Origin of the sequence: Streptomyces vulcanius, assembly GCF_042653945.1 — a bacterium.
Taxonomy (GTDB): Bacteria; Actinomycetota; Actinomycetes; order Streptomycetales; family Streptomycetaceae; genus Streptomyces; species Streptomyces mangrovi.
In genome coordinates this window covers 1-54,700 of the sequence record NZ_JBHSFK010000031.1, presented here as the reverse complement: position 1 = coordinate 54,700, position 54,700 = coordinate 1, and the positions used below count along the sequence as shown (strand labels likewise).

The following is a 54,700-nucleotide window of genomic DNA, read 5'->3' as shown; positions in this document are numbered from 1 at the left end:
GTGGCTCTTTGCCATGAACGCGCCGCTGGGATGTGCGAGTCTCCTCGTCGGTTTCGTCTCTGTTCCCCGGCCCGGCTCCCGGTCCCATGTCGTGTCCACACCGTTGGCTACCGTCCCTCTCCGCATCGTCGCATTGGCCTGCTTGTCGCTGGCGACTCTCGCTTACTTCCTCATCGAAGGGCCTGAGCGGGGATTCGACAGCCTTCCTGTGGCAACCTCCGGGATCATTGCCGTGATGTCGGTGGTCGCTCTGACGTGCGAACTGACCCTGCGTCGGAGTACCGCCCTGCGATTACTCTTCCGAAAACGCCCCTTCATCGGCGGAATCATCACTCAACTGCTATGGGGTCTGGGTGTGAGCGGTGTCTATTTCTTCACTTCGCAATTTCTGCAGAACGGCCTTGGGCTCGCCCCGACCGCGGCCGGGCTGACGTTTACACCCGTGGCCTTTTCCCTGCTCGCTACCGCACCATTCATTGCCCGGCTGGCCCGCCGCTGGGGGGACGGGCTCATCTCCGCCGTGGGTCTACTTATGGTTGGCCTCGGCCTGTTGATGGTCGCACTGGGAAGCTCCGGAGGGAGATTGGCCCATATTTTGCCTGGTCTTTCGGCCATCGGTTTCGGATCCGCGCTGGCCGTTCCGCTGACCACCCGCGCCCTGGAATCCTCGCCCGATCACCTCTCCGGTATTGCCGCGGGGCTGTTCAGCGCCGTCCGAGAGGCTTCCGGCGTCTTCGGCATCGCCTTTGTGGGGGCGGTCGTGACCTTTGTCGAGCATGCTGCGGTCTCCGCCGGAGCCACTGACTCGGACGCCTTTCTCTCCGGCTATCAGGCCGGCCTGTGTCTGGCATCCGTGCTTGTCGGGGCGGGAGCCCCCGTCGCGTTGTGGGCGCTACGCCGCCGTGCGGGCACCGCAGAGGGCGACAGCGTGTCTGGTGTCCGCGTAGGCAAGGAGTCGTAGCAGACTGGCGCGCACCGGGCCCGAACGTGTTCAGTGCCGGGCGCACCAGTATCGACTTGACCCCTTGACCGGCTCAAGGGAAATCAGCCAACCGCGTTGGCCCAGGTCAAGGCCCTGCCATGGGAGCAGGTGCCCGTAGCGCACCCTTGCGCATCCACCTTCGCCGCCAGGAGAACGGCAAGCGGCAGACCCGGGGGACCGTCTACGCCGTCACCAGTCTCGACACCCACCCGGCCAGCCCTGCTGACCTGGGTGGATATGTACGAGGGCACTGGGGAATCGAAACGCGCACCTACGCGGACATCTATCAGGAGTCCATCAGCGGGAAACCCGGCGCGGCCGAGAAGTAGGACCGACCGGCAGATGGATCGCTTGAGGTGGTGTGTGGGTGGATGCGGTGGCTCGGCGGCTGAATCGCCGGCGGGATCAACCGGAACCACCTCTGCCGCCGGGCCGCTCGACAACTGGGGGGCCGATGGGCGCGAGAAGGACATCGTGTGATTCTGCACGGTGTCCGGGCCCTGCATGGAAAGGTCTCCACTCGGAACGCGCGGGGCTCGGCACCCTGGGTTCTCGGCCGCAAGCATGGCCCGGCTGTGCCGGGTTCAGTCGCGGTGGATCGTGATCGTCGTCCAGAGCCCGACGTGGACACGGTCGCCGTCCTTCAACGGCACCGGTACGAAGGGGGCGATGAGGTCCTCGGCGCCGTTCACCGTGGTGCCGTTGGTGGAGTTCTTGTCGTGTACGGATTCTACTGGCGATTCGTGCAGGCCAGCGCCACGGGTTCCGTCGTGGGAACCTACGAGACGGGCGCCACGTCCGCCAGCTCCGCCAGTACGTCCGCGTGGCAGGGCAACGGCGCGCACCAGCAGGCCAGGGTCCTGCCGCGCAGGCCGTCCACCAGTTCCAGCAGCTCAGGGCGCTCCAGCAGATACGCGCGGTACATCGACATGACCTCCGCGCGCGTGCCGTCGCGCTTGCGCTTCGGGGTGTCGTACGCGAACGGGTTGTAGAGCGGGTGGCGGGGGAGGTCCCAGCCGCCCAGGGTCCAGCGGCGGCCGACGTATACCACGGCCTCGGGGGCGTGTTCCAGGCGGGGGCCGAGTTCGTGGATCCGGCCCCGGAGATTGATGACCCGCGTGGTCATGCCGCGAGACCGCCTATGCCACCGGGCCGTCGTACGGCAGGAGTTCCGGACGTTTCGCCGGGCGGCCGTCGCCCGAGGAGCGGCCGGTCAGACGGCGGACGATCCACGGGAGCAGGTACTGCCGGGCGAAGCGGGCGTCGGCCGCGCGGCGCGCGGTCCAGCCGGGGGGTGGCGTGAGCGGCATCGGCGTGTGCCACTCGGGGTCCTCGGGGGGATGGCCGAGGGCCTGCCAGACCGCCTCCGCGACCCTGCGGTGGCCCTCGGGGGTGAGGTGCAGGCGGTCGACGTCCCACAGCCGCGGGTCGCCGAGCGACGGGGCGCCGTACAGGTCGACGACCAGCGCGCCGTGCCGCGTGGCGAGGTCGTCGACGCAGACGAACAGCTCCTCCATGCGGGGCCGGAAGCGTTCCAGGACCGGGCCCTGACGGCCTGGGCTGCGCATCAGCACCAGTTGCTTGCAGGCCGGGGCCAGGCGCTCGACCGCCTCCGTCAGCAGGGCCTTCACCCGGGGCATGTCGCACTTGGGGCGCAGGGTGTCGTTCAGGCCGCCCACGAGGGTGATCACGTCGGCGCCCATCGCCGCCGCCAAGGGCACCTGTTCCTCGACGATCTGTCCGATCAGCTTGCCGCGTACGGCGAGATTCGCGTACCGGAAGCCGGGCGTGCCGGCGGCCATCCGGGCCGCCAGGAGATCCGCCCAGCCCCGGTAGGAGCCGTCGGGCAGCACGTCCGACATGCCCTCGGTGAAGGAGTCGCCGACCGCGACCAGGCTGGTGTATGTGGGTTTCGTCTGCATGGCGACAAAGATGGTAGCCCGAACCCCATACCCGCCGGTCGGTCCCCCCCCGATCCCATCAGCCCGCGGCGCGGACGGCCCCCTCCGAACCTGTCCCGCCCTCGGGCAGGTCACCCCCGGCGCCCTGCATCACGCCCTCACGCCCTCACACCGGCTGGCCGAACAGTTCTCTCAGCACGTCCTCCATGGTGACCATCCCGGCCAGCGTTCCGTCCGCGCCGAGGACCGCCGCCAAATGGGTGCGGCTGCGGCGCATCGCGGTGAGGACGTCGTCCATCGGCGTCGTCTCCCGCACGCGCGCGATGGGCCGCAGATCCCGCAGCCGGAACGGCTCGTCCCGAGGCACGGCGTCCAGCGCGTCCTTCACATGCAGATAGCCGACGATCCGGAGCCCCTCGTCCACCACCGGGAAGCGGGAGAACCCGGACTCGGCCGAGAGTCGCTCCAGATCCTCCGGAGTGACGCCCACGCGCGCGTGCACGACGCGTTCCAGTGGCAGTACGACGTCCCGCACCGGCCGGCTGCCCAGTTGCAGGGCGTCGTGCAGCCGCTCCCGGGCGCGGGCGTCGATCAGGCCCGCGTCCCCGGCGTCCTTCACGATCTGGGCCAGCTGGGCGTCCGAGAAGGCGGAGGCGACCTCGTCCTTCGTCTCGATCCGCAGCAGCTTCAGCACGGCGTTGGCGAAGGCGTTGATCGTGAAGATCACCGGGCGGAGTCCCCGGGACAGGGCCACCAGCGGCGGGCCGAGCAGCAGCGCGCTGCGTACCGGTTCGGCGAGCGCGATGTTCTTCGGCACCATCTCGCCGAGCAGCATGTGCGCGTAGGTGGCCAGGACCAGCGCGATCACGAACGACACCGCGTGCCCGACACCCGTCGGCAGGCCCACCGCGTGGAACACCGGCTCCAGCAGATGCGCGATCGCCGGCTCGGCGACCACACCCAGGACCAGGGTGCACAGGGTGATGCCGAGCTGTGCGGCGGCCATCAGCGCGGACACGTGCCGCAGCCCCCACAGCACGCTCTTGGCGCGCCGGTCGCCCCGCTCGGCGTAGGGCTCGATCTGGGCGCGGCGCACCGAGATCAGCGCGAACTCCGCGCCGACGAAGAACGCGTTGACGACCAGGGTCGCCAGCGCGATGAGCAGTTGTACGGCGGTCACCGGTCCTCCTCCTCCACCACGTCCGTGTCAGCGTGATCTGCGTGATCTGCGTGATCTGCGTGATCTGCGTGATCTGAGTCGTCTGAGTCGTCGTCGTCCGCGTCCGCGAGCGGCGCGTGCAGCAGTACGCGCGCGGCGCGGCGGCCGGACGCGTCCACGACGTCCATCCGCCAGCCGGCCACCTCGACGCTGTCCCCGGCGGCCGGTATCCGGCCCAGCTCGGTGGCGACGAGGCCGGCCAGCGTCTCGTACGGCCCCTCGGGCGCGCGCAGGCCCACGCGCGCGAGCTGGTCGGTGCGGGCGGCGCCGTCGGCCGAGTACAGGGTGCGGCCGGTGTCGTCCGTGCCCGCGGGGGCCAGGTCGGGCGTCTCGTGCGGGTCGTGCTCGTCGCGGACCTCGCCGACGACCTCCTCGACGATGTCCTCCAGCGTGGCCACGCCCGCCGTACCGCCGTACTCGTCGATGACGACGGCCATCGTCCGCTTGCCGGACAGCCGGTCCAGGAGCCGGTCCACGGTCAGGGACTCCGGTACGAGGAGCGGCTCGCGCATGATCTCCGACGCGGGCACGCGCGCGCGGCGATCCGCCGGGACCGCCACCGCGTCCTTGATGTGCGCGGTGCCGACCACGGAGTCGAGGTTGCCCCGGAACACGGGGAACCGGGACAGGCCCGTCGCCCGGGTCGCGTTCACCACGTCCTCGCAGGTGGCCTGCGCGTCGAGGGCGATGACCTGGACGCGCGGGGTCATCACGTTCTCCGCGGTCAGGTCGGCCAGGTTCAGGGTGCGCACGAACCGCTCGGCGGTGTCCGCCTCCAGCGCGCCCTCCTTGGCGGAGTGCCGGGCCAGCGCCGCCAGCTCCTGGGGGCCGCGCGCGGCGGCCAGCTCCTCGGTGGGCTCCACGCCGAACCGCCGTACGACACGGTTCGCCGTGTTGTTGAGATGCGTGATGAAGGGGCGGAACGCGGCGCTGAACCAGCGCTGCGCGTTGCCCACGGTCTTCGCCACCGGGAGCGGCGAGGAGATCGCCCAGTTCTTCGGCACCAGCTCGCCGACCACCATCAGGAACACCGTCGACAGCGCGGTGCCCAGCACCAGCGCGACCGAGCTCGACGTGCCGCTCGACAGACCGGCCGACTCCAGCGGTCCGGCGATCAGCTTGGCGATCGACGGCTCGGAGAGCATGCCGACCACCAGGTTGGTGACGGTGATGCCGAGCTGGGCGCCGGAGAGCTGGAAGGTCAGATTCCGTACGGCCTTCAGCGCGCCGGCCGCTCCGCGCTCGCCGCGTTCCACGGCCCGCTCCAGCTCGCTTCGCTCGACCGTGGTCAGAGAGAACTCGGCGGCCACGAACGCACCGCACGCGAACGACAGCAGGATCGCCACCAGCAGCAGGAGCACTTCCGTCATCGGGTCACCTCCGTCCCATGATCCGGCAGGGCGGGACGGGGCGCGCGATGTCGTGCGGGGGTACTGGGAGGCTCGCCCATGGGCGGACGCTCACACCTTTCACACAGTAGGTAGGGGGACCGTACGGCGCCGCACGGTCCCCCAATGGTAAAGGGTCGGCAAAGCAGTCTGGGTCAGCCGGTGAACGGCTTCACCCAGCGCCGCCACTTCTCCTCAGGCGCGTACCCCGCCGCGCGCCAGGCATGGTGCGCCGTCTCGTTCCGGGTGAGCACCATCGCGTCCCCGCGCCGTCCGCCCAGCCGTACGAACCGCTCCTCCGCAGCGGCCAGCAGCGCCGCCCCGATGCCCTGCCGGCGGTGCTCGGGATGCACGGCCAGCCGGTACAGATGGCACCGCCATCCGTCGAACCCGGCGATCACCGTCCCCACCGGTTCGCCGTCCCGCTCCGCGAGGATCAGTGCCTCGGGGTCACGGGTGACCAGCCGTTCCACTCCTGCGCGGTCGTCGCTGATGCTCGTTCCCTCGGCGGCCTCGCGCCAGAACGTCAGCACGGTGTCGACGTCCGACAGGGTGGCGGGGCGTATGTGCAGATCACTCATGCGGCGAGCCAAGCAGAGCGCCGACCCGTCTGGCGAACGGGTTCCCCACCTTCTGCACCGAGTGACCACGGCTGTTTCACCCGATTCACCCGAACCGGACGCCCCTCGGACCAGCGAGAACTGGTGATCTGCTCGCCCTACTCGTGCGCGATGGCGGCCAGTACGTTCATCCGGGACGCCCGCAGCGCCGGCAGCAGCGCCGCCACCACGCCGACCACCGCCGAGCCGATGACGACCGCGACGATCGTGGTCCACGGGATCGCCAGCGCCTGCATGCCCTGCAGGGCGAGAACCTGCTGGATGCACACGCCCCACACCAGGCCCAGCGCGAGCCCCAGCACCGCGCCGAACACCGCGATCACCACCGACTCCAGCCGGATCATCCGCCGCAGCTGCCGCCGGCCAAGGCCGATCGCCCGCAGCAGCCCGATCTCCCGGGTCCGCTCCACCACCGACAGCGCCAGCGTGTTGACCACACCGAGCACCGCGATGACGATCGCGAGGCCGAGCAGCGCGTACACGAGGTACAGCAGCACCGCGATCTGGTCGTGGACCAGCTTCTTGTAGTCGGCCTGGTCGCGCACCTGGACCTGCGGATACGGGTCGAGGGCCTTCTCCAGGCCGGGCCGCAGCTGATCGGCGCTCGTACCGGCGGCGGCGTTCACGTACAGCGCGGAGTCCTGGCCGTCCGGCACGTACTTCTCGACGGTCGCGATGCCGAAGAACAGCCCGCCCTGTACGCCGAACCCCTCGGCGGAGTCCTGGTCGGTGAGCGCGGCCACCTTCAGCCTGGTCGTACGGTCGCCGGGGAACTCGACCGGAATCACGCTGCCCAGCTTCACGTCGTGGTCCTCGGCGAAGTCCACGTCCATGCCCATGGCACCGTCCGCCAGGGCCGCCGCCGAGTCGCCCTCGGCGTACGTGACATGGGCGACGTCGTCGAGCTGGTCCTCGTATCCGGACGCGGTGGTCTCGACGCGTTTGCCGTCCGGCAGGCGGACGGCGACGGGTGCGAACCGCTGCCGTACGACGAGACCGACGCCCTGCGTGTCGCGGACCGCGTCGGTGACCTCCGCCGGGAACGGCGTGCCGTTGGCGTTCTGGACCACGTAGTCGGCGCCGAGCGTCTTGTCGATCTGCTCGTCGAAGGACTTCGACATCGACGCGCTCGCCACCGACATGCCGCCCACCAGCGCGAGGCCCACCATCAGCGCGGCGGCGGTGGCGCCCGTACGGCGCGGGTTGCGCAGGGCGTTGCGCTGGCTCATCCGGCCGACCGGGCCGAACAGGGCGGGGAAGGCACCGCCGAGCACCCGGATCCCCGGGCGTACCAGCAGCGGGCCCGCGATGACGGTGGCGATGAGGGTGAGGACCACACCGAGGCCCAGCAGGGAGGCCGCGGACGACGTCTTGGAGGCGGCTGCACAGCCCGCCAGGGCGGCGGCGCCGAGCACCCCGACGACCGACCCGACGATCGCGCGCGTCTTCAGCGGACGGCCCACGCCTGCGATCTCCGCGTCCGCCAGGGCCGCCATCGGGGACACGGTCGCCGCGCGCCGGGCGGGGAGGTAGGCCGCCACGAAGGTGACGCCGAGGCCGACGACGTAGGCCGCCACCGGGGTCGCCCAGCTGACCACCATGTCCGTGGTCTTCAGGTTCATGCCGAACGCGCTCATCAGCTTGATCAGCCCGGCGGCCAGACCGATGCCGGTCGCGAGGCCCAGCGTCGAGCCGACCAGGCCGAGCAGGACGGCCTCCGTCAGCACGGAGCGCCGAACCTGACGTCGGTCTGCGCCCAGGGCGCGCAGCAGGCCCAGTTCGCGGGTGCGCTGGGCGATCAGCATCGAGAACGTGTTGACGATCAGGAACACGCCGACCAGCACCGCGATCCCGGCGAAGCCGAGCATCACGTACTTGATGACGTCGAGGAAGCCGCCCAGCGAGGCCGCCGCCGACTTCGCCTCCTCGTCGGCGGTCTTCACCTCGTACGGCCCGGCGCCCACGGCCGCCGCGACCCGCTGCTTGAGTACGGCGTCCGACACGTCCGGCGCCGCGTCGACCGAGATGCTCGTGGCCCGGTCCGCGGAGCCGAGGAGTTCGGCGGCGGCGACCTTGGTGTCCAGGAAGACCAGGGCCGCGCCCGGGTTGGTGGTGGTGAAGGTGGCGATGCCGACGATCTTGACCTTGAACGAGCCCGGCTGGGCCATCACGGTGAGGGTGTCGCCGATGCCCACGTGCTTCTTGTCGGCCGTGTCGGCGTCCAGCATGGCCTCTCCGGTCCCCTGCGGGGCGTGGCCGGAGGTCAGCTCCACCGGGCTGCGGTCGGTGAGGAACCAGTCGGTGGCGATGGTGGGGGCGCCGGTGGTCGGGCCGACGGACTTGTTGTCGCTGTCGACGACCGTGATGTTCTGCACGCTCACGTCCGGGTGCGCCGAGGCGACCCCGGCGACATCGGCCACCTTGGCGGCCAGCGACGCGGGCACGGTCTGGACGGCGCCGGTCGGCACGGCGGAACTGAGGTCGTCCTTGGGCGCGACCGTCACGTCCGCCGAGGTGGACGCGAAGAGCCGGTCGAAGGTACGGGTCACCGTGTCCGAGAAGATCAGGCTGCCCGCGACGAACGCCACGGACAGGACGACGGCGAGCGCGGACAGCAGGAGCCGTCCCTTGTGGGCGAGGAAGCTTCTGAGGGTTGCCTTGAGCACCGGGTCAGTCCTCCTCGGAAGCGGTGCCGCGGGTCACGTCGGAGCCGGGGGCCTGGGGGTTTCCCCCCGGAAAGAGGCGCATGCGTTCCAGGACCGCCTCGGCCGTCGGGTGCTCCATCTGGTCCACTATCCGGCCGTCCGCGAGGAAGAGCACCAGGTCGGAGTGGGCGGCGGCACCCGGGTCGTGGGTGACCATGACGACCGTCTGGCCCAGTTCGTCCACGGCCTGGCGCAGGAACGCGAGGACCTCCAGACCGGCCCGGGAGTCGAGGTTGCCGGTCGGTTCGTCCGCGAAGATCAGCTCGGGCCGGGAGGCGAGCGCGCGGGCGCAGGCCACGCGCTGCTGCTGGCCGCCGGAGAGCTGGGCCGGCCGGTGCTTCAGCCGGTCCCGCAGGCCGAGCGTGTCGATGACCTGGTCCAGCCACTTCTGGTCGGGCTTCTTGCCCGCGATGTCCATGGGCAGGGTGATGTTCTCGGCCGCGTTCAGCGTCGGGATCAGGTTGAACGACTGGAACATGAACCCGATCCGGTCCCGCCGCAGCCGGGTCAGCTCCCGCTCCTTCAGACCCGTGATCTCCGTGCCGCCGAGCCACACCTGGCCGGCCGAGACGGTGTCCAGGCCCGCCAGGCAGTGCATCAGCGTGGACTTTCCCGAGCCCGAGGGGCCCATGACCGCGGTGAACCGGCCGCTCGCGATGTCCACGTCCACCGAGTCCAGGGCGAGCACGGTGGTCTCGCCCGAGCCGTACGCCTTGGTCAGAGCCTGGGCGCGGGCCGCGATCCCGTCGGATGTTGGCAAAGCGGACAAAGCTTCCTCCTCGCTCGCACGGACGTGCCGAGACTAGTGTGACCCGCCCCACACTCGGTATCACTTTTCGATTCCGATGCGCACTTGCGGCTGCTAGCGTCCTGGCGCTAGCTTCTAGGTATGGCGAAGACCCAGCTGAACGTTCGCGTCGACGAGGGCACGGCCAAGGCCGCCCGGGAGCGCGCCACGGCACGCGGTATGAGCGTCAACCGCTACATCGAGGAACTGGTCAGACAGGACGCCGGGGAAGTGGGCCATACCTTCGTCGAGGCCGCCGCCGACTTCATGAAGCAGTACGAGAACGTCTTCGTCGAGGAGTTCGGCACGGAGCAGGAAGGTCGTCGCTGATCCCTTGAGCGACCTCCGGATCGACCTCGCCTGGCTCCTCATGCTCGCCGAACAGAAGACCCCGGGAGACCCCCAGGTCACCGACTGGGGTGCCTTGGTCGCCGCCGTGGCACGCCATCAGGCCGAGATCTTCGACGTGCCCGTCTACGACGACCCGCCCGCACGCGCTGCCGCGCTGCTCCAACTCCTCATCCATGTACCAGCGTTGGAGCGCTCCAACGCGCTGTTCGCCGTCGCGGTCGCCTACGCCTACCTGGTGGCCAGCGGTCTGAAAGTGGCCACCTCGCCCGAACGGGTCCGTGATCTGGCCCGGTTGGTGAAGACCGGCCAGGTGTCGGTGGCGGACATCGCGCAGGAACTGCGCCAGTGGAGCACCCTATGAGGACCGCCGCGCGGTACCGAGCACACAGTAGGAGGCGGGCGTCCTCGGCCCCTTCTCCGGCACCAACAGCCGCTGGTACGCGCCGAGTTCGAACCCGGCGTCCCGCAACGCGGCCACCGTGTCCCGGGTGAGGTGACAGCCGCCGGCCAGCCGCGGCCACACCGTCCGGTCCAGTGCGCGCTGGGTGAACCGCATCGCCCGGCCACCGCCCGGCCCGTGCTCCAGGAACCGCAGTTCCCCGCCGGGCCGCAGCACCCGCCGCAGCTCGCCGAGCGCCCGCGGCACGTCCCGCACACTGCACAGCACCAGCGCGACCACCGCCGCGTCGAACGCCTCGCTCTTCAGCGGCAGTGCCTCCGCCACACCCGGTACGACGTCCACGGGAACGTCGGCGCGCAGGGCCGCCTCCAGGGCCAGCCCCCGCAGTCGGCGCTCCGGCTCGATCGCGACGACCTCCGAGACGGCGGGCGGGTAGTGCGTGAAGTTCAGCCCGTTGCCCGCGCCGATCTCGACGACCCGGCCGGAGAGCCCGGCCAGCAGCCGGTCCCGTACACCGGACAGACCGGCCCGGGTCTCCGCGGCCGTCGCGAAGCGGGCGTAGTAGCGGGCGAACAGCGGGTGGTGGACGGGATCACCGGACACCCGGCCGGAGCAGGCGGACGGTATCGGCATGGCGACCTCCCGGGCAGAACGGGCCTACCCGGATTGTCCCCCGTACCGCCCCGCCGCACCCCCGCTGCCGTTCACACGCCGGTCACTGGACGAAGTCGCGCACCTGTTCGTAGATGCCGTAGTCGTTGTTCATGTCGGTGTGCGAGACACAGCCGACTCCGACGTTCGTCGCCCCGCTCAGCAGGGCCGACGAGTCCGGGTTGACCGCGTCGTCGCAGTTCGACCAGTAGGCGGCGTAGTTCACGCTGCCCGGGGTCTCGTCACCGGAGTTGAGCGCGGTGAGGAAGGAACTGCCCGTCGTCATCTCGGCGCACGAGGTGTACAGCCAGCTGCACAGCGAGGCGACCGACGTGCCGTGGTTGGTGCCCGCGACGGAGACGAAGTCGTCCACGTACGCGGTACCGCCCAGGTTCTTGAGGTAGTAGCGGGAGCTGAGCGCGCCCATCGAGTGGACCACCAGGTCGACCTTGCTCGCCCCGGTGCGGGCGAGCACGCTCGTGATCTTGGTGGCCAGCTGCGAGGCCGTCGTGACGTTCGACTGCGACCAGCTGTACGACGACGCGTCCAGCTCGGCGGCCGTGTAGCCGTCGGCCTTGAAGTCGGCGACCCAGTCGTCCCAGCTGCCGGAGTCGCTGCTGATGCCGTGCACGAACACGATCGGGTTGTGGGTCGCGGCGTGGGCTGTGGGGGCGGAGAGGGAGAGTGACAGAAGGAGCGAAGAGACCACGGCCGAGAGGGCCGCGGCGATGCGACGCTTGTGGCGCTGCATGATGCCTCCTGAAACGGGTGGGGTTGCCAGGAGTGTCCGGGCGGGTCTACGCGCGCCGCATCGGTGAAATCGCCGGTCTTTACTGTTCAAGTAACCCGCCAGTAACGTCACTTGTGTGGTGACACCGGTGAACCCCCCACCTCTCGGCCGCACTTCGCCACCGTCGCTCTCCCCGGAGGCGTGGCCGCACCCGGCTTCCGCACTCCCCGAGGGCGTCCGGCTGCGGCTGCTGCGTCTCGTATACGGCGACCAGCGCGCCGCCGCCGACCTCGCGGCGCGGCTCACCGAACGGCAGGCGGCCGGCCTCGACCCGCTCCCCACCGACCCCGCCGCACTCGCCCCCGACCTCCTGCGCGGCCACCGTCGCCGGATCCGCGCCCTCCCCGACCCCACCCGCCTCCTTCTCCTGCTCGCCGCCGCCGACCAGTACCCGGTGGCCGGGCACGCCTTCCTGCGTGCCGTCGCCGCCGCCCGGCTCGACACCCGGCCCCTGGAGGCCGCCGAGGCCGCCGGGCTCGCGTACGCCACGGCGGGCGGGGTCTGCTTCCGGGACGCCTGGACCCGGATCGCCGCGTACGAGACGGCCGCACCGGCCGACCGGCGCGACGTCCACCGGCTGCTGGCGCGGGTCCTGCACGACACCGCCGAGCTGCCGCTGCGCTCCTGGCACCGGGGCGCGGGAGCCCTGGGCCCCAGCGGGCGGCTGGCCGCCGAACTCGCGGCGGCGGCCGGCCGGGCCCGCGCGTCCGGCGACCCGTCGCTGGCCGCCGCCCTGGCCGAACGCGCCGCCGCCCTCTGCCCCGACCCCCGCGAACAGTCCCGCCTCCTCGCCCGCGCGGCGGCCGACGCCTGGCACACCGGCGACACCGACCACGCCCGCACCCTCGCCACCCGAACGAACACCGACGCCCTCACCGGCATCCTCGCCCTACGAACGGGCCACGCGGCCGAGTCCTTCGACGCCCTGCTGGCGGGGGCGGTACGAGCGGCGGAGCAGCGGGGACTTGACGGTGTGCCCTCGCCCCGCCGGGCTGCCGGCGCCGGCGCCGTTCGGCGTGCCGACCCGGAGCTCACCCTTGTCACCGACCCTGCCGCCCATCTCCTCGCCCGGGCCACCGAGGCCGCCGTCTACACCGGTGACCTGCGGCGCTGCCGGGAGGCGGTGGGGGCGGCGGTGCGGATGGGGGTCGGGCCGCCGGGGGTGCTCGGCGGGATCGCCGCCGCCGTCGAGGGGCGGTACCTGGATGCCAGGGATCTGCTGGAGGCGACCGCGGGCCGGTGCGGGCCGGGTGGGGACCCCACCCTCCTCCTGCACGCCGGCATCGCCGCGCTGATGCTCGGCGACCACACCCGCGCCGCCACCGCCACCCTCCGCTCCGCCGCGGCGGCCCGCGCCCGCGGGCTCACCGTCGCCGTCTCCCAGGCCATGGAGTTCCGCGCCTACGCCGACTTCTGGACCGGCCGCCCCCGCGCCGCCGAGACCGCCGCACTGGACGCGTTGCGCCAGGCGTACGTCACCGGACAGGACAACGGCGCCTGCCATCTGCAGGCCGCCCTCGCGATGTTCGCCGCGCTCACCGGCGACGGCGACCTGTGCCGCGAGCGGGCCGCCGCCGCCCGCTCGTACGCCCTCGCGCACGGGCTCGGGCTGCCCGCCGCGCTCGCCCAGTGGGCCCTCGCCTTCCTCGACCTGGGCGCCGGACGCTTCGGCGCCGCGGCGGCCCGGCTGCGCGCCCTCGCCGCCTTCGGCCCCGGCCACGGCCACCGCGCGATCCGCCACCTGGCCACCCCGCACTACGTCGAGGCCGCCGTCCGCACCGGCGACACCCGGATCGCCCGGGCCGCCCACGCCGACTACGACCGCTGGGCCCGCGCCGTCCGCAGCCCCGACGACCTCGCCCTCAGCGCCCGCTGCCGCGCCCTGCTCACCCCGGGCGCCGACGCCGTCGACCACTACCGCACCGCCCTCGACCTGCACGCCGACGGCGCCCGCGCCTTCGAACGCGCCCGCACGGAACTGCTGTTCGGCAGCGCCCTGCGCCGGCTGAGACAGCGCGCGGAGGCCCGCGACCGGCTGCACAGCGCCCGGGAGGCGTTCGAGTCCTTCGGTGCCCCGCACTACGCCGAGGCGGCCCGAGCCGAACTCCGTGCCCTGGGCGCACCCGGCGCCCCCGCCACCCCGGCGCACGGCACCGAGAGCCCGACCACCCGACTCACCGCCCAGCAGCTGATGGTCGCCCGCATGGCCGCCGACGGCGCCACCAACCGCGAGATCGCCGCCCGCCTCGCCCTCAGCCCCCGCACCATCGACCACCACCTGCGCGGCGTCTTCAACCGCCTGGGCATCCGCTCCCGCATCGAACTCGTACGACTCCTGTCGGAGACCGAGCTCTAATCCGCCGCCTCCCGTACCCGGAACGCCTCCGCGTCCCACGTCCCGTCGAGCCGTGGTGCCAGCCAACCGGGTGCCGACGTACGGAAGTCGGCGGGCGGGAGGGCGCCCACGCCCGTCGGGAGCGCGCCGAGGAGCGGGGCGCCCGCCACCTCCGGCAGGTCGGTCACATTGCAACGCATCGCCAGATCAGGCGAGTCGGGCCAGCCTCCGATGACCACACCGAGCAACTCCACGTCCCGCGACCGCAGTTCACGTGCCGTCAGCTCGGTGGTGTTCAGCGTGCCCAGGCCCGCCGAGGCCACCACCAGCACCGGCGCCCGCAGCGCCCGCGCCGCGTCGGCCAGGGTGCCGCCCGCCTCGTCGAACCGTACGAGCAGCCCGCCCGCCCCCTCGACCAGCACCAGATCGTGCGCGGCGGCCAGCTTCTGCGCCGCCTCGACGACGTCGGACGGCCGCACCGGGGCGAGTCCCGCCCGCCGGGCCGCCGTCGCCGGGGCCAACGGCTCGGGATAACGGGCCAGTTCGGTCGCCGTCACGGCGTCGCCCGCGAGCCGCGCGACCTCGTCGGCGTCCCCGCGCTCGTCCGGTCGTACGCCCGTCTGCGCGGCCTTCAGGACGGCCACCGAGCGGCCCGCCGCGAGCGCGGAGGCCGCGACCGCCGCCGTCGTGACGGTCTTGCCGACCTCCGTGCCCGTTCCCGTGATCACCAGGATCGGCATGCTCATCCTTCCCGCGCCGCCGCGCACACCGCGCGCGCGATCCGTGCCACGTCCGCGTCGCCGGTGACGTACGGCGGCATCGTGTAGACCAGGTCACGGAACGGCCGCAGCCAGACGCCCTCCCGCACGGCGGCCTCGGTGGCGGCCCGCATGGCCGCCTCGTCAAGGGCATGATCGAGCTGGACGACCCCGATGGCGCCGAGGACCCGGACGTCCTTCACGCCCGGAAGCCCGGCGGCCGGTGCCAGCCCCTCCCTGAGGCCCGTCCCGATCCGCTCGACCTCCGCGCGCCAGTCCTGCCCCAGCAGCAGTTCGACCGAGGCGCAGGCCACCGCCGCCGCCAGCGGGTTGCCCATGAACGTCGGGCCGTGGGCCAGCACAGGCACCTCGCCCCGCGAGATCCCGTCGGCCACCCGGGACGTGCACAGGGCAGCCGCCATCGTCATATAACCGCCGGTCAGCGCCTTGCCCACGCACATCACATCCGGCGTCACCGCCGCGTGCTCCGCCGCGAACAGGGTGCCCGTACGGCCGAACCCGGTGGCGATCTCGTCGAACACCAGCAGCACGCCGTGTGCGTCGCAGGCCTCGCGCAGCACCCGCAGATACGCGGGGGAGTGGAACCGCATCCCGCCCGCGCCCTGCACCACCGGCTCCACGATCACCGCGGCCAGTTCGTCGGCGTGCCGCTCGATCGCCGAGCGCAGCCGTTCGGCGTACGACTCCTCGTACTCGGCCGGAGGCGGGTCCACGAAGACCTGGCGGGGCAGCACCCCGCTCCACAGCTCGTGCATCCCGCCCTCGGGATCGCACACGGACATCGGCTGCCAGGTGTCGCCGTGGTAGCCGCCACGCCAGGTCAGCAGCCGCTGCTTCGCCGGCCGGCCCAGCGAACGCCAGTACTGCAGGCACATCTTCACCGCGACCTCGACCGACACCGAACCGGAGTCGGCGAGGAAGACATGCTCGAGGCCGTCGGGCGAAATGTCGACAAGGAGCTTCGCCAGCCGTACGGCGGGCTCGTGCGTGAGCCCGCCGAACATCACATGGCTCATCCGGCCGAGCTGTTCGCGCGCGGCCTCGTTCAGGACCGGGTGGTTGTAGCCGTGGATCGCCGACCACCAGGACGACATGCCGTCGACCAGCTCGCCGGAGCCGTCGGCGAGCCGCAGCCGGACCCCGCTCGCCGAATCCACGACGAGCGGGTCGACCCGGCCGGGCATCGGACCGTACGGATGCCACACATGCCGACGGTCCAGCTCCAGCACTTCGGACACGGACAGCTCAGGCATTGGGCGCGAGCTCGGTACCGACGCCGCGACGGCGTACGGCGACCAGGTCCGTACGGGGCTGCTCGGCGGCCTTCGCCGTGGCGGCGGAACCGCACACCGAGGCCCGCTCGTGGGAACCGCACACCGAGGCCCCCTCGTGGGAACCACAGCCCGACCCGCAGCCGGCCTCGGCGTGCGACCCGCAGCCGCCCCCGCCCGCCGTCGCCCGGTGCTCGGGCAGCGTCACCTCGTCCGCGCCCTCCACCTCGAACCCGGCGTCCGCGATCATGTCCAGGTCGGCCTGGCCTGCCTGGCCCTCGCTGGTGAGGTAGTCGCCGAGGAAGATCGAGTTGGCCAGGTTCAGGGCCAGCGGCTGGAGCGTGCGCAGATGGACCTCGCGGCCGCCCGCGATGCGCACCTCGATGTCCGGGCAGACGAACCGGACCATCGCCAGGATGCGCAGACACCGCTGCGGAGTGAGGTGCCACTCCTTCTCCAGCGGGGTGCCCTCCATCGGGATGAGGAAGTTGACCGGCACCGAGTCCGGGTCCAGCGCGCGCAGCGAGAAGACCACGTCGACCAGGTCCTCGTCCGTCTCGCCCATACCGGCGATCAGCCCCGAGCACGCCGACAGACCGGCCCCGTGCGCCTTCTGGACGGTGTCCACCCGGTCGGCGTAGGTGTGGGTGGTCGTGATGTCCCCGTACGTCGCCTCGGACGTGTTGAGGTTGTGGTTGTAGGCGTCCGCGCCCGCCTCGCGCAGCCGCTCGGCCTGACCGTCGGAGAGCAGGCCCAGACAGGCGCACACCTCGACGCCCTCGTTCTCGTCCTTGATGGCCTTGATGGTCTGGGAGACCCGGTCCACGTCACGATCGGTCGGACCGCGCCCGGACGCCACCAGGCACACCCGCTTGGCCCCGCCCGCGAGCCCCGCCGCCGCCACCTTGGACGCCTCGTCCGGCTTGATCCAGGTGTACTTGAGGATCCCGGCCGTCGAGCCCAGCCGCTGGGAGCAGTAGGAACAGTCCTCGGGGCACAGCCCCGACTTCAGGTTGATCAGGTAGTTGAGCTTCACCCGTCGCCCGAACCAGTGCCGCCGCACCTTCCCGGCCGCGGCCACCACGTCCAGTACGTCGTCGTCGGAAGTGGCGAGGACGGCGAGCGCTTCCTCGCGGGTCGGCAGCTCGCGCCGAAGCCCCTTGTCCACCAGCGTGTTCAGCAGGTCCATGAGAGCCGATCCTGTCCTACCGAACCGCCTTCGGCCAAGGTAGGGATCGCACAACACACCCGGTGAGACGTGTGGGTATCGCCACACCGTGGGCAGAGTTCCCGGCGGTTAGTGTCTGTCCGCTACCTACAAAGCTCCGGAGGGCCCCATGGCGTTCGGCTGGATCGACGAGCAGGCGGAGCTGCGCCGCCGGGCGGGCCTCGTACGGACGCTGCGGCCCCGCCCCGCCGACTCCCCGCTGCTCGACCTCGCGAGCAACGACTACCTGGGCCTGTCCCGCCACCTCGAGGTCCGCGAGGGCGCCGCGGCCGCCGCCCGGACCTGGGGCGCCGGTGCCACCGGCTCCCGGCTGGTCACCGGCACCACCGAACTCCACACCGAGCTGGAGCGGGAGCTCGCCGACTTCTGCGGGTTCGAGGCGGCCCTGGTCTTCTCCTCCGGGTACGCGGCCAACCTCGCCGCGGTCACCGTGCTCGCCCCGCACGGCTCGCTGATCGTCTCCGACGCGGGCAACCACGCCTCGCTCATCGACGGCTGCCGGCTGGCCCGCGGCACCACCCAGGTCGTGGCGCACTCCGACCCCGACGCCGTACGCAAGGCGCTCGGCACCCACGAGGGCCCGGCCGTGGCGGTCTCCGACACGGTCTTCTCGGTGGACGGCGACGCCGCCCCGCTGGCCGCCCTCGCGGCGGTCTGCCGGGAGCGCGGCGCCGGGCTGGTCGTGGACGACGCCCACGGCCTCGGCGTGCTCGGCGACGGCGGCCGCGGGGCGCCGTACGCGGCGGGGCTGGCGGGAGCGGACGACGTCGTCGTCACGGCGACGCTGTCGAAGTCGCTCGGCAGCCAGGGCGGGGCCGTGCTCGGCCCGGCGCGGGTGATCGACCACCTGGTCAACGCGGCCCGGACGTTCATCTTCGACACGGGCCTGGCCCCGGCGGCGGCCGGCGCGGCGCTCGCGGCCCTGCGGCTGCTGCGCCGGGAGCCGCAGCGGGCGGCACGCGCGCGTGCGGTCGCGGCCGAGCTGCACGAGAGGCTGACGGCCGCGGGTCTGGAAGCGGTGCGTCCGGACGCCGCGGTCGTCTCCGTGCGTGCGCCTTCCCCGGAGGAGGCCGTGGCATGGGCGGCGGACTGCCGGTCGGCGGGCCTGGCCGTGGGCTGCTTCCGCCCTCCCTCCGTGCCCGACGGCATCTCGCGCCTCAGGCTCACCGCCCGGGCGGACCTCTCCGGGGCCGAACTGGAACGCGCTGTACGAGTGATCGGGGAGACACGACCATGAGTCGGCGTGACACGGCCGTGGGTCGCCCCTGAGGGGTGAACGCGGTCAGGGTGCGGTCAGTGGTCCGACGGGGCCGACCGGAACACGGCGGTGAAACCCGACCAGCTCTCGGGGGAGAAGAGCAGGGCGGGCCCGGCCGGGTCCTTGGAGTCCCGTACGGCGAGCAGACCGGCCCACGGGCCACTGGCCGGCCGGGCCGTCTCGACGCAGTTGTTCGCTCCCGTGCTGTAGCTGCTGCGCAGCCACCGCACCTGTGCGGACATGGTGCCTCCCTACGCGCCGCCGGCTCTGGCGGCGATGTATTCCAGTGATTCCTCGGGCGAAAGGGCATGAGCCCGAAGGGCGTTGAAGGCCTCGGTGTAGGCCTCGAGGTCTTCTTTCCGTTCGAGATAGAGGCTACTCGTCAAGTGGTCGATAACAACCACGTCCAGATCAGAAGCGCTCGAAAACGAGAAGATAACGAAAGGCCCGGTCACTCCGATATGCGCTCCGGCGGAGAACGGCAGTACCTGGAGCCTGATGTGGGGCAGCCGTGCCGCCTCCACCAGCCGGGTGAGCTGACGGGTCATGACCTCGGGCCCGCCCACCTCCCGCCGCAGCACCGCCTCGTCCAGCACCGCGCTCAGCCGCAGCGGGGTCCGGCGGCGCAGCACGTCCTGGCGGGCGATCCGCACCTCCACCAGGGTGTCGAGCTGGTCCTCGTCCGCCCCCTCCACCGCCGCCCGGGTCACCGCGCGGGCGTACTCGGGGGTCTGCAGCAGCCCCGGTACCACGGTCGTCTCCAGCGTGCGCATCCCTCCGGCCTGCGACTCCAGGCTGATGAAGTCCCGGTAGGCGGTGGGCAGGATCCCGCGGTAGGCGTGCCACCAGTGGTCGCGCCCGTCGCCCTCGTCGGCGCCTGCCAGCGCCAGCATGAGTTCCCTGAGGCGCGGATCGGTCACCCCGTAGGCGTCGAGAAGTAACCGCACATCGGCCGTTTTCGTACCGCTGGTGCCCGTCTCGATCCGGCTCACCTTGGACTGGTGCCACCCCACCAGGCGGGCCGCCTCACCACTGGTGAGCCCCGCCCGGGCGCGCAGACTGCGCAGTTCCGCACCCAGTTTGCGGCGGCGCACCGCGGGACCGTGCTGCACGGCCTTCTCCTCACTCTCGGAGCCTCACGGACTCTTTCGGGGCTTCGCGAAGCCCTTCGGAGCCCTAATCCTCACGAGCCGTCCAAATACGTTCCGCCGTGGCAGAGTTCACCGCATCGGGCGACAGATATATGCATATCTTGGTGGATCGTCACCCGTGACCGGCTTGGTAATGGCAGTCTGGCAAAGAAGCACCAGTCCGGGACCGTACTCGAACCATCCGCACTGTGTCGGACGCCGGTCCCGTGAGAAAGGGACGACGTCGCCATGGCAGATCACCTGGAAGCATCCGTCACTCTGCCGAGCGATCCCGGCTCGGTCCGCGCGGCTCGCGCATTCGTGCTCGGCGCTCTGGGGGAGTGGGGTCTGCCGCCCGGTTCGGACGGCTCCGAGACCGTCCGGCTGATCGTCTCCGAACTCGCCACCAACGCCGTGCAGCACACCCTGGGGCAGTCGCCCACCTTCACGGTGGACCTGGTCCTGGACCGTGACGAACATCTGAGCATCGGCGTCACCGACAGCCATCCGCGCTTCCCCAAACGACTGCCGGCCGCTGTCCAGCAGGACAACGGCCGAGGCATGGTGATCATTCGCTGGCTGACCGCGGAGTGCGGCGGCAAGCTGAGAGTGCGGCCCACCAGAGAGGGCGGCAAGACGGTCACGGTCGAACTGCCGTGGACGGCCCCCGCGGAGGCCGGGACCGAGGCGCCGGGGTTCCCGGGGCGGTGACGGCGCGTCAGGGACGCCGTCACCGCCCCGGGGAACAGGTCAGCGGACCCGGCCGTACCAGACGCTCTTCGTCCAGATCTTCTCCAGTCGCACGACGGCACCGGTCTTCGGCGAGTGCCAGATCTTGCCGCCACCCGCGTAGATCCCGACGTGGTACACGTTCGAACCCGAGTGGAAGAACACGAGGTCCCCGGCCTTGCGGGTGCCGGCCGAGATGTGGCGGGTCTTGTTGTACTGCTGAGCCGCCGTACGCGGCAGCTTCTTGCCCGCCTTCTTGAACGAGTACATCGTGAGACCGGAGCAGTCGAACCGCTTTGGCCCCGCGGCCCCGTACCGGTACGGGGAGCCCTTCTTGGACGCCGCGACCTGAAGTGCCTTCGTGGCCGGTGTGGCCGCCGCCGCGTCGGAGGCGACACCGGGAATCACCACCGAGCCACCCACGGCGGCGATGGCGAAGGCGGAGGCCGTACCGGCCCGGACCATGAGCGACGGGACACGATTGAGCGCAGTCATGCGCAACCCTTCGTCAGCCGCCTGTGAAGGATGACCTGTCGGATTCGGGCTGGCGAAGTTGCCCGGCCGCTGACGCGGCTTCACCCCAAGGGCTGCTCGGCCCGGTCATGGCGTGACCGTTCCGGCGACCCGTCGTGCTTGGGTCCTCCACTCCTGCCGATGCACTTCTGTCGACCGGTCATCCGGGTGGCGGCAGGACTCGGCGTCCACCCGGACCGCCCCGCCGCTTGTGGCGGGGGCTTGTCGTCAGTCAGGGATCTTGACTGACGGCTGACCGAAAATCCCAATGAAACCGGGGATTTGTGGGGTTACTCACCACTCACTCGATCAGGTGGACACCCTGATGGCGGGTCAGGTGTCAAGGGGACAAATGGCCCCGGACCTGCACAGGAACCCCATGTTCCGGCCCGGAATGGCACGTTCCGCACAACGTTCGCGCGCTTGTGAAGGGAACTGCCCCTACGCCGAACAGGGGTAACCCGTCTGGTGCGTTTCAGGTCCGGTCCGGACGGCTCGATCGGGACGAGGGCCCTCCGGACCGGACGGCCGTGGGTCAACTGTCGGAGAGCGGAGGCACCGTGACGCGCGCCGTACGACGCTCCCCGTCGAGGACGCGCAGCGCCCGCGCGAGTGTCGGCGCGTGCAGTTCGCTCTCGCCCCGCTGGTGCATCAGGGTCAGCGCGTCACGCAGCTCGGTGGCCCTGGAGACCAGCGCCTGGGCGGCCCGCAGTCCACGGTACGTGTCCCCGTGGTGCGCCGGGTTGATCCGGCCGAGCAGGTCCACCACATCCAGGTAACGGTCGATCAGCTCGGACTCGGCGCGGGTCAGCGCGGGCAGCGGCGGCAGGTCGGGAATCATCGCGGCTCACCTCGCCCCGGAAGCGCCGGACAGGTCCCGGCGGTTGGGGATGACCCCGTCCACCAGCCCGTACGTCACGGCCTCGGGCGCGGTGAGGATCATGTCCCGCTCGATGTCCGCGTTCACCTGCTCGGGGCTGCGCCCGGTGTGCCGTACGAGCATCTCCTCCAGCAGGGACCGGGTGCGCGCCAGTTCATCGGCCTGGATCGCCAGATCGCTGGCCTGCCCCTCGACCGGCTCGGTGAACGCCGGCTGATGGATCACCATGCGCGCGCTCGGCAGCGCGAACCGCTTGCCCGGGGCGCCCGCCGCCAGCAGCACCGCTGCGGACGATCCGGCCTGGCCCAGACAGGTCGTCTCCACGTCGCAGGTGACGTACTGGACCGTGTCGTAGATCGCGGTCATCGCGCTGAACGAGCCGCCCGGGGAGTTGATGTACAGCGAGATGTCCCGGTCGGGGTCCTTGTGCTCCAGGTACATGAACTGGGCCATCACGTCGTTCGCGGAGGTGTCGTCGATCGGCGTCCCCAGGAAGACGATCCGCTCCTCCAGGAGCTTCGAGTACGGATCCATGGTCCGGCGCCCGAAGCTCGTCTGCTCGGTGAACTCGGGCAGGACATAGCGGGCGGACGGTCGCGTCGTCATGGGATACCCCTCCTCCGGTGTCTGAAGCATCTGATGAGTATCGGATGCGTCTGTAAAAAATGTACAGGACGTACGTGACGTTAGAATGGGGGTATGGCCTACGAGATTCCGGTGACGCAAGCCAGGGCTGAGCTCGCCGACCTGATCAACCGGGTGGTGTACGGCGGTGAGCGCGTCGTCGTGACCCGCCACGGCAAGCCCCTGGTCGCCCTTGTCTCCGCCGCTGACCTGGAGCGACTCGACGAACTGGACAGCCCGGTGGAGGAGCAGGTGATCCACAGCTCGGTCTCCACCGTGCGCGAGGTGGCGTCCGCTCCCCGCGAACCCCACCGGTTCGGCATCGCGGCGGAACACCGGGGGCCGAGCCCGTCGTAGGAACGCCGAGGACCGCGCACCCCGGGGTGCGCGGCGGTCCTCTTCGGGGTCCTGCGGTCAGCCGACCAGGGCGGGCTGCCGTTTGCCGGCGGCCTGCCCGGTGTCTGCCTGCGTGCGCTCCTTCAGTTGTGCGCCCAGCAGTACGGCCCCCAGACCGAGCGCGGCCCACCAGGTCAGCGTGAGCGCCGGGCCGGTGGCCGCCGCGCCGTCGAAGTAGGACACCGAGCGCAGCAGGGTGGTTACTCGCGGGCCGGTTTCGAGCGCACCAACCAGACCTGGGCCGTCTGGCCAACAGCCCGCGCGGCCGGTACGTCCTGACCAGCCGCGTCGCGTTCCGGTACCGGGGCGAGGAGTGGGCCGACCGTGTCGTCGGGAACCGGGCGGTCGCGTACGAGATCCACTACGACGTGGCCAGGTGCCGCTGGTACCTGACCGCCTCGTGGAAGCGCCCCGCCGCACAGGCCATCCCGGTGGAGGCGGCGCGGGCGGGCGGGCTGATCGGTGTGGATACCAACGCCGACCACTTCGCCGCGTACCGCCTCGACAAGCACGGCAACCCGGTCGGTGACCCGCAGCGGTTCCGGTACGACCTGACCGGCAGCGCGGACCACCGCGACGCGCAACTGCGGCACGCGCTCAGCCAGTTGCTGCGCTGGGCCACCCGGGTCGGTGTCACCGCGATCGCGGTCGAGGATCTGGACTTCTCCGAAGGGAAGACCCGCGAGAAGTTCGGCCGCCGCAAGCGGTTCCGGCAGCTCATCCACGGCATCCCCACCTACAAGGTCAGGGCCCGGCTGGTGAACATGGCCGCCGACTACGGCCTCGCCCTGGTCGGCCGTCGACGCGGCGTACACCTCCCAGTGGGGCGCCGAGCACTGGAAGACGCCCCTGGCCGGCAAGAAACGAGCGATGACCCGCCACGATGCGGCGGGCATCGCGATCGGAAGGCGCGCCCTCGGGCACCCGATCCGGCGACGGACGAAACCGCCCCGCACCCACCGGAGCGATGGTGGCGGGCATCGGAACGTCCAGGCCGAATCGGGCACCCGGGGTCGTGAGGGACTCCGCCGGACACGGAACGGAACCAGCCCCCAGAGGGCGGCGACCGGCCGTGTGGTCACAGCGGAGAACCAGCGTGTCCAAGACCGTTCGGGACACGCGACTGAGCAGGGGTCCTGGCAACAGGACCCACTCCCGCTCAGTTTCTGGGAACGGTTGCCCACGAACATCACCACGAACGCCATGGCGCCGACACCCGCGGGCCCGACCAGGGCGGACAGGCCCGCCACGGCCGCGCTCACCGCCAGCGTGGACAGCCCGAACACCCCGGCCTCCGTCCACCAGTCACCGGTGAGCACCCCGAGCCAGCTGTGCGCCAGCGCCGCCGCGACCAGGCCGACCAGGGCCGCCGCCCCGGCCAGCGCGCCCGCCGCGCACATCCCGCGCAGGCCCGGCAGGGTCACCACCGAGCCCGCCACGATCCCGGCCAGTGCCAGCGGCAGCACGCTTGCGTTCAGCGCGGCGCCGCGCGGGTCGGCGGCCCGGGCGGCGACGACGTCACGGTCTTCGTCCGGGTGTCTGTCGCCACCGCCTGCTGGAGAAGCTGGGCGACGACCGGGCTGGCGGCGGAGGCGGTCAGCAGTTCGGGGCCCTGGGCGGTGACGACGACCGCGCCGTATACGGTCCGGTCCTCGACCGCGTCCCGGGCGGCGGCCTCGTCGGCGTAGCGGTGGATCTCGAAGGCGCCCTCGTGTGCGGAGAGCCGCTTCTCCACCTGGGATGTCGCGGCGGCCGGGCCGGCCACGCCGAGCGGCAGGTCGCGCGGTGCCGTGCGGGCGGCGGGCCACGCGAAGGCCCACAGGGCGACGGCGGCGAGGGTCGGGACGAGCAGGACGACGGCGATCAGGCGCCGACTGGCGGACATGGATTTAGGTTTGCGGTCATGGCACGCGTATCCCAGGCCCACCTCGACGCCCGCCGCCGGCAGATCCTCGACGGCGCCGCCGTCTGCTTCGCCCGCAACGGCTTCCACGCCACCTCCATGCAGGACGTCCTCAAGGAGGTCGATCTGTCGGCGGGGGCCGTCTACCGCTACTTCAGCGGCAAGGACGAGCTCATCGCGGCGATCGTCGGCGAGGTGCTCGGCCAGGTCCGTGCCTCCTTCGAGGAGGCGGCACGGCTCGGCCCGCCGCCGATGCCGGACATCCTGGTCTCCGCGGTCCTCGGCAACGTGCTCGCCGCCCGGGAGTCCCTGACCGTCGACGGCAGGCCGGCCTTCCCCCGGCTGGTCGTCCAGGTGCGGACGGAGACCCTGCGCAACGAGGAGCTGTCGGCCGTCCTGAGCGAGGGCTACGGCGCCGTGCGCGAGGCGTGGGGGAGGATCGTCGAGGCGTACCAGGCCGCCGGGATGATGCGGGCGGACGTGGACCCGGACGATGTGGCGCGCACGATGATCGCCTCCGTGCTGGGCTTCATCGCCCAGCAGTCCCTGTTCGGACCGGTGCCCGTCGAGGTGCTCCGGGACGGTCTGCGCGCGCTGATGAGCGTGTCGGAGCCGAAGCCGGAAGTCTGAGTGGATCACAGTTCGGTTAACGTGCCTGAAATGCGCTCCAACTAGCCTGCCCATCCACGCCACCAGGGCTTTTCCCGGTGGCCGCGGCAGCCGGGCCCCGCACGGTCCGGAGCGAGGATGTGAGGTGGGACGTGCAACTGACCCCGCACGAGCAGGAGAGGCTGCTGATCCATGTCGCGGCCGACGTCGCCGAGAAGCGCCGGGCCCGCGGTCTGAAGCTCAACCACCCGGAGGCGGTGGCCCTCATCACCTCGCACATCCTCGAGGGCGCGCGCGACGGCCGCACGGTCGCCGAGCTGATGTCCTCCGGGCGCAAGCTGCTCACCCGCGACGACGTCATGGAGGGCATCCCCGAGATGATCCACGACGTCCAGGTCGAGGCCACCTTCCCCGACGGCACCAAGCTCGTCACCGTCCACGACCCGATCGTCTGACGGGGGAGGCCGCGCCATGATTCCCGGAGAGTTCCTCTTCGCCGACGATCCGATCGTCTACAACGAGGGCCGTGAGGTCACCCGGCTGACCGTCCTCAACGCCGCCGACCGGCCCGTCCAGGTCGGCTCCCACTATCACTTCGCCGAGGCCAACCCCGGCCTGGAGTTCGACCGCGCCGCCGCGCGCGGCCAGCGGCTGAACGTCGCCGCAGGCACCGCCGTGCGCTTCGAGCCCGGAATCCCCGTCGACGTGGAACTCGTCCCGCTGGCCGGCGCCCGTGTGGTGCCCGGGCTGCGCGGGGAGACCGGAGGTGCCCTCGATGCCTGAGATCTCACGTGCCGCCTACGCCGACCTGTTCGGCCCCACCACCGGGGACCGGATCCGTCTCGCCGACACCGATCTGCTGATCGAGATCGAGGAGGATCGTTCCGGCGGTCCCGGGCTCGCCGGTGACGAGGCGGTCTTCGGCGGCGGCAAGGTCATCCGGGAGTCCATGGGTCAGGCGCGTGCTACGCGCGCAGAAGGCACCCCGGACACGATCATCACGGGCGCGGTCATCATCGACCACTGGGGGATCGTCAAGGCCGACGTCGGCATCCGCGACGGGCGGATCACCGCCATCGGCAAGGCCGGCAACCCCGACACCATGGACGGCGTCCACCCCGACCTGGTCCTCGGCCCCGAGACCGAGGTCATCGCGGGCAACGGGCGCATCCTCACGGCCGGCGCGGTCGACGCGCACGTCCACTTCATCTGCCCGCAGATCGCCGACGAGGCGCTGTCGGCCGGCGTCACCACCCTGGTCGGCGGCGGCACCGGACCCGCCGAGGGCTCCAAGGCGACGACGGTCACGCCCGGCCCCTGGCACCTCGCCCGGATGCTGGAGGCGATGGAGCAGTACCCCCTCAACATCGGCTTCCTCGGCAAGGGCAACACCGTTTCCCACGAGGCGATGCTGTCCCAGATCCGGGGCGGCGCGCTCGGCCTGAAGCTGCACGAGGACTGGGGCTCCACCCCGGCCGTCATCGACGCGTCCCTCACGGTCGCCGACCGCACCGGCGTCCAGGTCGCCATCCACACGGACACCCTCAACGAGGCCGGCTTCGTGGGCGACACGCTCGCCGCCATCGCCGGACGCGGCATCCACGCGTACCACACCGAGGGCGCCGGCGGCGGGCACGCGCCCGACATCATGACCGTCGTCTCGCAGCCGCACATACTGCCCAGCTCGACCAACCCGACCCGGCCGTACACCGTCAACACCGCCGAGGAACACCTCGACATGCTGATGGTCTGCCACCACCTCAACCCGGCCGTCCCGGAGGACCTCGCCTTCGCCGAGTCCCGGATCCGCCCGTCGACCATCGGCGCGGAGGACATCCTCCACGACCTCGGCGCCATCTCGATCATCTCCTCCGACGCCCAGGCCATGGGCCGGGTCGGCGAGGTGATCCTGCGGACCTGGCAGACGGCCCATGTGATGAAGCGCCGGCGGGGCGCGCTGCCCGGCGACGGCCGCGCGGACAACCACCGCGTACGGCGCTATGTCGCCAAGTACACGATCAACCCGGCGCTCGCCCAGGGCCTGGCCCGCGAGGTCGGCTCCGTCGAGACCGGCAAGCTCGCCGACCTGGTGCTGTGGGAGCCGGCGTTCTTCGGCGTCAAGCCGCACCTCGTCATCAAGGGCGGCCAGATCGCGTACGCGCAGATGGGCGACGCCAACGCCTCCATCCCCACCCCGCAGCCGATCCTGCCGCGCCCGATGTACGGCGCGATCGGCCGGGCACCGGCGTCGAACTCCTTCAACTTCGTCGCCCCGCTCGCGATCGAGGACGGACTGCCCGAGCGGCTGCAGCTCGGCAAGAAGTTCGTCGCCATCGACTCGACACGCGCGGTGACCAAGGCGGACATGCGGGAGAACGACGCCCGGCCGCGCGTGGAGGTCGACCCGGACTCCTTCGCCGTGCACATCGACGGCGAACTGGTCGAGGCGACTCCGGCCGCCGAACTGCCCATGGCCCAGCGTTACTTCCTGTTCTGATGGACGCGTCATGACACGGGCGGCGCTGCTCGTCCTGGCCGACGGCCGCTTCCCCGCCGGAGGGCACGCACACTCCGGCGGGGCGGAGGAGGCGGTCAAGGCGGGCCGGATCACCGGCGCGGCGGACCTGGCGGCGTTCTGCCGGGGCCGGCTGCACACGACGGGGCTGGTGGCGGCCTCCCTGGCCGCGGCGGCGACCGCAGGGGCGGACCCGGCGGAGCTGGACGCGGCGGCGGACGCCCGCACCCCGTCCCCCGCGCTGCGGCTCGCCGCGCGCAAGCTGGGCCGGCAGCTGATGCGGGCCGCCCGCGCCACCTGGCCGAGCGCCGAACTGGACGCCCTCGCCCGGCAGTTCCCCAAGGGCGCCCACCAACCGGTCGTCCTCGGCCTGACGGCCCGCGCGGCCGGGCTGCGGCCACAGGACGCGGCGTACTGCGCGGTCTACGAGAGCGTCAGCGGACCGGCGACAGCGGTCGTACGGCTGCTCAGCCTCGACCCGTTCGAGGCGACGGCGGTACTGGCCCGGCTGGCTCCGGAGCTGGACCTGGTCGTGGACCGGGCGGTGACGGCGGGCACGGCCACCCCGCCCGCGCTGCCGGCCGCGTCGGCACCGCTGCTGGAGATAGGGGCGGAGCTGCACGCGTCCTGGCCGGTACGCCTGTTCGCCTCGTAGTCCCCCTGGCCCCGCTCATGCCCACCCACCACCCGACTCGGTGGGTCAAGAAAACAGGAGCCGCACCATGCATCTCGACCACTCCCACCACGGCCCCGCCGCCGTCAGCGCCGATGCCCACCGCCCCGACGGGGCCCGGCGGGCGTTGCGGATCGGGCTCGGCGGGCCCGTCGGGTCCGGGAAGACCGCCACCGTGGCGGCCCTCTGCCGGGTCCTGCGGGAGGAACTCTCCCTCGCCGTCGTGACGAACGACATCTACACCCGGGAGGACGCCGACTTCCTGCTGCGGGAGGCCGTGCTGCCGCCCGAGCGGATCACGGCCGTGGAGACCGGCGCCTGCCCGCACACCGCGATCCGTGACGACATCTCCGCCAACCTCGAAGCCGTGGAGGACCTGGAGGAGGCCGTCGGCCCGCTCGACCTCGTGCTCGTGGAGTCCGGCGGTGACAACCTCACCGCCACCTTCTCCAAGGGGCTCGTGGACGCGCAGATCTTCGTCATCGACGTCGCCGGCGGGGACGACATCCCGCGCAAGGGCGGCCCCGGCGTCACCACCGCCGACCTCCTCGTCGTCAACAAGACCGACCTCGCCCCCTACGTCGGCTCCGACCTCGCCCGGATGGCCGCCGACGCCAAGGCGCAGCGCGCCGAACTCCCGGTCGTCTTCCAGTCGTTGCGCGGTGCGGACGGAGTCACCGACGTGGCCGCCTGGGTGCGGGCGCGGCTCGCCGACTGGACGGCGTGACATGCCGGGTGTGCACGCCACCGCCCGGATCAGGGCGGCGGCGGACGGGCGCGGCGGCACCTCCCTGCCCGTCCTCGACAGCGACGGCCCGCTGGCGCTGCGCCGCACCCGCGGCGGCGCCGACGAGGCCCGGGTGATGCTCGTCGGCGCGATGAGCGGCCCCCTCGGCGGGGACCGCTTCGCCGTCGAGGCGGACGTGGACACCGGCGCCCGGCTGCACGTCGGCTCGGCCGCCGCCACCATCGCCCTGCCCGGACAGCTCAAGGACGAGGCCCACTACGCCGTACGCCTCACCGTCGCCGACGGCGGTGAACTGCGCTGGCTGCCCGAGCCGTTGATCTCCGCGAAGGGCAGCGACCTGCACGTCTCCACCCAGGTCGACCTCGCCCCGGACGCCCGTCTCGTACTGCGCGAGGAACAGGTGCTGGGGCGGGTGGGTGAGGAGCCCGGCAGGCTCACCAGCCGGCTGGCCGTGTACGTGGGCGGACGGGCCCTCCTCGACCAGGAGTTGGCCTGCGGACCCGGCGCCCCCGGCGGCTGGGACGGACCCGCCGTGCTGGCGGGACACCGCGCCGTCGGCCAACTACTGGTCGTCCGGCCGGAGTTCCGCGACAATCCGGTGGCGGCCCGGGTCCTCGGGGAGAGCGCCGCCGTGCTGCCGCTCGCCGGCCCCGCCGCGCTGGTGAGCGCCGTCGCGCCGGACGGGCTGCGGCTGCGCCGGGTGCTGGACGAGGCACTGGCGGCACTGAACGCCCGGTGAGCGGTACGCGACTGACCGGTTATCGGATTGGCAAAGAACGTCAACGAAACCTGTTCTCAGGCACCTCACAGCCGAGAGGATCCCCGTACCGCCATGACCAAGGTAGGGGATCCCACTTGAGGCAGATACGACCGAACAGACGGACCGCGGCGCTGGGTTCGGCAGGCGCGCTCGTCGCCGCCACCCTGATGGCCGGTGCCGTCGCAGTGCCCACCGCCAACGCGGCGAGCGGCGGTTCGGGGCAGGACAGGGAGATGCGGGGCGCGGCCGTCGCCGCGCAGCGCGCCGCCAAGGCCGGTATCGACTGGCAGGACTGTCCGACGGACTGGGGTCTGGCCAAGCCGGTCCAGTGCGGGTGGGTCAGCGTGCCGCTCGACTACGCCAAGCCCTACGGCAAGCAGATCAAGCTCGCCGTCGACCGCGTCGGCAACACCGGCACCAAGGAGGAGCGCCAGGGCGCGCTCGTCTACAACCCGGGCGGCCCCGGCGGCTCCGGGATGCGCTTCCCGCTCCGCGTCGTCAACAAGGCCCCGCTGTGGACCGACGTCGCCAAGGCCTACGACTTCGTGGGCTTCGACCCGCGCGGCGTCGGCCACTCCGCGCCCATCTCCTGCATCGACCCGCAGGAGTTCGTCAAGGCGCCCAAGGCCGACCCGGTCCCGGACAGCGAGGCCGACAAGCGCGCCCAGCGCAAGCTCGCCCGCGAGTACGCCGAGGGCTGCGCCGAGCGCACCGGCAAGGCGATGCTCGCGCAGATGACCACGCCGAACACCGTGCGCGACCTCGACGTCATCCGCGCCGCCCTCGGCGAGAAGAAGCTCAACTTCCTGGGCGTCTCCTACGGCACCTACATCGGCGCCGTCTACGGCACGCTCTTCCCGGGCCATGTCCGCCGGATGATCGTGGACAGCGTGGTCAACCCGTCCCGCTCGAAGATCTGGTACGAGGCCAACCTCGACCAGGACGTCGCCTTCGAGGGCCGCTGGAAGGACTGGGAGGACTGGGTCGCCGCCAACGACGCCGCCTACCACCTCGGCAAGACCCGCGCCGCCGTCCAGGCCAAGTGGCTGGAGCTGCGCGCCACCGCCAAGAAGAACCCCATCGGCGGACTGGTCGGCCCGGCCGAGCTGATCGGCTTCTTCCAGAGCGCCCCGTACTACGACTCCTCGTGGGCGCCGGTCGCGACGGTCTTCTCCAAGTACTTCGCGGGCGACACCCAGGCCCTCGTGGACGCGGCGGCCCCGGACCTCACCGACACCGCGGGCAACGCGTCCTCGGAGAACGGCAACGCCGTCTACACGGCCGTCGAGTGCACCGACGCCAAGTGGCCTACCAGCTGGAAGAAGTGGGACCGCGACAACACGCGGCTCAACAAGAACTACCCGTTCATGACCTGGGCCAACGCCTGGCTGAACCTGCCCTGCGCGACCTGGCCGGTCAAGCAGCAGACCCCGGTGAACGTGAAGTCCGGCAAGGGTCTGCCGGGCGTGCTCATCGTGCAGTCCACGAATGACGCGGCCACCCCGTACGACGGCGCCGTCGAACTGCACAAGCGGTTCAAGGGCTCGCGGCTGATCACGGAGAAGGGCGCCGGCTCCCACGGCGTGACCAACCTGGTCAACTCCTGCATCAACCCCCGTGTCCAGTCCTACCTGCTCACCGGCAAGCTCGACGCCGCCGACGTGACCTGCACCCCGCACGCCACGCCGACGCCGTAGCCGACCTCCCCCGGATGCCCTGTCAACTCAGCGGCATCCGGGGGAACTTGCGCTGCTTCTCGGCCGCCTCCGCCTCCGCCGCCTTCACCACGGCCGCGTACTCGTCGACGTACTCCTGGCCGGACAGCTTCAGGATCGCGTACATGATCTCGTCGGTGACCGCGCGCAGGATCGCCTTCTCGTTCTCCATGCCGGCGTAGCGGGAGAACTCGAGGGGCTTGCCGAAGCGGATGACCACCGGGTGGAGCGTCGGGAGGATCTTGCCGGGCGGCTGCGCCTCGAAGGTGCCGATCATCGCGCAGGGGATCACCGGCACCCCGGCCTTCAGCGCCATCACCGCCACGCCCACCTTGCCCTTGTAGAGCCGGCCGTCGTGCGAGCGGGTGCCCTCCGGATAGATGCCGAGGAGCTCGTCCTTGCTCAGCACCCCGAGGCCCTCGCGGATGGCCGCCTGGCCCGCGTCCTTGCCCGAGCGGTCGACCGGGATCTGCCCGGCGCTGTGGAAGAACGCGGCCGTCAGTCTGCCCTTGATGCCGGGGCCGGTGAAGTACTCGGCCTTCGCGAGGAAGGTGATGCGCCGTCTGAGGACCGCGGGCATCAGGAAGTGGTCCGAGAACGACAGGTGGTTGCCCGCGACGATCGCCGCCCCCGACTCCGGTACGTGCTCCAGGCCCTCGATGCGCGGGCGGAACGCCAGCCTCAGCAGGGGGCCCAGCAGGACGTACTTGAGCACGTAGTAGAACAAGGGGACGCTCCTCACTCCGGCGGATCTGCGGCGGACGGCCACCGCACCAGGTTCCTGCCGCCGGTGGCCGAGCGGCAAGTCCGCGGTCACAGCCTTACGACCACCAGGGCGGTGTCGTCGGTCGCACCGCCGTGCGGCAGCAGCTCCAGCAGGACCGAGTCGGCGAGGAATTCCGGGTCCGCTTCCCGGTGCCGGGCGAGGGCCTCGGCGAGGCGGTGCACGCCCCGGTCGATGTCCTCCCCGCGCCGCTCCACCAGACCGTCGGTGTACAGGGCGAGGGTGGCGCCGTCCGCGTAGCCGGTGCACGCCTGGGGCCGGGGGACCGGGTCGGGACGGGCGTCGAGCGGCGGATCCGTGGCCCGGTCGAGGAACTCCACCCGCCCGTCGGCGTGCACCAGGACGGGCGGCGGATGGCCGGCGCTGCTGTAGGTGATGGTGTGACGGTCGAAGTCGATGAACGTGGTGACCGCGGTCGCCGACTCGGCGCCGTCCACGACATGCGCGTACCGCCCGAGGACGTCCAGCGCCTCGGCCGGGCCCGCGGCCACCCGGGAGGTCGCGCTCAGCGCGCTGCGCAGCTGGCCCATCACCCCGGCGGCCTCCAGTCCGTGCCCCACCACGTCGCCCACCGACACGCCCATGCGGTGGCCGCCGACGAGGTCCACCAGGTCGTACCAGTCCCCGCAGACGTTCAGCGCGCCGACCGCCGGGCGGTAGCGGACGGCCACTCCGTGGTGGCCCACCTGGCGGCGCGCGGGCAGCATCGCCTTTTGCAGGGCCAGGGCCACCTCGCGCTCGCGCGCGTGGGCGAGCCGCAGCCGTTCGTTGAGGTCCTGGAGCTCGCGGGCGCGGGTGTACAGCTCGGCCTCCAGCACCCGGGACCGGCCGCCCAGACGTCCCGTGGCCCGTCCGCCGCGGGCCCGGATCAGCTCGGTGACCTCCTCGACGCGGTGCACGAGGAGCACCACCGAACCGTCCGGGCCGAACACCGGCGCGTTGACCGGGCTCCAGTAGCGCTCCTCCCACACACCGGGCTCGTCGGGGTTCTCGACGTCGTAGCGCTGCAGGGCCATCGCGTCCCGCTCGCCGGTGGCCAGCACCCGGCGCAGCGAGGCCTCCAGATTGCGCACGCCGCTCGCGCCGGGGTCGTTGGGGTTGTCCGGGAAGACCTCGAAGAGGTGCCGGCCGATCATCTGCTCGCGGCTGCGGCCCGCCACCCGCAGGAACTCGTCGTTGGCGTCCGCGTAGATCAGCTCGGGAGTCAGCAGCGCGACCATGCCGGGCAGGGCCAGGAACACCTCCGCGTAGTCGATCACCGTGTCGTACATGGCTCGCGCCCCATCCGCCGGTATCGCCCAAGTTTCTCACGAATGTGCCATGGGGCGGCTGGGTGTCACACTCCGGGGCCGGTGACGAGGGTCTGCTCGGCCCAGATGATCTTTCCCTCGGGGAGGAAGCGGGTGCCCCAGCGCTGGGTGACCTGCGAGACCAGCAGCAGCCCGCGGCCCCCCTCGTCGGTGGCGCGGGGATGGCGCAGATGCGGTGCCGTGGTGCCGCCGTCGATGACCTCGCAGACCAGGGTGCGCTCGCGGATCAGCCGCAGCCGGATGGGCCCGGTGGCATACCGGATCGCGTTGGTGACCAGCTCGCTGACCACCAGCTCCGTGGTGAACGACAGCTCCGCCAGCCCCCACTCGGCCAGCCGGCGGCTCGCGGTCTTGCGGGCCTCGGCGACCGCCGCCGGGTCGGCGGGCAGCTCCCAGTCGGCGACCCGGTCCGCCGGCAGCCGACGGGTCCGGGCCAGCAACAACGCCACATCGTCGTCCGGCCGATCCGGTACCAGCGCGTCGATCACCCGCCGACAACGCACCTCCAGACTGTCCCCCCGCAACCCCAAGGCCCACCGCAACCGCTCCCGGTCCGCCCCCGGCGTCCCGCCCGGGCCCAGCCCCTCGGCCTCGCCCCTGCCCAGAAGGCCGTCCGTGTGGAGTGCCAGGGTGCTGCCCTCGGGCAGGGTCAGCTCGGACGCCTCGAACGGCGGGCCGCCCGCGCCGAGCGGGGGCCCCTGCGGCAGCTCCACGAAGGTGACGCTCCCGTCCGGCAGCACCACCGCCGGCGCGGGATGCCCGGCGGCGGCCATCGCACACCGGCCGTCCACGGGGTCGTACACGGCATACACGCACCCCGCCCCCTGCGCCTGCGTGCCCGCCTCCAGGCCCTCCTCGCGGGCCATCACGGCCACCAGGTCGTCGAGGTGGGCGAGCACCTCCTCGGGAGGCAGGTCCAGGGCGGCAAGGGTGCGGACGGCGGTCCGCACCCGGCCCATCGCCGCGGCGGCGTCGATGCCGTGGCCCGGCACCTCGCCCACGACCAGTGCCACCCGGGCCCCCGACAGGGGGATGAGGTCGTACCAGTCGCCGCCGAGACCGGTCAGCTCGTCGGCCGGGCGGTAGCAGACGGCCACCTCGACGGCGTCCTGCTCGGGCAGCCGCCGGGGGAGCAGATTGCGCTGGAGCACGAGCGCCGCGTCCCGCTCACGGGTGTAGCGGCGGGCGTTGTCCACGCAGACGGCCGCCCGCGACACCAGATCCTCGGCGAGCGCCAGGTCCTCGGTGTCGAACGGCTCCTGCGGGTGCTGCCGCAGAAACGTGGTCACCCCCAGCGTGGCCCCCCGCGCCCGCACCGGCACGACCAGCACACTGACCGCCTCCCGGGCGTCGGGCAGCACCCGCACCCACGCCCCGGCGGCCCCCGGTTCCAGCCGCTCGGCCAGCCAGGGGCGCCCGGTGAGCAGACAGCCCAGGGGAGGCGACCCGGCCGGGTACGTCATCGCGTCGGCGCCGCCGCCGACGGTCTCCTGACCGTCCGGGCCGTGCACCCGCAGCCCGGCCCGCCGCAGCGGTACGGAGTCGTAAGGGCCCGGCCCCGGCTCCGCGCCCCGCAGCACCGGCTCCAGCAGATCGACGGCGACCGCGTCCGCGAACCCCGGTACGGCGATGTCGGCCAGCTCCTGGGCGGTGCGGGCGATGTCCAGGGTGCGGCCGATGCGCCGGCCCGCCCGGTCCAGCAACGCGAGCCGTCGGCGGGCCCGGTGGCGGTCGGTGATGTCGACGACCGTGTAGTAGACGCCCATCGGATGTCCGCGGTCGTCGTCGAGGCGGGTGAAGGACAGCATGTGCGCCGTCTCGCGGTGCGGCGCGGACCGCAGATGGCCCAGATGCTCGTAGCCGACCACGGTCTCGCCGCTCTCCAGCACCCGCCGCATCTGCGCCTCGGCGGCCTCCGCGTCCAGACCGGGCTGCACGTCCGCGAGCCGCAGCCCCAGCCGCTGCTCGGGCCGGCCGCCGCCGAACCTGGCGAGGGCGTCGTTGGACCACACGAAACGCAGGTCGGTGTCGACGATCGCGATGCCTATGGGGGACTCGCCCACCATCTGCTCCAGCACCGAGCGGCTCATGGTCCAGCCCGGGGCGTCGCCCATCTCGTTCAGCAGCACCAGCCAGCGGGCCGGGCCGCCGGGCTCCTCGGCGGAGGTGACCCGCGCCATCACCGGCACCGGCCGGCCGTCCCCGCGGCGGGCCGACAGCAGCCCCGCCCAGCCGCCCTCCCGGCGGCACCGTTCCAGTACGTCCGGCACCCGCCAGGCGTCCCCGTGGGTGAGCAGCCCGGCCAGGTCCCGGCCCACCGCCTCGGCCGCCGGGTACCCCAGCAGACGCTCGGCGTCCCTGGTCCAGCCGGTCACCACGCCCCGGCCGTCGAGCAGCAGGGGCGCGGCGTCCGCCACGTCGAAGCGCCGGCGGGCAACGTCGTCCTCGTCGTGATGGCCCACGGTCGACCTCTCTGTCGCTGAGAGTGGTCTACCACCTCCTGACTCAATCTTCACCCTGCCTGCACGAGCGTGACCGAGCCACCCGAATGCTCAGGCGCCGCGCGCCAGCACCTCCTCCAAGGTGCCCAGCGCCGAGCGCAGTTCCTCCGCGGTGATCGTCAGGGGCGGCGCCAGCCGAATCGTCGACCCGTGGGTGTCCTTGACCAGGACGCCCTCCCGCATCAGCCGCTCGCTGACCTCGCGCCCCGTGCCGATCGCCGGGTCGACGTCCACGCCCGCCCACAGCCCCCGCGCGCGGAAGCCCACGACACCCTTGCCGACCAGCCCGGTCAGCCCGTCCCGCAGCACACCGCCCAGCTCGGCCGCGCGCCGCTGGAACTCGCCGGTCTCCAGCAGCTCCACCACCGCTGTGCCGACCGCCGCCGCGAGCGGGTTGCCGCCGAAGGTCGACCCGTGCTCGCCCGGCCGCAGCACCGACAGCACCTCGCGCCGCGCCACCACCGCCGACACCGGCACGATCCCGCCGCCGAGGGCCTTGCCCAGCAGCACCACGTCCGGGACGACGCCCTCGTGCTCCACGGCCAGCGTCCGCCCGGTCCGCCCGAGCCCCGACTGGATCTCGTCCGCGATGAACAGGCAGTTCGTACGGCGGGTCAGCTCCCGCACCCCGGCCAGATAGCCGTCGTCCGGGATGACCACGCCCGCCTCGCCCTGGATCGGCTCGATCAGCACCGCGGCCGTGGTCTCGTCGACCGCCGCCTCCAGCGCCGCCAGGTCGTTGTACGGCACGATCCGGAAGCCCGGCGTGAACGGACCGAAGCCCGCCCTGGCCGTCTCGTCCGTGGAGAAGCTCACGATCGTCGTCGTCCGGCCGTGGAAGTTGTCCGCCGCGACCACGATCGTCGCCCGGTCGGCGGGGACGCCCTTCACCTCGTACGCCCACTTGCGGGCCACCTTGATCCCGCTCTCCACCGCCTCCGCGCCGGTGTTCATCGGCAGCACCATGTCCTGGCCGGTCAGTTCGGCGAGCCGCTCGGCGAACCCGGCGAGCCGGTCGTTGTGGAAGGCGCGGGAGGTGAGCGTGAGCCGGTCCAGCTGACGGTGCGCCGCCTCGATCAGCAGCGGGTGCCGGTGGCCGAAGTTGAGGGCCGAGTAGCCGGCCAGCATGTCGAGGTAGCGGCGCCCCTCGACGTCCTGCACCCAGGCACCCTCGGCGGACGCGACGACCACGGGCAGCGGGTGGTAGTTGTGCGCGAGGACGGGCTCCTCCGCGCGGATCAGATCGGCGGAGGTACGCGTGCGTGCGGGCGCGGTCATGGGCGGATCTCCTGGGTGCAGCACTTGATGCCGCCGCCGGCCTTGTGGAACTCCGACAGGTCGACGGGGACGGGAAGGTAGCCGTGCTCGGAGAGCCGGGCGGCGAGCGCCTCGGCCTGCGGCGCGATGAAGACATGACGGCCGTCGGACACGGAGTTCAGCCCGAACGCCAGGGCGTCCTGGCGGGTCGCCGGGACCGCGTCCGGGAACAGCCGCGCCAGGACCTCGCGGCTGCCGGGCGAGAACGCCTCCGGGTAGTAGGCGATGTTCGACTCGTGCTCGTCGTCCAGCACGAACAGGGCCGTGTCCAGATGGTAGAAGTGCGGGTCCACCAGGGTCAGGCTGATCACCGGGTGGCCGAAGTACTCCTGCGCCTCGCGGTGCGCCTCCCGGGTGGTGCGGAACCCGGTGCCGGCCAGCAGGTACCGGCCGGTCCACACCAGGTCGCCCTCGCCCTCGCAGACGGACTCGGGCCGGTGCACCTGGTAGCCGGCGGCCTTGAACCAGGTGTCGTAGTGCACGGACTCACCGCGCCGCTGCGGCGCGTGGAACAGCGAGCCGAGGACACGGCCCTCGACCACGACCGCCGAGTTCGCGGCGAAGACCATGTCGGGCAGACCGGGGGCCGGCTCCACCGTGTCCACGGTGTGGCCGTGGGCCCGGTAGGCGCTGATCAGCGCCTGCCACTGCCCCTGGGCGAGATCGACGTCGACGGGGGTGTCGGGATGCATCCAGGGGTTGATCGCGTACTGCACGGCGAAGTGTCTGGGTTCACAGACGAGAAAGCGCCGGGGGCGCCGCACACGGCTTTCAGACACAGAGGGGTTCCTCCGCTTCCAACGGTGCCGACTGAGGGTTGACATCAACGGTAAGAAATGGGAAGGGCGCACGACAAGGAACAAGAGCTGCGTGTCCACGCAGGAATGCTGCGTCTTCGGCCTGCTCAGCGCACGTCTGGTGCGGGCTGCGTCGCGCCCGCCTCCGGGGCGTCCGGCAGCAGATGGGACAGCACCATCACGCTGATCGTCTTCCGGATGAACGGCTCCACCCGGATCCGCTCCAGCACCTCCTCGAAGTGCTCCACGTCCCGCGCCCGCACATGCAGCAGCGCGTCCGCCCCGCCCGTCACCGTCATCGCCGCGATGATCTCCGGATGGTTGCGCATCACCTCCGCCAGCCGCCTGGGGGGCGCGGCGCCCTCGCAGTACACCTCCACGTACGCCTCCGTGCGCCAGCCCAGCGCCGCCGGCTTCACCGTCGCCGTGAACCCCGTGATCACACCCGTCTCCCGCAACCGGTCCACCCGGCGCTTGACCGCCGTCGCGGAGAGACCGATCGCCGTGCCGATCTCGGCGAAGCTCGTCCGGGCGTTCGCCATCAGAGCGGTGACGATCTTCCGGTCGAGCTCGTCGAAGGGAGCAGGCGTGCTGTTCATGGGGGCACTGTATCCAGCGACCACGTCCACACCCCGGTACATGTCCAGGCGTGCGGTTCGCCCCTACACTCCACGTTCATGCTGCGCGCCCTCGCCGTCGACGACGAACGCCCCTCGCTGGAGGAACTGCTGTACCTCCTCAACGCCGATCCCCGGATCGGCAGCGTGGAGGGCGCCGGCGACGCGACCGAGGCGCTGCGCCGGCTCAACCGCGCCCTGGAGTCGGGGCCGCACGGCCCCGAGGCCATCGACGTGGTCTTCCTCGACATCCAGATGCCCGGCCTCGACGGCCTCGATCTGGCCCGGCTGCTCACCGGCTTCGCCCGCCCGCCGCTGGTCGTGTTCGTCACCGCCCACGAGGACTTCGCCGTCCAGGCCTTCGACCTCAAGGCCGTCGACTACGTCCTCAAACCGGTCCGCAAGGAACGCCTCGCCGAGGCCGTCCGCCGCGCCACCGAACTGCGCGGCACCGCGCCCCGCATCCCGGTGCACGAGCCCGACCCCGACCACATACCCGTCGAACTCGGCGGTGTGACCCGCTTCGTCGCCGTCGACGACATCACCCACGTCGAGGCCCGGGGCGACTACGCCCGACTGCACACCGACCGCGGCAGCCACCTGGTCCGCATCCCCCTGTCCACCCTGGAGGAGCGCTGGCGCGCCCGCGGCTTCGTCCGTATCCACCGCCGCCATCTCGTCGCCCTGCGCCACATAGGCGAACTCCGCCTGGACGCCGGCACGGTGAGCGTCCTGGTCGGCGACGAGGAACTCCAGGTCAGCCGCCGCCACGCCCGCGAACTGCGGGACCTGCTGATGAGGAGGACGTGAGCGTGCCCCAGGATCCCGCCGAGCGCCGTGTCGTCGTCACCGGCCCGCCGCGCCGCACCCGACGCGCCTCCGGCTACTACCGCCCGCGCACCGAGATCGACGAGCAGACCACCCTCGGCCACACCTACGTCCGCTCCCTGATGCGCTCCCAACTCCGTGCCGCCCTCACGGTGTTCGCCGTCCTCGCCCTGCTCGTCGGCCCGCTGCCCCTGCTGTTCGCGGCGATGCCCGACGCCCACCGGCTGCAGTGGGCGGTCCTCGGCTTCGGCCTCTACCTCCCGCTCGTCCTGCTCGCCCGCTGGTACGTCCGCCGCGCCGAACGCAACGAACGGGACTTCGTGCGGCTGGTAGAAGACCGGTGAACTCGACCTACGCCGTTCCCGCCGTCGCGCTCGTGGTCGTCGCGACCGTCCTGGTCGGCGCCTTCGGACTGCGCATCTCCCGCACCACCTCCGACTTCTACGTCGCCTCCCGCACCGTCGGCCCCCGCCTCAACGCCGCCGCCATCAGCGGCGAGTACCTCTCCGCCGCCTCCTTCCTCGGCATCGCCGGACTCGTCCTGGTCCAGGGCCCGGACATGCTCTGGTACCCGGTCGGCTACACCGCCGGATACCTGGTCCTGCTCCTGTTCGTCGCCGCCCCGCTGCGCCGCTCCGGCGCCTACACCCTCCCCGACTTCGCCGAGGCCCGCCTCGCCTCCCCGGCCGTACGACGCCTCGCGGGCACCTTCGTGGTCGGCGTCGGCTGGCTCTATCTGCTGCCCCAACTCCAGGGCGCCGGACTGACGTTGACCGTCCTCACCGGCGCCCCGGACTCGCTCGGCGGGCTGATCGTGGCGCTGGTCGTCACCGCGACCGTCGCCGCGGGCGGCATGCGCAGCATCACCTTCGTGCAGGCCTTCCAGTACTGGCTCAAGCTCACCGCGCTCCTCGTCCCGGCCCTCTTCCTGGTCCTCGCCTGGCAGGGCGACGGAGCCCCCCGGCAGGCCTTCACGGAGCCGCCCGCCTTCCGCGAGCAGCGCACCGTGCGCGTCGCCGAGACCCTCGACCTCAAGCTGGACCGCCCGCTGACCGTCACCGTCAGGGGCACGGTCGACGGCCGCCCGCAGAACGGCACCGTGCTCCGCCTCCCCGCCGGTACCCATCGCATCGCCGAGGGCACCCGCCTCACCTTCGCCAAGGGCGCCACCGTCCCCACCGCCGACCGGGGCAGCAACGGCGGCATGTCCACCTCGCTGGCGTCCGGCCGCGAGGAACGCCCGCTGTACGCCACGTACGGTCTGATCCTCGCCACCTTCCTCGGCACCATGGGCCTGCCGCACGTCGTCGTCCGCTTCTACACCAGCCCGCACGGCGTCGCCGCCCGCCGCACCACGGTCGCCGTCCTCGCCCTCATCGGCGCCTTCTACCTGCTGCCGCCCGTCTACGGCGCCCTCGGCCGCCTCTACACCCCCGAACTCGCCCTCACCGGCTCCGCCGACGCCGCCGTCCTCCTGCTGCCCGACCGGATGATCGGCGGCCTCGGCGGCGACCTGCTCGGCGCGCTGGTCGCCGGGGGCGCGTTCGCGGCGTTCCTGTCCACGGCGTCCGGGCTGACGATGGCCATCGCGGGCGTCCTCACCCAGGACGTGCTGCCGACCCGTGGCGTACGGCACTTCCGCCTCGGCACCCTGCTCGCGATGGCCGTACCGCTGGCGGCGAGCCTGCTGGTGGGCGGACTGCCGGTCGCCGACGCGGTGGGCCTCGCCTTCGCGGTGTCGGCGTCCTCCTTCTGCCCGCTGCTCGTCCTCGGTATCTGGTGGCGCCGGCTGACCCCGCCCGGCGCGGTGGCCGGGATGCTGGTCGGCGGCGGCTCGGCGTTCCTCGCGGTCGCCGCGACCATGGCCGGCCTGCCCGTCACCGGCGGCGGTCTGCACGCCCTCCTCGCCTGGCCGGCGCTGTGGTCCGTACCGCTGGGCTTTCTGACCATGATCCTGGTCTCCCTGGCCACCCCGGGCCGCATCCCGGCCGGCACCGCCGCCATCCTGGCCCGCTTCCACCTGCCCGAGGAACTGCACACGGAGGAACAGCTCAGGGCGGCGGAGGCACGGACATGAGCGACTTCCTCGCGGGACTGTGCATGGCGATCCTGCCCTGCCTCGCCGCCGGCTTCTGGCTCGGCCGCCGCACCGCCCGCCCCGAGAACCTCGGCGGCCTCGGCACCCCCGTCGAGCACGCCACCTTCCAGACCCTGCACACCGCCTCCCTGGCCACACCCCCGCTGCGGGCGGGGCTCACCGAGGAGACGGCCCGCAAGTCGGCCCGCCGGCTGCGCACGCTGCTCGGCACGGACGCCCTGTGCCTGACCGACCAGAAGGGGGTCCTGGCCTGGGACGGAGTGGGCGCCCACCACCGCGCCGAGATCATGGAACGGCTGGCGGGCCCGCTGGAGACCGGCCGGGGCGAGGCCTTCCGGCTGACCTGCGACCACCCCGACTGTCCCGTCCGCTGGGCGGTCCTCGCCCTCCTCACCGTCGACGACCGGGTGCACGGCGCCCTGGTCGCCTGCGCGCCCCGCGAGTCGGCCGTCCTGGTCCGGGCGGCGGGGGAGGTGGCCCGCTGGGTGAGCGTCCAGCTCGAGCTGGCGGACCTCGACCAGTCCCGTACGAAACTCATCGAGGCGGAGATCAAGGCCTTGCGCGCCCAGATCTCCCCGCACTTCATCTTCAACTCGCTCGCCGTGATCGCGTCCTTCGTCCGCACCGACCCCGAACGCGCCCGCGAGCTGCTCCTGGAGTTCGCCGACTTCACCCGCTACTCGTTCCGCAGGCACGGCGACTTCACCACCCTCGCCGACGAGCTGCACGCCATCGACCACTACCTGGCCCTGGTCCGCGCCCGCTTCGGCGACCGTCTCGCCGTCACCCTCCAGATCGCCCCCGAGGTCCTCCCGGTCGCCCTGCCCTTCCTCTGCCTCCAGCCCCTCGTGGAGAACGCCGTGAAGCACGGTCTGGAAGGAAAGGCGGACAAATGCCATATACGGATCACGGCCCAGGACGCGGGCGCCGAGGCCCTCGTCGTCATCGAGGACGACGGCGCCGGCATGGACCCGGTCCTGCTGCGCCGCGTCCTGGCCGGCGAGGTCAGCCCGTCCGGCGGCATCGGCCTGTCCAATGTCGACGACCGGCTCCGCCAGGTGTACGGCGACGACCACGGCCTGGTCATCGAGACCGCCGTGGGCGCGGGTATGAAGATCACCGCCCGGCTGCCGAAGTACCAGCCGGGCGTCCACTGGTCGGCGTGACCCCTCCGGCTACGAAGCCTTCAGCACGATCATCGCGAGCGTGATCAGCCCGAGCACGACCCAGCCGAACCACAGCCAGCCGTTGCTGCCGAGGGCCACCGTGTAGGCGGTCACCACGACCAGCCCGCCGACGGTGAGCACCCCCATGGTCTTCGTGGAACCGTCCGTGGAACCGGCCATCGCGACACCCTCCTAGGGCCGCCCTCCGCTGGGCGGGTCCACGTCCATGGTGCCCTGCCTTCGCCGATGGCGCGCCGGTTCAGCGCCCGCGAGCGTTCAGCGACGCGAGATAGGCGTTGTAAGCCTCCAGCTCCTTGTCGCCGTCCCGGTCGGCCGCCCGGTCCGTGCGCTTCGCCTGCCGCTGCTCGGAGCCGTACCACTGGAACAGCAGCGCGATCAGCACCAGCACCGACGGGACCTCGCTGAACGCCCACGCGATCCCACCGGCCGCGGTCTGGTCGGACAGCGCGTCGATGCCCAGCGAGGCGGGCGGGTTCTCGAACGTCTTCACCATCGGCTGGGACGCCATCATCAGCGCGATACCGAAGAACGCGTGGAACGGCATCCCCGCGAACAGCTCCAGCATCCGCAGCAGATAACCGGGCCGCCGCGGCCCCGGGTCCACCCCGATGATCGGCCAGAAGAACACGACGCCCACGGCGAGGAAGTGCACCATCATCGCGATGTGCCCGACCTTCGACTCCATCAGGAAGTCGAACAGAGGCGTGAAGTACAGCGCGTACAGCGAGGCGATGAACAGCGGGATCGTGAACGCGGGATGCGTGATGATCCGCATGTACCGGCTGTGCAGCAGCATCAGCAGCAGCTCACGCGGCCCCTTGCGACCCCCGCCGGTGGCCGGCAGCGCCCGCAGGGCCAGCGTCATCGGCGCGCCCAGCAGAATCAGAATCGGCGACAGCATGCTGATCACCATGTGCTGCACCATGTGCACGCTGAACATGACCATCCCGTAGTCGTTCAGCCCCGTGCACATCACCAGCAGCACGGTCAGCACACCGATGACGTACGACACCGTCCGCCCGACCGGCCACGCGTCCCCGCGCCGCCGCAGCCGCACGACCCCCCAGCCGTACAGCCCGAGCCCCACCAGACAGGCGACGAGAAAGAACGGATCCGCCGACCACACGAGCCCCCGCCCCAGCGTGAACGGCGGCAGATCCATCGTCACGCCGTGCCCGCTGTGATCCATGGTGGGCGACTCCTGATTCGTGGGGGGATGTGCGTTTCCTGCCGCCCACCAGAGTAGAGAAGCCCCCGGCGACTCCGGTCACCGGGGGCTTCTCGAGTGCGCGCTCCTACAGGACCGTCTCCGCCTCCGCGTACCGCTCGGCGGGCACGGTCTTCAGGGTCTCCACGGCCTCGGCCAGCGAGACCATCACGATGTCCGTCCCGCGCAGGGCCGTCATCTTCCCGAAGTCACCCCGGTGCGCCGCCTCCACCGCGTGCCACCCGAACCGGGTCGCGAGCACCCGGTCGTAGGCGGTCGGCGTACCACCGCGCTGCACATGCCCGAGAATGACCGGCCGCGCTTCCTTCCCCAGCCGGGCCTCCAGCTCGACGGACAGCTGCCGGGCGATCCCGGCGAACCGCTCGTGCCCGTAGATGTCCTTCGCGCCCTCGGCGAAGTCCATCGTGCCGGCCGCCGGCTTGGCCCCCTCCGCCGCGACGACGATCGCGAACCGCTTCCCGGCCTCGAACCGCGCACCCACCCGCCGGGCCAGCTCCTCGATGTCGAAGGGCCTCTCCGGTACGACGATGGCGTGGGCGCCGGCCGCCATGCCGGACTGCAGCGCTATCCAGCCGGTGTGCCGCCCCATGACCTCGACGACCAGCACCCGCTGGTGGGACTCGGCGGTGGTCTTCAGCCGGTCCAGCGCCTCCGTGGCCACCCCTACGGCCGTGTCGAAGCCGAAGGTGACGTCGGTGACGGCGATGTCGTTGTCGATGGTCTTCGGGACGCCGACGACGGGCAGCCCGGCGTCGGACATCAGCCGGGCCGCCTTGAGGGTGCCCTCACCGCCGATCGGGATGATCGCGTCGAGACCGAGCTCCTCGACATGGCCCCTGGCCCGCTCCACGCCGTCCCGCAGCTGCGAGGGCTGGACCCGGGAGGAGCCGAGGATGGTGCCGCCGCGGGCCAGGATGCCCGCCACCGCGTCGAGATCGAGCTTGAGGTAGTCGCACTCCAGAAGGCCCCGCCAGCCGTCCCGGAAGCCGATGACCTCGTCGCCGTGGTCCGCGACGGCACGGTGCACGACGGACCGGATGACGGCGTTCAGGCCGGGGCAGTCGCCGCCGGACGTGAGGACACCAATACGCATAGCCCGAAACAACCTTCTCCGAGTGGGCCGGGTCCGGACCGCACTGTCCGGCTCGATCCCCGCCACCCTAGCGGCAGGAGGGGGCGGGGCCGAAGGACACGTCCGCCTGCTGGACGCGCCTGCTCACCTGTGCGGACGCGCCGCCAGACGGGCTGTTGACGGCACTCTGAAGATCAGGTGAACAGACAGGTCAGGCAGGCTGCTGGGCGGCGGTGATCCGCTCGTTGCGCAGCGCCTCGTACCAGCGGTCGTCGCTCGGCGGGAGCGCGTTCACATCGAGCGCCAGCTTCAGCAGCAGATCCGCGATCAGGGGGTTCCTGGCCAGCACCGGCCCGTGCATGTAGGTACCGAACACGGTGTCGTTGTACGCCCCCTCCGTGCCGTCGCCCGTGCCGTTGCCCTTGCCGATCTGGACCCGGGCGAAGGGGCGGGCGGTCGGGCCGAGGCGGGTGACGCCCTGGTGGTTCTCGAAGCCGGTGAGCGGCGGCAGCCCGAGCCGGGGGTCGATGTCCGCGAGGACGTCGCCGACGCACCGCTCGCCCTCGCCGCGCACCGTGGTGACGTCGAGCAGCCCGAGACCGGGCTCGCGCTGGCCGAGGTCGTTGACGAACTCGTGGCCCAGGATCTGGTAGCCGGCGCAGACCGCGAACACGATCGCGCCGTTGTTCACCGCCTGGTACAGGTGCGCGTCCCGGCGCAGCCGCTCGGCCGCGAGCCGCTGCGGCCGGTCCTCCCCGCCGCCGATGAAGTAGATGTCGCCGGAGGTCGGGATCGGCTGGTCGCTGCGCACGTCGAGACGGGCCACGTCGAGACCGCGCTGGCGCGCCCGGCGCTCCACGACCAGGACGTTGCCCTGGTCGCCGTAGGTGCTGAGCAGGTCCGGGTAGACCCAGACGATCCGCAGCTGGTTGTCGCTCATGAAGTGGTCGTCCTTTGCGGTCAGTTGCCGACGCGGCGGCGCAGGTCCTGGAACGCCGTGTAGTTCGCGATGACCTCGACCCGGCCGGGCGGGCACAGCTGCACGGCCTGGTCGACGCTCTCGCACACCTGGAAGTGCTGGTTCGCCACTTCGAGGCGCACCGCGAGGTCCAGCTTGCGGTCGCCGATGACGAAGATCGGGTGCCCGGCCAGCTGGGTGTAGTCGACGTCCCACAGCCAGGAGGTGTCGGTGCCGTCGGCACCGCGCGCGTTCACCGAGAGGATCACCGGGGCGGGCGGCGGATCGATCAGGCTGAACGTCTCGAGCCAGCCCGCCGGGTTCTTCGCGAGCAGCAGCCGCAGATCACGACCCTGGAACTGAACGACGTCGTAGCGACCGGCGACGGCCTGCACCTGGTACATGCGCTCCAGCGCGACCTGCGGCGGCACGCCGAACACGGCGGCGACGGCGGCGGACGACGCGGCGTTCGCCTTGTTGGCCCGCCCGGGCAGCTGGAGATGGATCGGCCACGCGGACCCGTGCGGGTCGATGACATGGTCCCCGGACAGCGCCCAGCTCGGCTGCGGCCGGCGGAACCCGCACTCGCCGCAGTACCAGTCGTCGCCCGGCCGCTGCATGACGCCGCCGCAGGACGGGCACGACCAGGCGTCGTCCTTCCACATCTGTCCGGCGGCGACCCAGATCACGTTGGGGGAGGAGGAGGCGGCCCACACCACCAGCGGATCGTCCGCGTTGGCCACGACGACGGCCTTGGAACCGGCCAGCCCCTCGCGCCAGTTCTCGGCGAGCATCCGGGTCTCGGCGGCGCGGTCCAGCTGGTCGCGGGAGAGGTTGAGCAGGGCGATGCACTTGGGGTCGGTGTCCCGGGCCACGCCCGCGAGGTACTTCTCGTCGACCTCGATGACCCCGAACTTGGCGTCCGAGCCGCCGGCGAGCGCCGAGGTGATGCCGGCCGGCATGTTGGCGCCGAGCGCGTTGGACACCACGGGCCCGGCGGCCCGCAGCGCCTCGGCGATCAGCCGCGTCGTGGTCGTCTTGCCGTTCGTCGCCGACACGAGAATGACGTCCAGGTTCTGGGCGAGCCTGGCGAGAAGGTCGGGATCGAGTTTGAGTGCCACCCGGCCACCGATCACCGAACCGCTGCCGCGTCCGGCCGCACGCGATGCCGCAGCGACCGCCTTGCCCGCGGTCACGGCGATCTTGGCCCGCGGCGTGAGCGGGTCCGAGTTGCCTGCCATCAGTTCTCGATCCTCCTTGCGTACGCGCCGCGCCTCTGCCGTACGGCAACGTGGTAGGGGGTCAGCCTATCGAGATCCATTCGCACTCCCGAATCGCGGCACCGCCTTACGCGGGCACGGCATGCGCGTGTCAGAAAGGACCGTACCCTTGCCGCCATGCGACAAGGCTCCATCCCGGGCGCTCACGGGCGCGTCCGGCCCCTCACCCTGCTCGGCGACCCGGTTCTCGGCGCCCCCTGCCGGGAGGTCACGGACTTCGGCCCCGAACTCGCCCGCCTCGTCGAGGACATGTTCGCCACGATGTACGCCGCCCAGGGCGTGGGCCTCGCCGCCAACCAGGTGGGCGAGCCCCTGCGCGTCTTCGTCTACGACTGCCCCGACGACGAGGAGGTCCGCCACGTGGGCCATCTCGTGAACCCCCGCCTGGTGGAGGCCGACGGCATCGTCCTGCGCGGCCCCGAGGGCTGCCTGTCCCTCCCGGGCCTGGAGGCGGGAACCGAACGCTACGACCACGCGGTGGTCGAGGGCTTCACGGCAACCGGCGACCGCGTACGAGTCCACGGCACGGGATTCTTTGCCAGATGCTTGCAACACGAGACCGATCACTTGGAGGGCATGGTGTACGCGGACCGGGTACGCGGCTGGCGCAAACGCCGGCTCACACACCAGGTACGCCGAGCCTCTTGGCACCGGGTGAGCGGTGATCTTTAGGGGCGCGGGGCTGTATCAAATTTGCGGCTCCGCCGCGTGGGCGCGACCAGCCACAGCGGACCCGCAGCCATCCAGACGACCGTCAAAACCCCGGACCTCCGATCTTGTCCCCCGCAGCCGCGAGGCGACCCCACAACAGGTCGGCAAGGCTGCGCACCAACTCGGCCCGAGTACAGGGCCGTTCCCCCAGCCACCAGTCCCCGGCCGCGTGCATCATGCCCACGATCCCGTGCCCCCAGACCCGCGCGAGCTGCTGACTCCCCGGCCCGAGATCCAGCCGCTCCTCGATCACCTGGGCCAACTCCTCGCCCATGCGCCGAAGCAGCGGAGCGGAGTGCTTGCCGACGTCGAACCCCTGGTCCGTACCCTGCCCGCCATCGGACGGATGCATCAGAAACCGGTACACCTGAGGCCGGGCCTCGATCGCGGCCAGGTAGGTGTCCAACGTCGCCTCGACCCGCTCCCGCCGCTCGGCAGGCGCGTCGAGCGCGGCCCGTAGGGAGTCCAGCAACGCGTCCGTGTGCCGCTTGGCAAGGGCGGCGTAAAGTCCGCCCTTGTCACCGAAGTGCCGGTAGAGAATCGGCTTAGTGATGCCCGCCTCCGCCGCGATGGCGTTCATGGAAGCCTGGGGGCCGTCGCGGAGCACCACCCGGTCCGCGGCCTCCAGCAGTTCGCGCCTTCGGCGGTCGGCGGACCGCTGTTGCTCGGTCCGCTGCGTGGTGTCCATGTGCTCTCCCCACCCGTGGTGATTCGGTGACGCCTGCGCAAACTAACACCTGACGGCAGCTTGACATCGAACAGGCTGGAGGGCCCCGGGGCCGTCATCAGGAGTTGACTTTCTCTACTGATCAGTAACAGACTCGGGTTACCGCTAGTAACACGCACGCCCGCCGCTGGAGGGGACATGGCCGAGTTCACCATGGAGCTCAACGACGAACAGAAGGAGGTCCGGGACTGGCTGCACGGTTTCGCTGCCGACGTCATCCGCCCTGCGGCCGCCGAATGGGACGAGCGTGAGGAGACTCCCTGGCCGGTCATCCAGGAGGCCGCGAAGGTCGGCATCTACTCCCTCGATTTCTATGCGCAGCAGTACTTCGACCCCACCGGCCTCGGCATCCCGATGGCCATGGAGGAGCTGTTCTGGGGCGACGCGGGCATCGCCCTGTCGATCGTAGGCACCGGTCTGGCCGCCGTGGGCGTTCTCGCCAACGGTACCGAGGAGCAGATCGGCACCTGGATCCCCCAGATGTACGGCGACGCGAGCGATGTCAAGGTGGCCGCCTTCTGCTCCTCCGAGCCCGACGCCGGCTCCGACGTCGCCTCCCTGCGCACGCGTGCCGTGTACGACGAGGCCAAGGACGAGTGGGTGATCAACGGCACGAAGACCTGGGCGACCAACGGCGGCATCGCCAACGTCCATGTCGTCGTCGCCGTGGTCGACCCCGAGCTGGGCTCCAAGGGCCACGCCTCCTTCATCGTCCCGGCGGGCACGCCCGGTCTCGCCCAGGGCCAGAAGTTCAAGAAGCACGGCATCCGCGCCTCGCACACGGCCGAGGTCGTCCTCGACAACGTCCGCGTGCCCGGCTCCTGCCTGCTCGGCGGCAAGGAGAAGCTGGACGAGCGTCTGGCCCGGGCCCGCGAGCGGGCGAAGGCGGGCGGCGAGCGGGTGAAGAACGCGGCGATGGCGACGTTCGAGGCCTCGCGGCCGGCGGTCGGCGCGATGGCCGTCGGCACGGCCCGCGCCGCGTACGAGGTCGCCCTCGACTACGCCAAGACCCGTGAGCAGTTCGGGCGGCCGATCATCGACAACCAGGGTGTCGCCTTCCAGCTCGCCGACATGCGCACCCAGATCGACGCGGCCCGGCTGCTCGTCTGGCGCGCCTCCTGGATGGCGGTCAGCGGGAAGCCGTTCACCGCCGCCGAGGGCTCGATGTCGAAGCTGTACGCGAGCGAGACGGCGAAGAAGGTCACCGGGCAGGCGATCCAGATCCTGGGCGGCAACGGCTACACGCGGGAGTACCCGGTCGAGCGGATGCACCGCGACGCGGCGATCTACACCATTTTCGAAGGGACGAGTGAGATCCAGCGGCTGGTGATCGCCAGGACGCTCTCGGGGATGCCGATTCGGTAGGCGGGACGGCTCCCCTCGGTCAAGGCGTCCCCCCGCTGCTGTGGGCGATGCACGCCACGTCGATGCGGTCGGCCAGCTTGGCCAGTTCGATGGTCAGGGCGGCCACCGTGTCCTCGTCGAGTCCGTCCGCGCCCGCCTCGACGAGATGCAGCCACCGACCGCCCAACGTGCGGAGCAGCTTGCTCACATCGGCGGCAGCCACCTGCAAGGTCCCGCGGTCATCGACGATCAGAGGCAGAGTCACTTCGCGGTTCACACCCGGGATCGTAGCCGCGCGGCACTCACGCACCGTGCCAAACCGTGGTGATGTTGCAGAACTCGCGGATTCCGTGCCCGGACAGCTCACGCCCGTACCCGGACCGCTTCACCCCGCCGAACGGAAGCGCCGGATGCGAGGCCGTCATCCCGTTCACGAACACCCCGCCGGCCTCCAGATCCCGTACGAAACGGTCCTCTTCGGCCTGGTCACGCGTCCACACGTTCGAACTCAGGCCGAAGGGGGAGTCGTTCGCGATGAGCACCGCCTCGTCCAGGTCGGCCGCCCGGTACAGCGTCGCGACCGGCCCGAACGCCTCCTCGCGGTGGATGCGCATCTCCCGGGTGAGACCGGCGAGGACGGTCGGCGGGTAGTACCAGCCGGGCCCGTCCGGACGTTCGCCACCGCACAGCACCCGCGCCCCGCTGCGCGTCGCGTCGTCCACCAGCTCCTCCAGGTCGGCCCGCCCCTGCTCGCTCGCCAGCGGGCCCACCTCCGTCTCCTCCTCCAGCGGGTCGCCGACCCTCAGGGCCTTCATCCCTTCGGTGAACCGCTCGGCGAACGCGTCGTACACGTCCGAGTGGACGATGAACCGCTTCGCGGCGATGCACGACTGGCCGTTGTTCTGCACCCGGGCGGTCACGGCGACCCGCGCGGCCCGGTCGAGGTCCGCCGACGGCATGACCACGAACGGATCGCTGCCGCCCAGCTCCAGGACCGTCTTCTTGACCATCCGGCCCGCGGTGGAGGCGACGGCCCGGCCGGCCGGCTCGCTGCCCGTCAGGGTGGCCGCCTTGACCCGCTCGTCGCGCAGGATCTCGTCCACCGCCCCCGACCCGATCAGCAGGGTCTGGAAACAGCCCTCGGTGAAGCCCGCGCGATGGAACAAATCCTCCAGGTAGAGGGCGGTCTGCGGCACGTTCGAGGCGTGCTTCAGCAGGCCCACGTTGCCCGCCATCAGCGCGGGCGCGGCGAACCGGATCACCTGCCAGAGCGGGAAGTTCCACGGCATCACCGCCAGCACCGGGCCCAGCGGCCGGTAGCGGACCCGGACGCGCGAGGCACCCGAGTCCGTCACGTCGGCCGCGGCCGGCTCCTCGTCGGCGAGCAGCTCCTCCGCGTGCTCGGCGTACCAGCGCATCGCCTTGGCGCACTTCGCGGCCTCCGCGCGGGCCTGGACGACCGGCTTGCCCATCTCGGTCGTCATCACCCGGGCGATGTCGTCCCGGTCCTCGTCCAGCAGGTTCGCGGCCTGGAGCATGAGGCGCCCTCGGTCGACGACGTGTGCCGTGCGGTACGTACGGAACGTGGCCTCCGCCAGCTGGAGCCGGCGTTCCAGCTCCTCCTCGCCCATGGCCTCGTACGTCTTGAGCGTCTCGCCGTTCGCCGGGTTCACCGTCGCGATGGGCATGACCGACCTCCTGAAGAGCTTCCTGTGCTTCGACCTTCCCGCGCCGCGCCGGACACCGCAACGCGTACGCGTCAGGCCGAGTGCTCCGTCAGGCGATCGAGAAACGCGGCCTGTGCCGGGACGATCAGCTCGCGGGCGCGGTCGAGGCCGTACCACGCCACCCGGTCCAGTTCAGGGAACTCCTGCCGCTGCCCGGACCGGGGCGGCCACTCCATCGTGAACGTGCCGGGCTCGACCGCCGCCGGATCGAGATCCGCCTCGACCGCCCATACGGTGACGATCTTGCCGTTCGTCTGCCGGACCTCCCCCAGCGGGATCGCCTCGCCGTCGGGCGGGGCCAGTCCCAACTCCTCGCGGAACTCGCGGCGGGCGGCTTCCCAGGCGGGTTCGTCGGGCTCGTACTCGCCCTTGGGGACGCTCCACGCGCCGGCGTCCTTCTTCGCGAAGTACGGGCCGCCCATGTGACCGAGGAGCACCTCCGTGCCGTCGGCGGTGCGTCGGAACAGCAGCAGGCCCGCGCTGCGCTTCTGGGTCACGGGTGCACCTCCGGGTGGGCGGCCAGCAGGGTCTCCACGGTGTCGGCCTCCTCCGGCCGCTTGTCCTCCCGGTACCGGACCACGCGGGCGAAGCGCAAGGTGACGCCGGCCGGGTAGCGGGTGGAGCGCTGCAGACCGTCGTAGGCGATCTCGACGACGAGCTCGGGGCGTACGGTCACCACCCCGCCGTCGTCCTTCACGGCGAGCCCCTGGAGACGCTCCGTCTGCCAGCCGAGCATCGCGTCGGTCATGCCCTTGAAGGTCTTGCCGAGCATGGCGAAGCCGCCGTCGGCCGTACGGGCGCCCAGATGCAGGTTGGAGAGCCTGCCGGTGCGGCGGCCATGGCCCCACTCGACGGCCAGGACGACCAGGTCGAGGGTGTGGACCGGCTTGACCTTCAGCCAGGACGCGCCGCGCCGGCCCGCGCTGTAGGGCGCGTCGAGCGACTTGACCACGACCCCCTCGTGGCCCCGGCGCAGGGTCTCCCGCAGGAACTCCTCCGCCGCCTCGGCGTCCTGCGCGCCGGTGACGACCGTCCTGCGCACCCGCATCCGCTCCGGCACCAGCCGCGCCAGTTCCGTATGCCGCTCGGCGAACGGCAGGTCGAGGAGGTCGCGGCCGTCCACGGACAGTACGTCGAAGAAGACGGGGGAGACCGGCACCGCCTCGGCGGCCGTCGTCACGTCCAGGCGGGAACCGACCCGGCCGGCCGTCTCCTGGAACGATCGGGGGCGGCCGGCGGCGTCGAGGGCGATCACCTCGCCGTCCAGGATGAACCGACGTCCACTCAACCGCTGTGCGACGGACGTCACTTCGGGCAGCCGGTCGGTGATGTCGTCGAGGGTGCGGGTGTAGAGGCGGATCTCGTCGCCGTCGCGGTGCACCTGGACGCGGATGCCGTCCAGCTTCTCCTCCACCGCGCAGGCGGTGTCGAGCTTGCCGACCGCCTCGGTGACCGAGGACGCGGTGTGGGCGAGCATGGGCACAACCGGGCGGCCGACGGTCAGCCGGAAGCCCTCCAGAGCCTCAGGGCCCTCCGCCAGCAGCGCCCGCGCGACCGTCTGGAGCGAGCCCGCGAGCATCACCGCCCGCCGGACGGCCGCGGACGGCGCCCCGGTCGCCTGCGCCAGGCCCTCCACGGCGATCGCGTCCAGCGCGCCCTGGCGGACCTCGCCGCTGATCAGCCCGAGCAGGAACCGCTGTTCGTCCGCCGTGGCCGCGCCCATCAACTCGCCCACCAGGCGGGTCCGTTCGGCCTGCGAACCGGCACCCGAGACCGTGCCGAGGACGGTGAGCAGCGCGTCCACCTCGCGCACGGTCAGCGTCGGCTCGGCAGCCGGGTCCGCCGGACGGCTCAGCGCCTTCCAGCCGACGCCCAGCCGGCCCTGCGGGAGCCGTCCGGCCAGGTACGGGATGACGATCGGTACGTCGTCCGCGTCCGTCTCCCGGAACAGTTCGGCGAGCAGCGCGATCTTGCGGGAGCGGGCCGAGGTGGCCGCGACCTCCCGGGACACGTCGGCGAGCCGGGACAGCAGCATGCAGCCATGGTGCAACGCCGGGGCGCGGTCTACACCCGCACGACCGCGACTGGCTGAGCGGCAGCTCGGCCCGGGGCCCCCTTTTTTTGCCCACCCGCCCGCCCGACTCGGTTGGCTGGGTGGTGGGCCGCCTGGCCGACTCGGCTGCCCGGGCCATGCGGTCCAGCCGGAGCGGCAGAACCGGCCGGGGGCTCCGCCCCGGCCCTCTTTGCCCACCCGCCCGCCCGACTCGGTTGGCTGGGTGGTGGGCCGCCCCGGCCCCCGGGCCGCCCCGGCCCCCGGGCCGCCCCGGCCACCGGGCCGCCCGCTCACCCGGGCC

The 54,700-nt window shown here is 71.8% G+C and carries 57 protein-coding genes, 2 pseudogenes and 1 riboswitch (1 of these 60 cut by a window edge); of the genes and pseudogenes, 23 read left to right on the top strand and 36 right to left on the bottom strand.

What is annotated here, in order from left to right:
• On the top strand, nt 1-961 hold the 3' portion of the coding sequence (locus tag ACFPIH_RS37485) for an MFS transporter (RefSeq protein ID WP_381169068.1). It extends 584 nt beyond the left edge of the window; 961 of the gene's 1,545 nt are visible here — the last part of the coding sequence; its start codon lies beyond the left edge, outside the window; the stop codon is at nt 959-961.
• 146 nt (nt 962-1,107) lie between these two features.
• A complete protein-coding gene (locus ACFPIH_RS37480) occupies nt 1,108-1,311 on the top strand; it encodes a hypothetical protein (protein ID WP_381169066.1) in 204 nt (67 codons plus the stop codon).
• A 255-nt stretch (nt 1,312-1,566) separates the two neighbouring features.
• Here the strand turns inward: ACFPIH_RS37480 and ACFPIH_RS37475 are convergent, their stop codons facing one another.
• The 8 genes from ACFPIH_RS37475 to ACFPIH_RS37440 all read right to left on the bottom strand — a co-directional run bounded on the left by ACFPIH_RS37475 (nt 1,567) and on the right by ACFPIH_RS37440 (nt 9,584).
• Nucleotides 1,567-1,827 carry an FHA domain-containing protein gene (locus tag ACFPIH_RS37475; RefSeq protein WP_381169064.1) on the bottom strand — a complete coding sequence of 87 codons (261 nt, stop codon included), beginning with the start codon at nt 1,825-1,827 and terminating at the stop codon, nt 1,567-1,569.
• Nucleotides 1,761-2,108 carry a DUF4326 domain-containing protein gene (locus ACFPIH_RS37470; protein WP_381169062.1) on the bottom strand — a complete coding sequence of 116 codons (348 nt, stop codon included), beginning with the start codon at nt 2,106-2,108 and terminating at the stop codon, nt 1,761-1,763. Before ACFPIH_RS37470 ends, ACFPIH_RS37475 begins: the two co-directional genes overlap by 67 nt.
• A 13-nt stretch (nt 2,109-2,121) precedes the next feature.
• Nucleotides 2,122-2,904 (bottom strand): SGNH/GDSL hydrolase family protein, encoded by a 783-nt coding sequence (locus ACFPIH_RS37465; RefSeq protein ID WP_381169060.1) that lies wholly within the window; start codon nt 2,902-2,904, stop codon nt 2,122-2,124.
• A 145-nt stretch (nt 2,905-3,049) separates the two neighbouring features.
• Nucleotides 3,050-4,063, bottom strand: coding sequence for a hemolysin family protein (locus tag ACFPIH_RS37460; RefSeq protein ID WP_381169058.1), 1,014 nt, complete (start codon nt 4,061-4,063; stop codon nt 3,050-3,052).
• A complete protein-coding gene (locus tag ACFPIH_RS37455; protein ID WP_381169056.1) occupies nt 4,060-5,472 on the bottom strand; it encodes a hemolysin family protein in 1,413 nt (470 codons plus the stop codon). The genes ACFPIH_RS37460 and ACFPIH_RS37455 overlap by 4 nt, the downstream gene beginning before the upstream one ends.
• 173 nt (nt 5,473-5,645) lie before the next feature.
• Nucleotides 5,646-6,071 (bottom strand): GNAT family N-acetyltransferase, encoded by a 426-nt coding sequence (locus ACFPIH_RS37450; RefSeq protein ID WP_381169054.1) that lies wholly within the window; start codon nt 6,069-6,071, stop codon nt 5,646-5,648.
• Nucleotides 6,072-6,208: 137 nt separating this feature from the next.
• The gene (locus ACFPIH_RS37445; protein WP_381169052.1) at nt 6,209-8,776 is read right to left on the bottom strand and encodes an ABC transporter permease; all 2,568 of its coding nucleotides are present in this window, start codon (nt 8,774-8,776) and stop codon (nt 6,209-6,211) included.
• Nucleotides 8,777-8,780: 4 nt separating this feature from the next.
• The gene (locus ACFPIH_RS37440; protein ID WP_381169051.1) at nt 8,781-9,584 is read right to left on the bottom strand and encodes an ABC transporter ATP-binding protein; all 804 of its coding nucleotides are present in this window, start codon (nt 9,582-9,584) and stop codon (nt 8,781-8,783) included.
• Nucleotides 9,585-9,704: 120 nt separating this feature from the next.
• Between ACFPIH_RS37440 and ACFPIH_RS37435 the strand changes: the two genes are divergently transcribed.
• Nucleotides 9,705-9,932: an antitoxin gene (locus ACFPIH_RS37435; protein ID WP_381169049.1), complete on the top strand. Its 228-nt coding sequence runs from the start codon at nt 9,705-9,707 to the stop codon at nt 9,930-9,932.
• 4 nt (nt 9,933-9,936) lie between these two features.
• Nucleotides 9,937-10,314, top strand: coding sequence for a fic family toxin-antitoxin system, toxin component (locus tag ACFPIH_RS37430; RefSeq protein WP_381169047.1), 378 nt, complete (start codon nt 9,937-9,939; stop codon nt 10,312-10,314).
• Here the strand turns inward: ACFPIH_RS37430 and ACFPIH_RS37425 are convergent.
• Both ACFPIH_RS37425 and ACFPIH_RS37420 read right to left on the bottom strand, forming a co-directional pair.
• Nucleotides 10,309-10,986, bottom strand: a complete 678-nt coding sequence (locus ACFPIH_RS37425; RefSeq protein ID WP_381169045.1) for a class I SAM-dependent methyltransferase — start codon at nt 10,984-10,986, stop codon at nt 10,309-10,311. The genes ACFPIH_RS37430 and ACFPIH_RS37425 overlap by 6 nt on opposite strands.
• A gap of 82 nt (nt 10,987-11,068) precedes the next feature.
• A complete protein-coding gene (locus ACFPIH_RS37420; RefSeq protein ID WP_381169043.1) occupies nt 11,069-11,755 on the bottom strand; it encodes an esterase/lipase family protein in 687 nt (228 codons plus the stop codon).
• Nucleotides 11,756-11,873: 118 nt separating this feature from the next.
• Between ACFPIH_RS37420 and ACFPIH_RS37415 the strand changes: the two genes are divergently transcribed.
• The gene (locus ACFPIH_RS37415; RefSeq protein ID WP_381169214.1) at nt 11,874-14,150 is read left to right on the top strand and encodes a helix-turn-helix transcriptional regulator; all 2,277 of its coding nucleotides are present in this window, start codon (nt 11,874-11,876) and stop codon (nt 14,148-14,150) included.
• Here the strand turns inward: ACFPIH_RS37415 and bioD are convergent.
• The 3 genes from bioD to bioB are packed head-to-tail and all read right to left on the bottom strand — an operon-like array spanning nt 14,147 to nt 17,368.
• Nucleotides 14,147-14,869 (bottom strand): dethiobiotin synthase, encoded by a 723-nt coding sequence (gene bioD, locus ACFPIH_RS37410; RefSeq protein ID WP_381169041.1) that lies wholly within the window; start codon nt 14,867-14,869, stop codon nt 14,147-14,149. The two genes, ACFPIH_RS37415 and bioD, sit on opposite strands and share 4 nt — an antisense overlap.
• Before the next feature lie 2 nt (nt 14,870-14,871).
• Nucleotides 14,872-16,161 carry an adenosylmethionine--8-amino-7-oxononanoate transaminase gene (locus tag ACFPIH_RS37405; protein WP_381169039.1) on the bottom strand — a complete coding sequence of 430 codons (1,290 nt, stop codon included), beginning with the start codon at nt 16,159-16,161 and terminating at the stop codon, nt 14,872-14,874.
• On the bottom strand, nt 16,154-17,368 hold the full coding sequence (gene bioB, locus ACFPIH_RS37400) for a biotin synthase BioB (protein ID WP_381169037.1): 1,215 nt from the start codon (nt 17,366-17,368) through the stop codon (nt 16,154-16,156). Before bioB ends, ACFPIH_RS37405 begins: the two co-directional genes overlap by 8 nt.
• Nucleotides 17,369-17,516: 148 nt before the next feature.
• Here bioB and ACFPIH_RS37395 point away from each other — a divergent pair, with 148 nt between their 5' ends.
• Nucleotides 17,517-18,644, top strand: coding sequence for an 8-amino-7-oxononanoate synthase (locus tag ACFPIH_RS37395; protein WP_381169035.1), 1,128 nt, complete (start codon nt 17,517-17,519; stop codon nt 18,642-18,644).
• Between the two features lie 56 nt (nt 18,645-18,700).
• Here the strand turns inward: ACFPIH_RS37395 and ACFPIH_RS37390 are convergent, their stop codons facing one another.
• On the bottom strand, nt 18,701-18,907 hold the full coding sequence (locus ACFPIH_RS37390) for a DUF397 domain-containing protein (protein WP_381169033.1): 207 nt from the start codon (nt 18,905-18,907) through the stop codon (nt 18,701-18,703).
• A gap of 9 nt (nt 18,908-18,916) precedes the next feature.
• Nucleotides 18,917-19,777: a helix-turn-helix domain-containing protein gene (locus ACFPIH_RS37385; protein WP_381169031.1), complete on the bottom strand. Its 861-nt coding sequence runs from the start codon at nt 19,775-19,777 to the stop codon at nt 18,917-18,919.
• Nucleotides 19,778-20,044: 267 nt separating this feature from the next.
• Here ACFPIH_RS37385 and ACFPIH_RS37380 point away from each other — a divergent pair, with 267 nt between their 5' ends.
• Nucleotides 20,045-20,506, top strand: a complete 462-nt coding sequence (locus ACFPIH_RS37380) for an ATP-binding protein (RefSeq protein ID WP_381169029.1) — start codon at nt 20,045-20,047, stop codon at nt 20,504-20,506.
• Between the two features lie 39 nt (nt 20,507-20,545).
• On the opposite strand, the gene ACFPIH_RS37375 is transcribed toward ACFPIH_RS37380, so the two are convergent.
• The 3 genes from ACFPIH_RS37375 to ACFPIH_RS37365 form a co-directional block, all read right to left on the bottom strand.
• On the bottom strand, nt 20,546-21,019 hold the full coding sequence (locus tag ACFPIH_RS37375) for a C40 family peptidase (protein ID WP_381169027.1): 474 nt from the start codon (nt 21,017-21,019) through the stop codon (nt 20,546-20,548).
• A 3-nt stretch (nt 21,020-21,022) separates the two neighbouring features.
• A riboswitch (cyclic di-AMP (ydaO/yuaA leader) is annotated at nt 21,023-21,193 on the bottom strand.
• A 379-nt stretch (nt 21,194-21,572) separates the two neighbouring features.
• Nucleotides 21,573-21,878, bottom strand: coding sequence for a hypothetical protein (locus ACFPIH_RS37370; protein ID WP_381169025.1), 306 nt, complete (start codon nt 21,876-21,878; stop codon nt 21,573-21,575).
• Between the two features lie 6 nt (nt 21,879-21,884).
• Entirely contained in the window at nt 21,885-22,523 is a 639-nt protein-coding gene (locus ACFPIH_RS37365; protein WP_381169023.1) for an ATP-dependent Clp protease proteolytic subunit, read from the bottom strand.
• Nucleotides 22,524-22,616: 93 nt separating this feature from the next.
• Between ACFPIH_RS37365 and ACFPIH_RS37360 the strand changes: the two genes are divergently transcribed.
• Nucleotides 22,617-22,898, top strand: coding sequence for a type II toxin-antitoxin system Phd/YefM family antitoxin (locus ACFPIH_RS37360; RefSeq protein ID WP_381169021.1), 282 nt, complete (start codon nt 22,617-22,619; stop codon nt 22,896-22,898).
• 57 nt (nt 22,899-22,955) lie between these two features.
• Here the strand turns inward: ACFPIH_RS37360 and ACFPIH_RS37355 are convergent, their stop codons facing one another.
• Nucleotides 22,956-23,120: a hypothetical protein gene (locus ACFPIH_RS37355; protein WP_381169019.1), complete on the bottom strand. Its 165-nt coding sequence runs from the start codon at nt 23,118-23,120 to the stop codon at nt 22,956-22,958.
• Nucleotides 23,121-23,173: 53 nt separating this feature from the next.
• On the opposite strand from ACFPIH_RS37355, the pseudogene ACFPIH_RS37350 reads away from it, so the two are divergent.
• Nucleotides 23,174-24,101 (top strand): annotated as a pseudogene (locus ACFPIH_RS37350) (nuclease/transposase family protein); the annotation flags it as partial.
• A gap of 11 nt (nt 24,102-24,112) precedes the next feature.
• Here the strand turns inward: ACFPIH_RS37350 and ACFPIH_RS37345 are convergent.
• Nucleotides 24,113-24,822: pseudogene (locus tag ACFPIH_RS37345) on the bottom strand (ABC transporter permease); the annotation flags it as partial.
• An 18-nt stretch (nt 24,823-24,840) separates the two neighbouring features.
• On the opposite strand from ACFPIH_RS37345, the gene ACFPIH_RS37340 reads away from it, so the two are divergent.
• From ACFPIH_RS37340 to ACFPIH_RS37305, 8 genes are all read left to right on the top strand, one after another.
• On the top strand, nt 24,841-25,470 hold the full coding sequence (locus tag ACFPIH_RS37340) for a TetR/AcrR family transcriptional regulator (protein ID WP_381169017.1): 630 nt from the start codon (nt 24,841-24,843) through the stop codon (nt 25,468-25,470).
• Nucleotides 25,471-25,601: 131 nt separating this feature from the next.
• The gene (locus tag ACFPIH_RS37335; RefSeq protein WP_010988499.1) at nt 25,602-25,904 is read left to right on the top strand and encodes an urease subunit gamma; all 303 of its coding nucleotides are present in this window, start codon (nt 25,602-25,604) and stop codon (nt 25,902-25,904) included.
• A 16-nt stretch (nt 25,905-25,920) separates the two neighbouring features.
• On the top strand, nt 25,921-26,232 hold the full coding sequence (locus ACFPIH_RS37330; RefSeq protein WP_381169014.1) for an urease subunit beta: 312 nt from the start codon (nt 25,921-25,923) through the stop codon (nt 26,230-26,232).
• Nucleotides 26,225-27,946, top strand: a complete 1,722-nt coding sequence (locus tag ACFPIH_RS37325) for an urease subunit alpha (protein WP_381169013.1) — start codon at nt 26,225-26,227, stop codon at nt 27,944-27,946. Before ACFPIH_RS37330 ends, ACFPIH_RS37325 begins: the two co-directional genes overlap by 8 nt.
• A gap of 10 nt (nt 27,947-27,956) precedes the next feature.
• Nucleotides 27,957-28,619, top strand: coding sequence for an urease accessory protein UreF (locus tag ACFPIH_RS37320; RefSeq protein WP_381169011.1), 663 nt, complete (start codon nt 27,957-27,959; stop codon nt 28,617-28,619).
• A 67-nt stretch (nt 28,620-28,686) separates the two neighbouring features.
• On the top strand, nt 28,687-29,364 hold the full coding sequence (gene ureG / locus ACFPIH_RS37315; protein WP_381169009.1) for an urease accessory protein UreG: 678 nt from the start codon (nt 28,687-28,689) through the stop codon (nt 29,362-29,364).
• Between the two features lies 1 nt (nt 29,365).
• On the top strand, nt 29,366-30,124 hold the full coding sequence (locus tag ACFPIH_RS37310) for an urease accessory protein UreD (protein ID WP_381169007.1): 759 nt from the start codon (nt 29,366-29,368) through the stop codon (nt 30,122-30,124).
• Between the two features lie 116 nt (nt 30,125-30,240).
• Nucleotides 30,241-31,842 carry an alpha/beta hydrolase gene (locus ACFPIH_RS37305; protein WP_381169005.1) on the top strand — a complete coding sequence of 534 codons (1,602 nt, stop codon included), beginning with the start codon at nt 30,241-30,243 and terminating at the stop codon, nt 31,840-31,842.
• A gap of 22 nt (nt 31,843-31,864) precedes the next feature.
• On the opposite strand, the gene ACFPIH_RS37300 is transcribed toward ACFPIH_RS37305, so the two are convergent.
• From ACFPIH_RS37300 to ACFPIH_RS37275, 6 genes are all read right to left on the bottom strand, one after another.
• Nucleotides 31,865-32,587 carry a lysophospholipid acyltransferase family protein gene (locus tag ACFPIH_RS37300; RefSeq protein WP_381169003.1) on the bottom strand — a complete coding sequence of 241 codons (723 nt, stop codon included), beginning with the start codon at nt 32,585-32,587 and terminating at the stop codon, nt 31,865-31,867.
• An 86-nt stretch (nt 32,588-32,673) separates the two neighbouring features.
• The gene (locus tag ACFPIH_RS37295; RefSeq protein ID WP_381169001.1) at nt 32,674-33,915 is read right to left on the bottom strand and encodes a PP2C family protein-serine/threonine phosphatase; all 1,242 of its coding nucleotides are present in this window, start codon (nt 33,913-33,915) and stop codon (nt 32,674-32,676) included.
• Between the two features lie 65 nt (nt 33,916-33,980).
• The gene (locus ACFPIH_RS37290) at nt 33,981-36,416 is read right to left on the bottom strand and encodes a SpoIIE family protein phosphatase (RefSeq protein WP_381168999.1); all 2,436 of its coding nucleotides are present in this window, start codon (nt 36,414-36,416) and stop codon (nt 33,981-33,983) included.
• A 90-nt stretch (nt 36,417-36,506) separates the two neighbouring features.
• Nucleotides 36,507-37,733 carry an ornithine--oxo-acid transaminase gene (rocD, locus tag ACFPIH_RS37285; RefSeq protein WP_381168997.1) on the bottom strand — a complete coding sequence of 409 codons (1,227 nt, stop codon included), beginning with the start codon at nt 37,731-37,733 and terminating at the stop codon, nt 36,507-36,509.
• Nucleotides 37,730-38,551, bottom strand: coding sequence for a dimethylargininase (ddaH, locus tag ACFPIH_RS37280; RefSeq protein WP_381168995.1), 822 nt, complete (start codon nt 38,549-38,551; stop codon nt 37,730-37,732). The genes rocD and ddaH overlap by 4 nt, the downstream gene beginning before the upstream one ends.
• Nucleotides 38,552-38,676: 125 nt before the next feature.
• Nucleotides 38,677-39,168: an Lrp/AsnC family transcriptional regulator gene (locus tag ACFPIH_RS37275; protein WP_381168993.1), complete on the bottom strand. Its 492-nt coding sequence runs from the start codon at nt 39,166-39,168 to the stop codon at nt 38,677-38,679.
• A 78-nt stretch (nt 39,169-39,246) separates the two neighbouring features.
• Here ACFPIH_RS37275 and ACFPIH_RS37270 point away from each other — a divergent pair, with 78 nt between their 5' ends.
• From ACFPIH_RS37270 to ACFPIH_RS37255, 4 genes are read left to right on the top strand one after another with little or no spacing between them, the layout of a single operon-like run.
• Nucleotides 39,247-39,996 (top strand): LytR/AlgR family response regulator transcription factor, encoded by a 750-nt coding sequence (locus ACFPIH_RS37270; RefSeq protein WP_381168991.1) that lies wholly within the window; start codon nt 39,247-39,249, stop codon nt 39,994-39,996.
• 2 nt (nt 39,997-39,998) lie between these two features.
• Nucleotides 39,999-40,358, top strand: a complete 360-nt coding sequence (locus tag ACFPIH_RS37265; RefSeq protein ID WP_381168989.1) for a hypothetical protein — start codon at nt 39,999-40,001, stop codon at nt 40,356-40,358.
• A complete protein-coding gene (locus ACFPIH_RS37260) occupies nt 40,355-42,091 on the top strand; it encodes a sodium/solute symporter (RefSeq protein ID WP_381168987.1) in 1,737 nt (578 codons plus the stop codon). Before ACFPIH_RS37265 ends, ACFPIH_RS37260 begins: the two co-directional genes overlap by 4 nt.
• Nucleotides 42,088-43,278 carry a sensor histidine kinase gene (locus tag ACFPIH_RS37255; protein WP_381168985.1) on the top strand — a complete coding sequence of 397 codons (1,191 nt, stop codon included), beginning with the start codon at nt 42,088-42,090 and terminating at the stop codon, nt 43,276-43,278. Before ACFPIH_RS37260 ends, ACFPIH_RS37255 begins: the two co-directional genes overlap by 4 nt.
• A gap of 9 nt (nt 43,279-43,287) precedes the next feature.
• Here the strand turns inward: ACFPIH_RS37255 and ACFPIH_RS37250 are convergent, their stop codons facing one another.
• The 5 genes from ACFPIH_RS37250 to ACFPIH_RS37230 all read right to left on the bottom strand — a co-directional run bounded on the left by ACFPIH_RS37250 (nt 43,288) and on the right by ACFPIH_RS37230 (nt 47,798).
• Nucleotides 43,288-43,458 carry a hypothetical protein gene (locus ACFPIH_RS37250; protein WP_381168983.1) on the bottom strand — a complete coding sequence of 57 codons (171 nt, stop codon included), beginning with the start codon at nt 43,456-43,458 and terminating at the stop codon, nt 43,288-43,290.
• Between the two features lie 79 nt (nt 43,459-43,537).
• A complete protein-coding gene (locus tag ACFPIH_RS37245) occupies nt 43,538-44,488 on the bottom strand; it encodes a cytochrome c oxidase assembly protein (RefSeq protein WP_381168981.1) in 951 nt (316 codons plus the stop codon).
• A gap of 106 nt (nt 44,489-44,594) precedes the next feature.
• Nucleotides 44,595-45,620, bottom strand: coding sequence for a 6-phosphofructokinase (locus tag ACFPIH_RS37240; RefSeq protein ID WP_381168979.1), 1,026 nt, complete (start codon nt 45,618-45,620; stop codon nt 44,595-44,597).
• Between the two features lie 190 nt (nt 45,621-45,810).
• Nucleotides 45,811-46,539, bottom strand: a complete 729-nt coding sequence (locus ACFPIH_RS37235; protein WP_381168977.1) for a type 1 glutamine amidotransferase — start codon at nt 46,537-46,539, stop codon at nt 45,811-45,813.
• A gap of 20 nt (nt 46,540-46,559) precedes the next feature.
• Nucleotides 46,560-47,798, bottom strand: coding sequence for a MurT ligase domain-containing protein (locus ACFPIH_RS37230; protein ID WP_381168975.1), 1,239 nt, complete (start codon nt 47,796-47,798; stop codon nt 46,560-46,562).
• Nucleotides 47,799-47,954: 156 nt separating this feature from the next.
• Here ACFPIH_RS37230 and def point away from each other — a divergent pair, with 156 nt between their 5' ends.
• Nucleotides 47,955-48,509: a peptide deformylase gene (gene def / locus ACFPIH_RS37225; RefSeq protein WP_381168973.1), complete on the top strand. Its 555-nt coding sequence runs from the start codon at nt 47,955-47,957 to the stop codon at nt 48,507-48,509.
• 82 nt (nt 48,510-48,591) lie between these two features.
• On the opposite strand, the gene ACFPIH_RS37220 is transcribed toward def, so the two are convergent.
• On the bottom strand, nt 48,592-49,236 hold the full coding sequence (locus tag ACFPIH_RS37220) for a TetR/AcrR family transcriptional regulator (protein WP_381168971.1): 645 nt from the start codon (nt 49,234-49,236) through the stop codon (nt 48,592-48,594).
• 177 nt (nt 49,237-49,413) lie between these two features.
• Between ACFPIH_RS37220 and ACFPIH_RS37215 the strand changes: the two genes are divergently transcribed.
• Nucleotides 49,414-50,640 carry an acyl-CoA dehydrogenase family protein gene (locus ACFPIH_RS37215; RefSeq protein ID WP_381168969.1) on the top strand — a complete coding sequence of 409 codons (1,227 nt, stop codon included), beginning with the start codon at nt 49,414-49,416 and terminating at the stop codon, nt 50,638-50,640.
• Between the two features lie 19 nt (nt 50,641-50,659).
• Here the strand turns inward: ACFPIH_RS37215 and ACFPIH_RS37210 are convergent, their stop codons facing one another.
• The 4 genes from ACFPIH_RS37210 to ACFPIH_RS37195 form a co-directional block, all read right to left on the bottom strand.
• Nucleotides 50,660-50,896: a DUF6213 family protein gene (locus ACFPIH_RS37210; protein WP_062646401.1), complete on the bottom strand. Its 237-nt coding sequence runs from the start codon at nt 50,894-50,896 to the stop codon at nt 50,660-50,662.
• 25 nt (nt 50,897-50,921) lie between these two features.
• On the bottom strand, nt 50,922-52,307 hold the full coding sequence (locus tag ACFPIH_RS37205) for an NADP-dependent succinic semialdehyde dehydrogenase (RefSeq protein ID WP_381168966.1): 1,386 nt from the start codon (nt 52,305-52,307) through the stop codon (nt 50,922-50,924).
• A 71-nt stretch (nt 52,308-52,378) separates the two neighbouring features.
• A complete protein-coding gene (locus ACFPIH_RS37200; protein ID WP_381168964.1) occupies nt 52,379-52,843 on the bottom strand; it encodes an NUDIX hydrolase in 465 nt (154 codons plus the stop codon).
• Nucleotides 52,840-54,381, bottom strand: coding sequence for an ATP-dependent DNA ligase (locus ACFPIH_RS37195; RefSeq protein ID WP_381168962.1), 1,542 nt, complete (start codon nt 54,379-54,381; stop codon nt 52,840-52,842). Before ACFPIH_RS37195 ends, ACFPIH_RS37200 begins: the two co-directional genes overlap by 4 nt.
• Nucleotides 54,382-54,700 lie beyond the last annotated feature (319 nt).

Excerpts from the sequence above, each read along its gene's own strand:
- ACFPIH_RS37215 (WP_381168969.1), top strand. The coding sequence starts at position 49,414 with ATGGCCGAGTTCACCATGGAGCTCAACGACGAACAGAAGGAGGTCCGG.
- ACFPIH_RS37245 (WP_381168981.1), bottom strand. The coding sequence starts at position 44,488 with ATGGATCACAGCGGGCACGGCGTGACGATGGATCTGCCGCCGTTCACG.
- ACFPIH_RS37270 (WP_381168991.1), top strand. The coding sequence starts at position 39,247 with ATGCTGCGCGCCCTCGCCGTCGACGACGAACGCCCCTCGCTGGAGGAA.
- ACFPIH_RS37295 (WP_381169001.1), bottom strand. The coding sequence starts at position 33,915 with ATGTACGACACGGTGATCGACTACGCGGAGGTGTTCCTGGCCCTGCCC.
- ACFPIH_RS37205 (WP_381168966.1), bottom strand. The coding sequence starts at position 52,307 with ATGCCCATCGCGACGGTGAACCCGGCGAACGGCGAGACGCTCAAGACG.
- ACFPIH_RS37320 (WP_381169011.1), top strand. The coding sequence starts at position 27,957 with ATGACACGGGCGGCGCTGCTCGTCCTGGCCGACGGCCGCTTCCCCGCC.
- ACFPIH_RS37380 (WP_381169029.1), top strand. The coding sequence starts at position 20,045 with ATGGCAGATCACCTGGAAGCATCCGTCACTCTGCCGAGCGATCCCGGC.
- ACFPIH_RS37405 (WP_381169039.1), bottom strand. The coding sequence starts at position 16,161 with ATGCCTGAGCTGTCCGTGTCCGAAGTGCTGGAGCTGGACCGTCGGCAT.
- ACFPIH_RS37455 (WP_381169056.1), bottom strand. The coding sequence starts at position 5,472 with ATGACGGAAGTGCTCCTGCTGCTGGTGGCGATCCTGCTGTCGTTCGCG.
- ACFPIH_RS37230 (WP_381168975.1), bottom strand. The coding sequence starts at position 47,798 with ATGGCAGGCAACTCGGACCCGCTCACGCCGCGGGCCAAGATCGCCGTG.
- ACFPIH_RS37310 (WP_381169007.1), top strand. The coding sequence starts at position 29,366 with ATGCCGGGTGTGCACGCCACCGCCCGGATCAGGGCGGCGGCGGACGGG.
- ACFPIH_RS37450 (WP_381169054.1), bottom strand. The coding sequence starts at position 6,071 with ATGAGTGATCTGCACATACGCCCCGCCACCCTGTCGGACGTCGACACC.
- ACFPIH_RS37375 (WP_381169027.1), bottom strand. The coding sequence starts at position 21,019 with ATGACTGCGCTCAATCGTGTCCCGTCGCTCATGGTCCGGGCCGGTACG.
- ACFPIH_RS37370 (WP_381169025.1), bottom strand. The coding sequence starts at position 21,878 with ATGATTCCCGACCTGCCGCCGCTGCCCGCGCTGACCCGCGCCGAGTCC.
- ACFPIH_RS37325 (WP_381169013.1), top strand. The coding sequence starts at position 26,225 with ATGCCTGAGATCTCACGTGCCGCCTACGCCGACCTGTTCGGCCCCACC.
- def (WP_381168973.1), top strand. The coding sequence starts at position 47,955 with ATGCGACAAGGCTCCATCCCGGGCGCTCACGGGCGCGTCCGGCCCCTC.
- ACFPIH_RS37195 (WP_381168962.1), bottom strand. The coding sequence starts at position 54,381 with ATGCTGCTGTCCCGGCTCGCCGACGTGTCCCGGGAGGTCGCGGCCACC.
- ACFPIH_RS37330 (WP_381169014.1), top strand. The coding sequence starts at position 25,921 with ATGATTCCCGGAGAGTTCCTCTTCGCCGACGATCCGATCGTCTACAAC.
- ACFPIH_RS37255 (WP_381168985.1), top strand. The coding sequence starts at position 42,088 with ATGAGCGACTTCCTCGCGGGACTGTGCATGGCGATCCTGCCCTGCCTC.
- ACFPIH_RS37240 (WP_381168979.1), bottom strand. The coding sequence starts at position 45,620 with ATGCGTATTGGTGTCCTCACGTCCGGCGGCGACTGCCCCGGCCTGAAC.
- ACFPIH_RS37365 (WP_381169023.1), bottom strand. The coding sequence starts at position 22,523 with ATGACGACGCGACCGTCCGCCCGCTATGTCCTGCCCGAGTTCACCGAG.
- ACFPIH_RS37425 (WP_381169045.1), bottom strand. The coding sequence starts at position 10,986 with ATGCCGATACCGTCCGCCTGCTCCGGCCGGGTGTCCGGTGATCCCGTC.
- ACFPIH_RS37465 (WP_381169060.1), bottom strand. The coding sequence starts at position 2,904 with ATGCAGACGAAACCCACATACACCAGCCTGGTCGCGGTCGGCGACTCC.
- rocD (WP_381168997.1), bottom strand. The coding sequence starts at position 37,733 with ATGACCGCGCCCGCACGCACGCGTACCTCCGCCGATCTGATCCGCGCG.
- ACFPIH_RS37235 (WP_381168977.1), bottom strand. The coding sequence starts at position 46,539 with ATGAGCGACAACCAGCTGCGGATCGTCTGGGTCTACCCGGACCTGCTC.
- ACFPIH_RS37250 (WP_381168983.1), bottom strand. The coding sequence starts at position 43,458 with ATGGCCGGTTCCACGGACGGTTCCACGAAGACCATGGGGGTGCTCACC.
- bioB (WP_381169037.1), bottom strand. The coding sequence starts at position 17,368 with ATGGACCTGCTGAACACGCTGGTGGACAAGGGGCTTCGGCGCGAGCTG.
- ACFPIH_RS37435 (WP_381169049.1), top strand. The coding sequence starts at position 9,705 with ATGGCGAAGACCCAGCTGAACGTTCGCGTCGACGAGGGCACGGCCAAG.
- ACFPIH_RS37275 (WP_381168993.1), bottom strand. The coding sequence starts at position 39,168 with ATGAACAGCACGCCTGCTCCCTTCGACGAGCTCGACCGGAAGATCGTC.
- ACFPIH_RS37390 (WP_381169033.1), bottom strand. The coding sequence starts at position 18,907 with ATGTCCGCACAGGTGCGGTGGCTGCGCAGCAGCTACAGCACGGGAGCG.
- ACFPIH_RS37360 (WP_381169021.1), top strand. The coding sequence starts at position 22,617 with ATGGCCTACGAGATTCCGGTGACGCAAGCCAGGGCTGAGCTCGCCGAC.
- ACFPIH_RS37395 (WP_381169035.1), top strand. The coding sequence starts at position 17,517 with ATGGCGTTCGGCTGGATCGACGAGCAGGCGGAGCTGCGCCGCCGGGCG.
- ACFPIH_RS37420 (WP_381169043.1), bottom strand. The coding sequence starts at position 11,755 with ATGCAGCGCCACAAGCGTCGCATCGCCGCGGCCCTCTCGGCCGTGGTC.
- ACFPIH_RS37470 (WP_381169062.1), bottom strand. The coding sequence starts at position 2,108 with ATGACCACGCGGGTCATCAATCTCCGGGGCCGGATCCACGAACTCGGC.
- ACFPIH_RS37220 (WP_381168971.1), bottom strand. The coding sequence starts at position 49,236 with ATGGACACCACGCAGCGGACCGAGCAACAGCGGTCCGCCGACCGCCGA.
- bioD (WP_381169041.1), bottom strand. The coding sequence starts at position 14,869 with ATGCCGATCCTGGTGATCACGGGAACGGGCACGGAGGTCGGCAAGACC.
- ureG (WP_381169009.1), top strand. The coding sequence starts at position 28,687 with ATGCATCTCGACCACTCCCACCACGGCCCCGCCGCCGTCAGCGCCGAT.
- ACFPIH_RS37340 (WP_381169017.1), top strand. The coding sequence starts at position 24,841 with ATGGCACGCGTATCCCAGGCCCACCTCGACGCCCGCCGCCGGCAGATC.